The sequence below is a fragment of the Pseudomonas bohemica genome (assembly GCF_002934685.1).
Lineage (GTDB): Bacteria > Pseudomonadota > Gammaproteobacteria > Pseudomonadales > Pseudomonadaceae > Aquipseudomonas > Aquipseudomonas bohemica.
The window spans coordinates 63,610-118,419 of the sequence record NZ_NKHL01000109.1; the positions used below are offsets into that span (position 1 = coordinate 63,610).

A 54,810-nucleotide genomic window follows, 5' to 3' on the forward strand; every position below is an offset into this window, starting at 1 on the left:
GGCCCAGGCCGCCCTGGCCACCGCCGACGATCAGGCAGTAGGGTTGGGTGGTAATGCCCAGCGAGGCTTCTTCATCGCGACGACGCTCCAGCCAGTTGCGCTTGTCGGCGTGGCCGTGACCGTGATTGGCGCCCATCGGACGTCGGCGGCCAGTGGGTTCTTCATGGCCTTTGAGTTCGCGCATGGCGGTCAGCAGGGTCCAACACAGGCCGTCCTTCAGGCGCACATAGCCTTTGCCCCGAGCAACATCCGTTTCCAGGCTGACCCAGCCTTCGAGTACGCCGTCCGTCAGCGTCGCCTCACCCTCCAGCTTCCACTGCTCGGGACGCGTGAGGTCGAGGCGTGCTTCGAGCATGGCGCGGATGGCGGGCTTGCCTTCGACAGTCACCAGGTTCCAGCTGAAAAGCAGCAAGTCTCGCCAATAACATTCTTCGGCAAACAGTTCGAGCACGCCGTCCAGATCGCGCTGGACAAGGCGCTGGTTGAGATTTTCAACCCATGTCGAGAGCTGGGAAGTGGGTGTCTGGACTGGCGTTTCCATAGCGATGTTCATGAGGGTTTCTCCCGGTCTTGTTGTTTTTGTACCGCGTTGATCAGAGCAAGGGCCGGGCCACCTCCGGCAAAGCCCCGTTGCAGAGCCTCTGAAGCTGGCAGGAACCGGTAGCGATGGAGCGAATGCATGTCACGAATTCGAGATTGGGCAGGTGACACAGTGTCACTCGACGCAGCAGGCGCCTGCCTCTTTCCTGGTCTAAGCTGCGCACGGAACAGTCTCCTAATCGTCGCGGAGAACAATAACAATGACGCCCACGCTGCTCAGCGCTCACGCGCAACAAGTACTGCAAGCCGTGCAAGGCCCTCATGTCAGTGCCGGACCGACCGCGGATCTCGCCGTCACGCGCTCCTGGCGCCGTTGCCTGGATCAGCACCGGCTCGACCCCGCCAGCCACCGCGCGCCGGATGTGGTTGAACAGCCACGCTTGCAGGATCACCGTGCGCCGCTGGAGCACATCCTCGGCGTGGCCCACTGGCAGATGAACAGTCTGCATCAACAGATTGGCCGTGATGGCCACGTCGTGCTGCTCACCGATGCCCGCGGGGTGGCAATCGACAGCGTGTTTAACGACGCCGAACAAGCCGAATTCCAGCGCGCCGGGCTGTGGCTCGGTTCGGTATGGAGCGAGGAAAACGAGGGCACCAATGGTGTCGGGACCTGCCTGGTCGAGCAGCGTCAGGTGACCATTCGCCGTGATGAGCACTTCCGGGGCAAGCACGTGGGCCTGACCTGTTCGGCCAGCCCGATATTCGATTCGAAAGGGCAATTGCTTGCGGTGCTCAACCTCTCCTCGGTGCGGGAGGAGCACAGTCTTCAACAGCACTTTCAGGCCATGGCGCTGACCCACCTGTCCGCCAGGCTGATCGAAAGCTGTTTTTTCCTGGGCGATGACCCCCATCGTTATTTGTTGCGCTTGCATCCCCAGGCGGGGTTCGTGGGGTTGTTGGGTGAAGGTCTGCTCAGTTTCGATGAGAATGCGCGCATCTGTTCGGTCAATCAGGCGGCGCTGGATTTGCTGGGCCTGGGCCGCGAGCAACTGGTTGGGCGGGCACTTACGAAGGTGCTGGAAACACCCGTTGAACGCCTGATCAGTCAAGTCAGCGCGCAGCCGAGTGTCTGTTGGCCCGTGCGGCTGCTGGATGGACGCCTGTTCTACGGGCAGTTGCGCGAACCCTTACGCAAAGCGCCATCAATCACGCCCACGCCGTCCAGGATCAGCGACACGCGTGTGTGCCTTGAAGACCCTCGCCTGCAACGCGGCTTCGCTCGGGCGCTGCGTGTTCTGGAAGCCGACGTTCCGGTGTTTTTGCAGGGCGAAACGGGTACTGGCAAAGAAGCCTTCGCGACGGCGCTGCATCGCGCCAGCTCGCGGGCGAACCAACCGTTCGTGGCCATCAATTGCGCAGCCATTCCCGAATCACTGATTGAAAGCGAACTGTTCGGCTATCGGGGTGGCAGTTTCACCGGCGCACGCAAGGACGGCATGGTCGGCAAACTGGAACAGGCCCACGGCGGCATTCTGTTTCTCGATGAGATCGCCGACATGCCACTGGCTTTGCAGACTCGCTTGCTGCGCGTGTTGGAGGAACGCCAGGTGGTGCCCCTTGGCGGTGCACCGGAGCGTGCGCTGGATGTGCGCGTGATCAGTGCCAGTCACCAGGATCTACAGGCTTGCGTGGCCGAAGGTCGCTTGCGTGAAGATCTGTTTTACCGCATCGGTGGGTTCGCCGTGCAGCTCCCGCCATTGCGCGAGCGCTCTGACAAAGGCAGCGTACTCGACTTGCTGTTGCGCAATGAGGCAAAGAGCAAAAAGGTGCGGTTGCAGGCCGGGGTCAGGGAGCATTTGCTGGCGCACGCCTGGCCCGGCAATGTGCGACAGCTGCGCACCTGCCTGCGTACGCTGGTTGCATTGGCGTGGGAGGGGCTGATCACGCTGGAGGATGTGGCGGAGTTGCTGCCGCTGGAGCCTGTCACCGCGACCGATAACCCGCTCGGAATGTCCGAGCGGCATACGTTGCTCGACTTGATCGAGTCAGAACACTGGCATGTCGCCCGCGTGGCGGCCCGACTCGGCATCAGCCGCAACACGCTGTATCGCAAATTGCGCCATCACGGTATTTCACGACCCGGTTGAACAGAGCGAGACCTCGCCGAGTCTGTCTGCACGCGGTTGAGCCACAGCTCGACGCTGTCGATGTATCAACGTCGAAATCCGTATTGTCTGGAGGGCGAAGGCGTCTGCCCCGTCCTGATCAGAGCGCAATGTCAGTGTTGCTCTCATCAGCCTTACTGGCGGAGTAGCGCCCCGGCGGCATGCCGACGTGGCGGGTGAAGGCGACGCCGAAGGAGCTGACCGAGCTATAGCCCACGCGTTCTGCGATTTCGGTGATGGCCAGCTCTCGCTGACGCAGCATCTGCTTGGCCAGAGCCATGCGCCAGGTCAGCAGGTATTCCATGGGTGGCAGACCGACGGCGCGGCCGAACCCTTCGAAAAACGCCGAACGTGACATGCCCGCCGCGCTGGCCAACTGGGCGACACTCCACGAGGCGGCGGGTTGTTCGTGAATCCGGCGCAGGGCCAGCGACAACTTGGGGTCTGACAAGCCGCGCAACAGGCCTGGCGATGCCGGTGTGGAACCGGTCGAGCGCAATGCCTCGATCAGCAGCACTTCGAGCAGTCGCGCCAGGACGATCTCCCGGGCGGGGCGTTTGGTCCGGGACTCATCGCCGACCAGTTGCACCAGCGTCGCCAGCCTCCGCTCGCCGCGTACGTGAACCCATCGCGGCAACAGCGGCACCAGCAGCGCTGCGTCTGCCGAGCCGAACACGCAATGACCGACCAACATGCGCACATCCACTGCCGCCTCGGGATCGCCGACCCGTGCGCCACCGGGCATGGGCACGATCGAGGTGTTGGTCGCTTCGCCCTGGCGGGGCGGCTCACGGTCCAGGCTCGAGGTGGCGAAGGCCTGGGCGGCAGGGATCAGCACGAAGTCACCTTCGTTCAAGGTGATCGTATCGCTGTAGTTCGGGCCGTCGATGGTCAGCCGGCAGGAACCTTCAAGCACGACAAAGTAGAACGGCCGGCCGGTTTCAGCGCGCCGCACCGCCCAGGGCGCTGAAGCAACCACCAGTTTGGAAAAGGGCGCAGTCGGCTGAAGCAACCCCACGACCTCTGCCAATGGGTCGACCATGTCGGACTCTCTCGACAAAAAACAGGACGTTGGAGTGTAGTTCGTCTGGTGTCCGCGATCTATGGTGCAGCGGTCATTCATTTGCTGGAGTTTTTAGATGGCTAACACTTCCACTGTATTGATCACCGGATGCTCATCGGGCTTCGGGCTGGAAACGGCTCAGCTGTTCCTCGACAAAGGCTGGAACGTGATCGCGACCATGCGCACCCCCCGTGCAGAATTGCTGCCGCGTTCGGAAAATCTGCGCTTGCTGGCGCTCGACGTTTCCGATGCTCAGAGTATCAAGCGCTGCTTCGAAGCCGCAGGGCCTATCGACGCGCTGGTCAATAACGCTGGGGTCGGCTTGCTCGCGCCGCTGGAAGGCACGGCGCTGAGCGGGGCTCGTGAAGTCTTCGAAACCAATACCCTCGGCACCATCGCCACGACCCAGGCCGTATTGCCGCAGTTTCGCGAGCAGCGGGCGGGTGTGATTGTGAACGTGACGTCCACCGTGACCCTGAAACCCCTGCCGCTGCTGTCGGTCTACACCGCCAGCAAGGCCGCGGTGAACGCCTTCACCGAGTCGCTGGCTTTGGAGCTGGAACCGTTCAACGTGCGGGTGCGTCTGGTCCTGCCGGGGCGTGCGCCGGGCACCCGCTTTGGCGATAACGCACGCCGCCTGATGGGGGAGAGCATTCCTGACGCGTATGTGGAATTCAGGGAGCGAGTGTTCGAAGCGGTGCGTGATACCCATTCGCCGGTGACCCATGCGCTGGACGTCGCCGAAGCGGTATGGCAGGCCGTGACCGATCCTGCCGCGCCGATGCGCATTCCGGCGGGTGCCGACGCGGTGGCGCTCAGCGATGCGCTCGCACAGGCCTGAGGCAAATGGCACAGTTCCTGTGCGGCGCACCTTTCCGGGGAGAGCGCCCTGGCACGTGCGCTACCGCAATGACCCGGCCCACCAGTGGTTTCGCACTTGCTGGGGGAAACCGGGTCGCAGATCAGCGCATGAGCGCCGAGCGAATCAGGCGTTCTCGTTGCCCGGTCGGGTGAACGAATAGCGGTCGATGTCCCGACGCAGCTGCCAACCCTGGTTGATCCAGTAGCGGGCAGCGGCGTCATTGGTCTTGATCACGTCGAGATGGCACTTGCCGATGCCCAGCGCTTCAAGGCTGCCAAGGCAGCGCTGCACCAGCGTATTGGCGATGCCCTGGCGGCGGTATTCAGGCAGTACCAGCAAGTGCTGCAGGTAGCCGCGCCTGCCATCGTGGCCACACATCACGCAGCCGCACAGACCGTCGTCGGTCTCTGCAACGAAGCTCATGCCGGCGTTTCGCTCAAGGTATCGGGCAGTCGATTCGCGAGAGTCGGCATCGCGCAGGGAGATACCTGGCGTGTTGCTCATCAATGCGAGGACCGCATCGTAATCGTCCATTGTCATCACACGGATATTGATCATCGCTCGCCTGTCGTCAGTGGGATGCCGCAGATTAGCAGAGCGGATCGCAACGCGTGTGACCACCGCGCCAGAGCCTCGGAAGGATTAGCAGAGTGTCTATCACTTGGTAACGCTTGGCTATTCGACCTCCGGCGCAAGGCGACTACCAAAGGGCAGTACAAGGTTTCGGCCGAGAAGCTGCTGGTCGACAAGGCGCAACTGCTGACCCTCATCGCGCCGGAAATGACGGTGCTGCTCGGCAAACAGCGCCTCCCGAGCGGAGGCGTCGTGTAGGTGGACGTTCGACATTCCACGCGGGAATGCGCCTATGAAAATCGTGAATTTCCTTTAGTCCCTGAGTTCTCGTAGCGTGTGATCTCCCTGAATATGGAGATCACCCCGTGAACGATGCCCGCTTGCGCCTGTATGTCGACGCTCAATTCACCAGCCCCTACGCCATGTCCGCATTTGTGGTGCTTCGCGAGAAGGGCATCGAATTCGAACTGATCGCGGTGGATCTGGAGACGGGAGAAAACCGCACCTCGGACTATGCCAGTCTGTCCCTTACTCAACGGGTACCGACGCTGGTCCACGGTGATTTTTCCTTGTCCGAATCCTCGGCCATTACCGAGTATCTGGAGGACAGCTTTCCCGACGTCCCGGTCTATCCCAAAGGCGTGCGGCAACGCGCCAAAACGCGGCAGATTCAGGCCTGGCTGCGCAGCGATCTGGCGGCCGTGCGTCAAGAGCGTTCGACGCTGGTGGTGTTCTACGGCCAGAAAGCCCCGCCGTTGAACGCCGTTGCCGAGGTCGCGGTGCAGAAACTCATCGACGCCGCCCAGACGCTCCTTGCCGACGGCCGCGAGCATCTGTTCGGTCAATGGTCGATTGCCGATGTGGACCTTGCGCTGATGCTCAACCGCCTGATCCTCAACGGCGATACCGTGCCTGCGCTGTTGGCGCATTACGCCGAGCGTCAATGGCAGCGGCCGAGTGTTCAGGAGTGGGTGAATTTCCAGCGGCCGGAGCTGTAGCCGAACAACGGGAAAAGACGTTCTATCCTCATCTGATCCGCTTTTTTCTCCAATACCTGGCCCTGTATTGAAACAGTCATCCTCCCCACAATGATCGCCATTCCCAGTCCCGCTCCGAACTGTTCGAGTTCATGCCTGGGAGTGGTTTGCACCTGTATCGTTGACATTCTGAGGAGGCCCTTATGGCCCGGATGACGATTTTCCTGTTGGGGTTTCTGGCGTTGACCATCACCATCGGCATGTTGGCAACCATCCCTCCGAGCTAATGACGCCGAGTCCACCCGTTTCCCTCTCTTCAAATCTTCGCCACGCTGGCCCTGTGCTTGGGGGCGTTGATGGCACTGATTTTTAGCAATCAGTTTGACCCCGACGATATCCATCTGACGAATACAGATCTTCTTGAACTGTTACTGGACGAGTTGTCGATGCCTGACGGTCAGTCGAAGCTGAGCCCTTACTCTCCGGTGCTGGTCAATGTCTTGCGTCAGTATCTTGCGGCGTGTCTATCCCGGGAATCATCCGATATCGATATCCAGCCGTTTCAGGCGTGAGGCTAGCGTCGTTGGCTTCACCCCAAGCAGTTGCGCGGCACCTCCCTTGCCGAACAGCTTGCCTTTGGCGGCCTTGAGCGCAGCCTGCAGGTTGCTGCGCTCAAGCTCATGCATCTGCGCTTCGGTAAGGAAACCGTCCCCCGGCATCGTGGCATCGCGGGGGAGGTCGAGGGGTTTGGCTTCGTCCGGCAGGTCGAGGTTCAGATCAGCCCCGGTGGAGGTGATCAGGCCGCGTTCAATGACGTTTTGCAGTTCACGGATGTTGCCCGGCCAGGAGTAATTCTGCAGCCGTTCGATGTCGCTGTTGCGCAGGCGTCGGCCGGGCATGTTCAGGCGTTTGCCGACTTGCTTGAGAAAGTGCGCGGCCAGCGGCGCGATGTCCATCGGACGGTCGCGCAGGGCAGGGGACTGGATCGGGAAGACATTCAACCGAAAGTACAGGTCCTCACGAAAGTGTCTGGCTCCGACTTCCTGGCGCAGATCGCGATTGGTCGCGGCGATGATTCGCACATCGACCTTGCGCGTGCGCTCTTCACCCACTCGCTCGAATTGCCCCTCCTGCAATACCCGCAGCAGCTTGCTTTGCAGCTCCAGCGGGATTTCGCCGATCTCGTCGAGAAACAGCGTGCCGCCATCGGCCAGCTCGAAACGCCCGACACGGTCGCGGACGGCGCCGGTGAAAGCACCGCGAATGTGCCCGAAGAATTCACTCTCGAACAACTCGGTGGGAATCGCCGCGCAATTGACGCGGATCAGCGGATGCGCACTGCGGCGGCTGGCCTGATGAATGGCGCGGGCGATCAGCTCCTTACCGGTGCCGGATTCGCCATTGATCAACACGCTGGCATCGGTGGGCGCGACCACGTCGATCTGCTTGATGATTTTCAGAATCGGCGCGCTCTGACCAACGATCTCGCGGAAGTTGTGTTCGATGTGAATCTCTTCCTGCAAATACGCGTTCTGATCTTCCAGCCTTTGCTTGAGCAGCTTGAGTTCATCCAGCGCGGTTTGCAGCTGGGTTTCGGTGCTGCGCCGTTCGGTGATGTCGCGGAATACCACCACGGCGCCTGCGATGCGCCCGTCGGAGATCACCGGCGTGCTGGTGAACTCCACTGGAAAGCAGCTGCCATCGCGACGCCAGAACACTTCCTGCCGACCCTCATGCACCACACCATCATGCACCGCCTTGTAGATCGGGCAGTCCTCCACCGGGTAATGGCTGCCGTCTTCGTGGCTGTGGTGGTGAATACGGTGGATGTTCTTGCCGATCATGTCCTTGACTTCCCAGCCGAGCATCCGCGCGCCTGCCGGGTTGACGAAAGTCGCCAAACCTTCGCTGTCGATGGCGTAGATGCCGTCACCCACCGAGCTGAGCAGCAACTGATTGTCGCGCTCGGACTCCTGAAACAGGTTGAGGATGTTGCGCCACTCGATCAGCCCGCCGCGCATCGTGCGTTCGGTGTGCGCCTGATCCTGCTGATACTTCTGCTGGCTGGCTTCGCGCATGACCAGGATTAGCTGCGCACTGCCTTTGATCTGCAGGGTGGTGGCGGAAATCTCCAGCTCGATGCGCTCACCGGTCTTGATATTGCAGCTCAGGTCCGTGCTCCAGCCGCGTCCTTTGTCCATCACCGCCTGAGTGAAGACGATCAGGTCCGCCAGCTGATGACCGAACAGCTTACTCACCGGCAGAGCCAGCAACTCCTGGCGCGGATAGCCGAGTAGCGTGCAGGCAGCGATGTTGAGGTCGCCGAAGTGGTCGGAGAAGGGGTCGAGCAGGGCGATGGCTTCGGCGCAGTGTTCGAAGACCATGTGCCGCGATGAATAGGCGAGGTCGGCCCAGCCGATCAGTGAGTCAGTTTCGCTCATGATTACGAAATCTCGTGATGTAGCGCTACGAATATTCGTATTTCTACGGGAAAGCGTGATTTCCCGAAAGCATCAGAAAGTCGGCGAAAAACCGGATCAGTGCGAGAACTTGCGCAAATTCAATCGCTTAATGGTCCGCCGCTGATGCGTTTATTTTCTGGCACGCCGTTCGCTCTGGTCCTTGTGTTACCCCGGTGGTCGATCGAGACCACCGACAACACCTGAACGAACGGAGCGACGACATGCCAAGCGTAGATATCAACCACTATCAAGACGGCGACTTCCTGGTCAATTACGAAGAGAAGGTCTTCGAGGACGTCAAAGCCGAGCCGGGGGAAAAAGCCCTGCTGACCTTCCATACCATCGCGTTCGAAGGGTCCATCGGCCTGGTCAACATGCTTCAGGCCAAGCGCCTGCTGCGCAAGGGCTTCGAGACCAAGGTGCTGCTCTACGGCCCTGGTGTGCAGCTGGGTGTGCAGCGCGGCTTCCCGACCCTGGGCGCCGAAGCCTTTCCGGGGCATCTGGCGGTGAATAACCAGATCAAGGCATTCATGGCCGAAGGCGGTGAAGTGTATGCCTGCCGTTTTGCCCTGCAGGCCCTGTATGGCCAGACCGAAAAAGCCCTGATCGAAGGTATCCGCCCGATCAATCCGTTGGACGTGATGGACCTGCGTCTGCTGATGCGGCGTGAGGGCGCGATGATCATTGATACCTGGACGGCTTGATCGGATTGATCGTGCCCACGCTCTGCGTGGGCACGGTCAGCAACGATCAAAGGCAGTGACGCATTGCAGCACTTCACCGAACCGCCTCATCAGGACACGCCCGCCATGACCACCATCCGCGCCGCCGCCGTTCAGTTCAGCCCCGTGCTGTACTCCCGCGAATCCACCGTCGCCAAGCTGTGCCACACCTTGCTCGCGCTCGGCCGGGAAGGTGTGCAATTTGCGGTTTTTCCCGAAACCGTGGTGCCGTACTATCCCTACTTCTCCTTCGTCCAGCCGCCGTACGCGATGGGCAAGGAACACCTGCAACTGCTGGAACAATCGGTCACGGTGCCTTCCGACGTCACCCGGCAGATCGGCGAGGCCTGTCGTGAGGCGGGCATCGTCGCGTCCATCGGCGTCAACGAGCGCGACGGCGGCACGATCTATAACGCACAGCTGCTGTTCGATGCCGACGGCACGCTGATTCAGCACCGCCGCAAGATCACCCCGACCTACCACGAGCGCATGGTCTGGGGGCAAGGCGACGGCTCCGGCCTGCGTGCCGTTGACAGCGCGGTGGGTCGCATCGGCTCGCTGGCCTGCTGGGAGCACTACAACCCTCTCGCTCGCTATGCCTTGATGGCCGATGACGAACAGATTCACGTGGCGATGTTCCCCGGGTCGCTGGTGGGTGACATCTTCGCCGAGCAGATCGAAGTCACCATCCGCCATCACGCCCTGGAATCCGGCTGCTTCGTGGTCAACGCCACCGCCTGGCTGGACGCCGATCAGCAAGGCCAGATCATGCAGGACACCGGCTGCGGCCTCGGGCCGATCTCCGGCGGTTGCTTCACCGCCATCGTCACGCCGGAAGGCAGATTGCTCGGCGAGCCGCTGCGTCAGGGCGAGGGTTGGCTGATTGCCGATCTGGATTTGAAACTTATCGACAAGCGCAAACGAATGATGGATTCGGTAGGGCATTACAGCCGCCCGGAGCTGCTCAGCCTGCTGATCGATCGCACCCCCACCGCCAAGGTCCACGAACGCAGCGCGCATCCGATGATGGCTGTCCGCGAGGAGCTCGATCATGCAGACCAATGAACTGCTCGCCGAACTTCAATGCCACGGCGTGCGCTGGCCGGCTGCGCAAAACGGCCTGTCGCGCCAGGGCGGCGCCGGGCCATCGGACCACAAGGCGCTGACCTTCGGCGATCGAACCATGATGGTGCCGATCCTCAATCAGGCCTCGCAGACCTCGCCGTATCAGGCCGAACCCAGCGCCGACGGCAGTCTGGCGCTGATCTTTCGCGAAGGCTTGCAGGTCGGTCAGGTGAGTATGCCGGGGGTGCCGAACTTCTACAGCCGCAGTACCGCCGAGGGTATTCCGTACTGGAAGATCGCCACACTGCACAGCGCCGATGTGCTGGCGACCACTGTGTTGCAGCACTGCATCCGCTTCAACGACCGCAGCACCTCTTGCCAGTTCTGCGCCATTGGCCAGTCCCTGGCAGCTGGCAAGACCATCGCCCGCAAACGTCCATGGCAGCTCGCGGAAGTCGCCAAGGCCGCAGTGGAACTCGATGGCGTGAAACACATGGTGATGACCACCGGCACCCCACAAACCCCGGATCGTGGCGCGGCGATTCTCTGTGAGTCAGCCACGGCCGTGACCGCCGCTGTCGATCTGCCGATCCAGGCCCAATGCGAGCCGCCGGATGACGACGTCTGGTTCGAAAGGCTGGCGCAGAGCGGCGTGGTCTCGCTGGGCATGCACCTTGAGGCAGTCACCGAGGAGGTGCGCCAACGCATCATGCCGGGCAAGGCCGAAGTGCCTCTGAGCCGTTATTTCGACGCTTTCGAGGCAGCGGTGAAGGTGTTCGGTCGCGGTCAGGTGAGCACCTACATCCTGGCCGGGCTGGGCGACAGCGAATGGGCGATTACCGAGATGAGCGAGCGCCTGAGCGCAATGGGCGTTTACCCGTTCGTGGTGCCGTTCGTGCCCATCGACGGCACGCCCCTGGCCCATCACCCCAAACCCGACAGCGCGATGATGGCCCGGCTGTATCCGCAGGTCGGCGCCAGTCTGCGTCGTCACGGATTGCACTCGGAAAACATCAGCGCAGGCTGCGCGAAATGCGGCGCTTGCTCGGCGCTGAAGAATCATGAGTAACCCCTTGGTTTCACGGGAGACGGATCATGCAGAACCTGGCCTTTGCCCTCGTCGACGGCACTTTCGAACCCTTTCGCGCCGGTGAGCTGGTGATCAAGCCGGCCACGGAAAACTGGGAGAAACAGGCGTACTTCGCCTTGCGCCGCTCGGTGTTTTCAGAGGAACAACAGCTGCTGCCCCAGGACAGGGACAGCCGCGATTTTCAGGCTATCGCCATTGTTGCGCTGGCGGGCAGCTGTGGCATGGTCGATCAGGTGGTCGGCGCCGTGCGCATTTACCAAGTGGAACCCGGGCTGTGGTTCGGCGGCCGTTTGTGCGTGGCCCAGGCCTATCGTCGGCACAGCATGATCGGCAAGGCGTTGGTCAACGAGGCGGTTTCGCGAGCCAGGGAATTGGGCTGCACGGTCTTTCGCGCGACGGTGCAGGCGCCCAACGAGGCGTATTTTCATGGCCTGCACTGGCGAACCCTGGAGCATCTCGAGCTACTCGGTCAGCCCCACTGCCTGATGCAGGCGGACCTGGCGTGTTATCCGCTGATGCCGCGTCAAGTTTCCTTGCGCGCACTGAAGAAGGGAACTCGCCATGACTGACTCCGTGGATCTGGACGCACTGCTGAACACCCTGCGCAACACCCCGGCGATGCTGTCCAAGCAGTCGATTCAGCAGCCCGCGCGGGCAATAGGCGCCGCCCCTCGACAGCCGGAAAGACAACTGACCCGCGCCGAGTTGTACGCCTTGCCCGGCGACGATACGGCGGCGATAGCCTGCGGTGATCATTTTCAGCTGCTGGCCATCGAAGGCATGTTGCCGGGTTTTGTCAAAGCCGCGCCTTGGTTTGCCGGGTGGTCGGCGGTGATGGCCAATGTCAGCGACATCACCGCGATGGGCGGGCGCGCGACTGCCGTGGTCAACGCCTATTGGCATCACGACGCCGCCGCCGCCCAGGAAATCCTCGCTGGAATACGTGCCGCCTGCGAAGCCTACGGGCTGATGCTCGCGGGCGGGCATACCAGTCTGGCTGCGCACAACCCCACTGCGTTGGCAGTAGCGATCACCGGGATTGCCAACCGCCTGCTGTCGACCCTGCACGTGAGGCCGGGGCAGATCATCGCCATGGCAGTGGATCTGGAAGGCTATTGGCATGCCGACAGCACCTACTGGAAGGCCTTCGAAGGTGTGCCTGCCGAGCGCCTGCGCAGCAAGCTCGAAGTGCTGCCGCGCCTGGCCGAAGCCCAGTTGCTGCACGTGGCCAAGGACATCAGCAATGCCGGGGTGCTGGGCAGTCTGCTGATGCTGCTGGAAACCACCGGCTGCGGCGGCGATATCGATCTGCGGCAGTTGCCGTGTCCCGCCGATGCTGAGGCTGATTTTGACTGGGCGCGCTGGCTGCAGGTCTTCCCCAGCTACGGCTTTCTCATGACCCTGGACGAGGCCAACTGGTCCAACGTACAGGCCGCGTTCGCCTTCGAAGGGTTGCGTTGCGAGCGTATCGGCCGGGTCACCGACAGTGCCGAACTCAGCGTTCAGCATGGCTCGCAGCGTCGCACCTTTTGGAACTTCAACGAGCAGCCGTTCACCGGGTTCAGCTACCCCCATCTCGACCTTTCCCCTTTGTCCGTACACAAGGAGCACTGACATGCCCGCCGTCAATTTCCGCATTCGCTGGCCCAACGGCAAGGAAGCCGCCGGTTACTCGCCTTCCACCGTGATCTACGAGCATCTGCAGGAAGGCAAGAGCTACCCGCTGGCCGAATTTCTGCAACGCATTGAAGGGGGGCTGAACAACGCTTCCGAGCGGGTGAAACAGGTGAAGGGTTTCTATTGCAGCTCGGCGATGGACACGCTCAGCATGCTCAAGGGTCAGGCACATTCTCAGGAGGGGGGGCAGGTGGAAGTCCTCAGCATGAGAACCGAAGGCGGTGGCCGGGTGACCGGGGCCGGGTGGAGTTCTTTTTAAGCCCCGATGCCCGTGCACCACGGTAGGAGCGCGCTTGCCCGCGATGAGCGATCACGCGTTATGCCTGGCGCGCCGCAACGTCTGAATCGCCAGCGCGGGCGCACCTACCTCTATTAATTCCAAACCTCATGCGCACTCTGGAGACCACGACCATGCCGAGCTCAATCACCCCCATCAAGACTCCCCACCACAGCGTCATCATCGTCGGTGGCGGGCAGGCCGGATTGTCCGCCAGTTATTACTTGCAACAGCAGGGTGTCGACCATCTGGTGCTGGAAAAACACAGCCTGACCCACACCTGGCGCAATCAGCGCTGGGATGCGTTCAGTCTGGTCACGCCGAACTGGCAATGCGCACTGCCGGGCTATCGCTACATCGAAGAACACGGCGGCACCGATCCCCACGGTTTCATGAAGAAGGATGAAATCAACGCCTACCTGGCGGGCTTCGTCAAAGCCGTGAATGCGCCAGTGCGTGAGGGCGTGACGGTCACACGCGTGATGCCACGCGCAGCGGGTGGCTTTGACGTACACACCTCCCAGGGTGACTTCACTGCCGATCAGGTGATCTGTGCCTCCGGCGGCTATCACACGCCGATCATCCCGCGTCTGGCCGAGCGTCTGCCGGCCCGCATCACCCAGCTTCACTCCGAGCAATACCGCAACCCTCAGGCCTTGCCCGAAGGCAACGTGCTGGTGGTCGGCTCCGGGCAGTCTGGTGCGCAGATTGCCGAGGACCTTCACCTGGCCGGGCGCAAGGTGTTTCTGGCAGTGGGAGACGCCCCGCGTTGCGCACGCTTTTATCGCGGCAAGGACGTGGTCGACTGGCTGGCAAAGATGGGCTATTACCAGATCGGCGTCGACACCCATCCGCTGCGTGAGGGGGTGCGCGACAACACCAACCATTACGTCACCGGGCGCGATGGCGGGCGCGATATCGACCTGCGCAGATTTGCCCTGGAAGGCATGCAATTGTTCGGTCGCCTGGAAGGGCTACACGGCGATGCGTTGCAGTTCGCAGACAACCTGAGCGCCAGCCTGGACAGCGCCGACGCGGTCTACAACCGCATCAATGGCTCCATCGACAAATACATCGCCGAACAGGGCATCGACGCGCCGATCGGCGAGCGTTACGAACCGGTTTGGGCGCCGGGGCAAGAGCGGCGTGAGCTGAACCTGCTGGAGCAGGGCATTACCAGCATCATCTGGTGCATTGGCTTTACCCCGGATTTCACCTGGGTCGACGCACCGGTATTCAACGGTCGCGGACATCCCGGCCATGTGCGCGGGGTGACGCCGCAGCAAGGGTTGTATTTTCTCGGGCTGCCGTGGTTGTACACCTGGGGGTCCGGGCGGTTTTCCGGCGTGGCGCGGGATGCGGAGTATGTGGTGGAGCATATTGTCGGAGCGGCGGCGGGCCAGAAGGTGGCGGCTCGATAGACGCAATTCAACGGAGGAACGCGCTTGCCGGGGATGGCGTACATTCGTACGCCGCAATGCTGTCTGACGGATCGCAATCGTGGGCAAGCGCGCCCCTACACTGATCCGCGTCTGGCGCTCAATTGCGGCGTCACAAAATATGCACATTTGCCACTCATCCGAGAACCTCGCCCTCTACTCTTGACGATCATCTGTAACGGAATGATACTTCGATCAGATTCATATAGATGACTATATAAATACACCTGCGAAGCGCCGCCATGAACCGTCTGTCCAGTGATGTTCGCCTGCCGCTTTACCAACGCTTGCGTGACCAATTGGCTGAGCAGATCGCCAATAACCGCTGGCGTCCGGGTGAAGCCATTCCCACCGAAGCCGCCTTGTCCAGTGAGTACTGCCTATCCACCGGCACTGTGCGCAAGGCCATCGACATGTTGGTCAACGAGAACATTCTCGAGCGCCAGCAGGGGCGCGGCACATTCATTCGCCGTCCACAGTTTCAGTCTTCGTTGTTCCGTTTTTTCCGCTTCCAGAGTATTTCGGGCGAACGTCAGGTGCCCGAGAGCCGCATCCTGTCCATCGAACCGGTGAGCGCGCCATCCGCTGTTTCCCAGGCGCTGGGTCTGCCGCTGGATGCCCCGGTGATTCGTCTGATCCGTTTGCGTCTGCTCGATGCCCAGCCGGTACTCGCCGAAGAAATCTGGCTGCCGCAGGTGCAATTCCAGACGCTGCTGGAAACCGATCTCAGCCGCCATGGCCCGTTGCTCTATCCGATTTACGAACAGCTGTGCGGTCAGGTCGTCGCCTATGCCGAAGAGACGCTCACGGCCGAAGCGGTCAGCGACGTGCACGGCCGTCTGTTGCAGGTTCCACCGGGCAGCCCGGTGGTGGTGATCGAGCGTCTGGCGCGCAATTACGCAGGTCAACCGTTGGAATGGCGACGCTCGCGCGGGCATGCGAGCCATTTCCGCTACAGCGTCGACATCCGATAACCCCGCAACGTTGTAGCAGGGCGCTTGCCTGCGATGGCGCGGTGTCAGTCGACATATTCGTCGCAGAACCGCCTCAATCGCAGGCAAGTGCGCTCCTGCAGGAATTTGCAAAAAGCCTGTCATCGAGAACGGGCTCGACAATAACTGCCGCTTCACCTACATAAGGACAAGAACCATGTTCAACTGGTATCGCCAAGTCACTCCTCGGGAGCGCAAAACGTTCTGGGCCTGCTTCGGCGGATGGTCGCTGGATGCTCTTGAAGTCCAGATGTTCGGTCTGGCCATTCCGGCACTGATCGCTGCCTTCGCCTTGAGCAAGGGCGACGCGGGCCTGATCAGCGGTGTCACTCTGATCACCTCGGCGCTGGGTGGCTGGGTCGGCGGCACGCTGTCGGACCGTTACGGTCGCGTGCGCACCCTGCAATGGATGATCCTCTGGTTCTCCTTCTTCACCTTCCTTTCCGCCTTTGTCACTGGCTTCAACACGCTGCTGGTGGTCAAGGCCCTGCAAGGCTTCGGCATCGGTGGCGAGTGGGCCGCCGGGGCAGTGCTGATGGCCGAAACCATCAACCCCAAATACCGCGGCAAGGTCATGGGCACCGTGCAAAGCGCCTGGGCCGTGGGCTGGGGTGTGGCGGTAGGGGTGTTCGCGTTGATCTACTCGTTCGTGCCTACAGATATTGCCTGGCGCGTGATGTTCCTGGTCGGTCTGCTGCCGGCGCTGCTGATCATTTGGGTGCGGCGCAACGTCGAGGAGCCGGACAGCTTCCAGCGCCTGCAGAAAGATAACGCCATCGCGCAAAGTTTCTTCAAATCACTGGCCGGTATTTTCCGTCCCGACTTGATTCGCGTAACCCTGCTCGGCGGCCTGCTGGGCCTGGGCGCTCACGGCGGCTACCACGCGGTGATGACCTGGCTGCCGACCTTCCTCAAGACCGAACGCAACCTGTCGGTGCTCAACTCCGGTGGTTACCTTGCGGTGATCATCGTCGCCTTCTGGTGTGGCTGCGTGGCGAGTGGGTTCCTCATCGACCGCATCGGCCGTCGCATGAACATCGTGCTGTTCGCCCTGTGCTGTGTCATCACCGTGCAGTGCTATGTGTTCCTTCCGCTGACCAACACCGAAATGCTGTTCCTGGGTTTCCCGCTGGGCTTCTTCGCCGCCGGCATTCCGGCCAGCCTCGGCGCGCTGTTCAACGAGCTGTACCCGGCTGAGGTGCGCGGGGCAGGGGTAGGCTTCTGCTACAACTTCGGCCGTGTGCTGTCCTCGGTATTCCCATTCCTGGTGGGCCACATGAGCGAGTCGATGTCGCTGGGCTCGGCCATCGGTATCGATGCCGGTATCGCCTACGGCGTCGCCGTGATCGCCGCGCTGTGTCTGCCGGAAACCCGGGGTCGTAGCCTGGAAGACAGCGCCGCCGCCGCGCAAGGTTCGGCTTCGCGCAACGAAGCCGCCAGCGCCTGATGTTCTTTCCTGTGCGGTGCCCGGGCCTCAAAGCCGGGCGTCGCGCATTTCCTTCGATAGATGAGACCCATGTCCGATACCTTCCCCGCGTCGATTCTTGGCATCGACGGCCACGCACATGTATTCAGCAGGGAGCTGGATCTGACATCGGCAAGACGCTATTCGCCCGACTACGACGCCACCCTGGCGACGTATCAACATACTCTGCAAGGCCACGGTCTGAGCCATGGCGTGCTGGTACAGCCGAGCTTTCTCGGCACTGATAACAGCTATCTGCTCGATGCACTGAGGCAGGCACCCGCCCAATTGCGCGGTGTCGTGGTGGTCGAACGCGACATCGACCGTGCGGCGCTGGACGAGATGGATCGTCTGGGCGTGGTCGGCATTCGTTTGAATCTGATGGGCAAGGCGCTGCCGGACTTTTCCGAGCCGCAGTGGAAAGTCCTGTTCGGTCATATCGCCGAGCTGGACTGGCACGTGGAGCTGCATCGCCACGTGGCGGATATTCCGGCGCTGGTCCGTGGGCTGCTGCCGTTTGGCGTGAAGATCGTGATCGATCATTTCGGCCGGCCCGACGCGCGACTGGGGCTGGATCAGCCGGGCTTTGGCGACATGCTTGAACTGGGCCTGAGCGGTCAGGTGTGGCTGAAAGTGTCGGGCATCTACCGCCTGGAAGGCACTGACCAGCAAAACCTCGATTTCGCCGGCGCCGCGCTGCCCTTGCTGGTGCAGAGTTTCGGACCGCGGCGCCTGGTCTGGGGCAGCGACTGGCCCCATACGCAGCACGAGGAAAAGGTCAGCTACGCAACGGTGGTCGAGCAATTGCAGGCTCTCGGGTGCACGCCTCAGCAGACGCGTTCGCTGCTGATCGAAGCGCCGCAGGTATTGTTTGATTTTTCGGTGGTTGAGGCCTGACGGGTACCCACATGAACCTGTAGGAGCGTGCCTGCCCGCGATATCGGTATGCCTGTGACGCGTGTACCGCCCAACACTCCGCTATCGCCGGCAAGCGCGCTGCTGCAGTGATTTACCTCGTCGGATCAACCGGATTTCCACCCCCCACCCAACGCCGCCGCCAACCCGACGCTGGCCTGCAACCGGCTGGTGTCCACCACCTGCAATCGCCGTTGCGCCTGCAACGCAGTGGTCTGGGCGGTGACCACGTCCAGGTAATTCACAGCGCCCGCTTCATAGCTGCTGGTGGCCATGCGCTCGGCACTTTGCGCGGCGTCGACGGCGGCTTGCTGGTCTTGAGATTCCTGCTGCAAATCGCGCAGTTGGCCGAGATTGTCTTCCACCTCGCGCACGGCTTTGAGCACCTGGCTGTGGTACTGCGCGGCGGCTTCCTCGAATTCGGCCCTGGCCTGGCGTTCGTTGGCGCTGCGCCGTCCGCCGTCGAAGATCGGCAGGTTGACCAGCGGCCCCAGCGCCCAGTAACGATTGGCTGCCGCCAGCAGATTACCGTTGCCCTGAGTTTGCCCGCCGAGCAGCCCGGTCAGGCTGAAGTCGGGATACCAGGCGGCCTTTGCCACGCCGATATTGGCGTTGGCGGCGAACACCCGACGTTCGGCTGCGGCAATGTCGGGCCGCTGTTGCAGCAGGCTGCCGGGCAGGGCTTGCGGGATGTTCGGAAGCTTCAGCGGCTCAGCGTCATGGACCAGGGCGAAGTCGCTGGGCAGCACACCCACCAGCTCGGCGATGGCGTGCTCGCTGAGGTCGCTCTGGGCTTTCACATCGTCCAGTTGCGCCTGGGCTTCGGCCAGCTGGCTCTGGGCGCGGGTCAGGTCCAGTTCCGAGGCGATCTTGCCTTCGTAGCGATCACGGGTCAGTTGCAGGGCCTCGGTGTAATCGTCCAGCGAACGCTTGAGTATCCGGGCCTGCGCGTCGAGCCCTCTGGCCTGCACATAAAGCGTTGCCAACTGGCGCTGCAGGCTCAGGCGCGCCACCGCCAGATCATCCGCCGAAGCCTGGGCCTGTGCGTCACCGGCGGCGACCTGATTGCGTATCCTGCCCCATAGATCCGGGTCGAAATTCAGGCTGAAACCGGCGGTGTCGCTGTTGTACACCGAGGGCTGGGTGTCGCCGCGCAAGGGCCTGCGATCCGATTGGCGCTGACGCAACGGGGCGACGCTGGCGTTCACCTGTGGGAACAGCCCGGCATGCAGCTGGCTGGCGTAGGCCTGCGAGGCATCGTAATGGGCGAGGGCGGCGGCCAAATCGGGGTTGGCGTTCAGCAGTTGCAGTTGCAGGTCATTGAGTTGCTTGTCCTCAAACACCTGCCACCACTGCGCCTGCAGCTGGTCTGCCGGCTGAGCGGGGTGCCAGGGCCCAGCATCCTCTTTGTAATGCTCCGGCAGCGGGACGCTTGGCGTGTGATAGGTCGGCGCCAGCGAGCAACCCTGCAGCGTCAGGGCGCCGGCCATAACCAGCGCCAGGGCCAGACCTTCAAGCCTTGGGCGCATGCTCACCTCCGGCGTCGGCCAGTTGCACGGCATCGTTCTCGCGCAGAGCGTCGGGCGGGTTGTCGATCACTTTGTTCGAAGCTTGCAATCCTTGATCGATCACCAGCCGGTCACCCAGATCCATGGCGATATGAATATTGCGCAGGTGCACATGACCGGCAGTGTCCATGGTCGCCACCTGCGTGCCTTTGGCGCGGAAGATGAGCGCGCTGGCCGGGATGCTCACGCCATGGTTACCCGCTGCGACCGGCAACGTGGCATCTGCATAGTCGCCCGGGAGCAGGGCGCCGTCCGGGTTGTCGGCGACGAATTGTGCCAACAGTGTTCCAGAGCGCGGATCGACCGCCGTGGAGTCACCCATGAGCGTGGCCTTGTAGACCTGCGCGGGATGCTCGGGCACTGTCAGTTGCACCTCCATGCCGGGGTGGATGACGCTGGCGTAGTTCTGCGGCACCGGCACGTACAGGCGCAGGCGATGGGTGTCGGCCATGCTGAACAGCGGTGTGCCGCCACCGTCGTCGGCCTTGATCAACTGACCGATGTCGGTGTTGCGCGCGGTGATGGTCCCGCTGAACGGCGCGCGAATGATCTTGTACGCGGCAAGGTCGGTCAGGCGCTGATAATCCGCCGCGGCGGCTTGCACATCGGCCCTGGCGGCGGTGGCGGCTGAGACTTTTTCGTCCACTTCCTGCTGCGACACCGAATGCGTCGCCAGCAGATGCTGCCAGCGTTGCGCGGTGGTTTCGGCGATGCGCGCGTTGGCCTGCTGTTGGGCCAGATGCGCGCGCGTCTGCGCCAGTTGTTGATCCAGCTCCGGGCTGTCGATATGCGCAAGCACCTGCCCGGCTTGCACCTGTGTGCCGATATCGACGGTCCAGTCTTTGAGGTAACCGCTGACCCGGGCATTGATCGAGGCCTTGCTCCAGGCATCGAGGCGGGCGGGCAACTGCAAGGTATCGCCTTGGGCGTTCTGTGACGGCGAAACCACGGTGACCACCGGCACTGACTGGCTTTCGGTCCAAGTGGCGACGGCGTGGTCATGGCGGGTACGCGCGGCCAGACCGTTGGCGACCAGCAGCGCCGCCAGGGTCAGACCGCCGATGCCGGTGAGCATCAGGCGTTTGCGCGAAGGAGCGTTTTCAGACGACATGGCGTGTTTCTCCATCAAGAGCGCTGGTGGCATGCGGGTTTAGAGAGCGGGGTTGCGAATGGCGATGCACGAGGCTGAAAACCACCGGGACGAACAGCAGCGTGGCGGTGGTGGCGAGGATGAGCCCGCCGATAACGGCGCGGCCCAGCGGCGCGTTCTGTTCCTGGGAAATCGCCAGCGGCAGCATGCCGATGATCATCGCCAGGGCGGTCATGCACACCGGGCGGAAACGGGTGTAACCGGCTTCCAGCGCAGCGAGCAGGGCATCGCCATGTTCGGCCAGGCGCTCGCGGCAGAAGCTCACCACCAGGATCGAGTTGGCGGTGGCGACCCCCATGCACAGGATCGCCCCGGTCAGCGCCGGCACCGACAACGACGTGTCGCTGAGGAACAGCATCCAGACGATCCCGGCCAATGCCGCTGGTAATGCCGTAATAATGACAAAAGGATCGATCCACGACTGGAAGTTGACCACGATCAGCAAATAGATCAGCACCACTGCACCGAGCAGACCCAGGCTCAAACCGCTGAAGGCTTCATGCAGGGCATCGATCTGGCCATGCAGGCTGACCACCGCGCCTTTGGGACGCAGGTGAGCCGTGTCGTCGATGACCTTCTGCACGTCCTTCGCCACACCGCCGAGGTCGCGCCCTTGCACATTGGCGTACAGGTCAAGCGTCGGCTGGATGTTGTAGTGGGTGACCACGGCCGGGCTGTCGACCCGCTTGATGGTCGCCAGCCCGCCGAGGATCTGCGACTGACCATCGCTACCGGTGATCGGCAAGGCTTCAAGGGTGGGCAGGCTGTCCAGGCGGTATTGCGGAGTGGCCGCGACCACCGAATAGGACACGCCGTTCTTCGGATTCAGCCAGTACGTCGGTGCCACTTGCGAGGTTCCGGCCAGTGACGCGCCGAGGCTGGTGGTCACGTCTTTTTCGGTGATCCCCAGCTGCTTGGCACGCAGGCGATCGACGTTCACTTGCAGCGACGGATACCCGGTGGACTGCTGGATACGCAGATCGGCGATGCCGGGAATATGCTGCAGCCGGCGTTGCAGTTCCAGCGCATAGGCGCGGTTGGCTTCGCCACTTGGCCCGGAGATTTTCAGGTCCAGCGGAGCGGGGGCGCCGAAGTTGAGGATCTGGCTGCTGATGTCCGCCGGCATGAAGGCGAACTGGCTGCCAGGGAAGCTTTGCGGCAGGGCTTCACGCAGACGTTTGACGTAGTCAGCGGTCGGCGCATGGCCCGGATTGAGCGTGACCTGAATGTCGCCATCCTGTGGGCCGATGGTGCCACTGCTGCTGTAGGCCATGTCGATGCCGCTGAGCGGGATGCCGATATTGTCGATCACCGTGTCCAGCTCCTCGGCCGGGATGATCTGGCGAATGCGTTGTTCGATGCGGTCGAAAGCAGCGGCGCTTTCTTCGATCCGCGTGCCCAGTGGCAGGCGCACGTGCATCGACAGCGCACCGGCGTCGGTGGCCGGGAAGAAATCTTCACCCAGGCTCGGCACCAGGGCGAAACTGGCCAACACGCAGGCGAGGAAGCCCAGCAAAAATGCCTTGCGGCGTTTCAGCGCCAGCCCCAGCAAACCGTGATAGACATCGCGGATTGCCGAGAAGCGCTGTTCGAAACCTTGCTGCAAGCCCAGTGCAGCGCGCAGAAACACGTTGCGCTGACGCTCGTGCCGATCGCCTTCGTGATGGTTGATGAAGGCATCTTCCGGGTGATGACCGGGGCCGGACTCCAGCACATGGGGCTTGAGCAGAAACATCGCTAATGTCGGCACCAGGGTGCGCGACAGCAGGAACGAGCTGCCCATGGCGAAGATCACCGCCAGGGCCATCGGCCGGAACAGATAACCGGCGATGCCTTGCAGCATGAACATCGGCACGAACACGATGCAGATGCACAGCAGCGAGACGAACGCGGGGCCGACGATCTGTCGCGCGCCGTCCATGATCGCGTCCTTGACCGCCTTGCCTTGCTCCAGGTGCCAGTTGATGTTCTCGATGGTGACCGTGGCGTCGTCCACCAGAATCCCCACCGCCAGCGCCAGCCCGCCGAGGGTCATGACGTTGAGTGTCTGGCCACTGATGGAGAGCAGGGCGATGGCCGACAACACGGCCAGCGGTATCGAGGCGGCGATGATCACGGTCGAACGCCAACTGCCGAGAAACAGCAGAATCATCACGCTGGTCAGCAAGGCGGCGATGATGCCTTCCCGCGCCACGCTGCCGACCGATTCCTTGACGAACACCGAGGCATCACCGAGTAACGAGGTTTTAAGCTCCGGCGGCAGCGTTTCGTTGATCAGCGGCAGCATGTTGCGGATGTCGTCGACGATCGACAGGGTCGAAATATTGCCGTTCTTCAACGCTGGCATCAGCACCGCGCGGCGGCCATCGACGCGCACGATGTTGGTCTGCGGCGGCGAGCCGTCACGCACGTGCGCCACTTGGCCGATGGTGATCAGGGCGCCGTCGATGGTCTTGATCGGCAGGTCGTTGAGCTCGTCGATGGCTTGCGGGCTGTTGTTGAGCAGCACGGTGTATTCGTCCGTGCCCATCTTCGCCGTGCCCACCGGGATGATCTGATTGCCTGTGGCCAGCGCGTTGCCAACGTCCTGAGCGGAAAGGCCTTTGGCGGCCAGCGCCTGGGGATCGAGGTCAAGGGTGATCTGCCGCTGCTTGCCGCCCATTGGCGTCGGCATCGCCAGGCCCGGCACGGCGCTGAGCGGCAGACGAATGCTGTTCTGCACCAGGTCGCGAATCCGCGCTTCCGAGAGGCTCGGGCTGGAGAACGCCATTTGCAGGATCGGCACCGTCGAAGCGCTGTAGTTGAGGATCAGCGGCGGAGTGATACCGGCTGGCATCTGCTTGAGCACGGTTTGTGAAACTGCCGTCACCTGGGCGTTGGCGGTGCGGATGTCCACTCCCGGCTGGAAGAAGATCTTGACGATCCCCATGCCCGGCAACGACTGCGATTCGATGTGCTCGATGTCATTGACCGTGGTGCTGAGCGAGCGCTCGTAGGTGTAGATCACCCGACCGGCCATCGCATCCGGAGACAGGCCAGCGTACTGCCAGACCACCGCGACCACCGGAATGCCGATGTCGGGAAACACGTCAGTGGGTGTCTTGACGGCCGCCATCGGCCCGACAATACAGATGAATATCGCCAACACGATGAACGTGTACGGCTTGAGCAATGCAGTCCTGACCAGCCCGAGCATGCCGGAAACCTCCCATTTCGAATCTGCGCAGTCTTGGGGCAAGTACCTAACAGGCAGCTTTCGGCCGGATGAACAAATCGTTAGTCCGGTGCACAAGGAGCTTTCATGGGGGGTTCATTTGTTGTTCATGCGACGGGCGCGCAGCCTTCTTCCATCGAAATTCACCCTGCGCTACAGGGACTTTTTCAACTGTCGAAGGTATATGTCATGAACGCAAAATCAGTGTTACTCGTGCCCATGTTGGGGCTGGTGGCGGTTCTTTCTGCCTGTGCCGGTCCGATGCCCAAGGCTGATTCGAGCAAGGCATGGATTGGTTTGCAGGAGGAGCCATCCGGGGTGTTGATGGCAGAGGATGTGGATGGCAAGCGTCTGAATGACGGGCGTTATTTCGATGTGAAGCCGGGGGCGCACAAGCTTGATGTGGACCTGATCGTCGAGCGTGGGGGCGACGATGGCCAGATGAACTGCGAGACCGGCATCAGCTTCAGCCAGTTCAAGGCGGGCGAGCGTTACACGCTGGTCGAGTCGAGTCTGGGTGAGGAGTATCGGCTGAAGCTCGAGGATGCTCATGGGCATCAGATTGGGCATAGCAAGGATTTCAACTGCATGCCGGGGTGATTCGATTGCGCACCCAAGTCGCGTTCTCCGGCGTCCTGCCTACCGTGCCCTGTAGCGGTCCGGCTTGCCAGCGGTGGCGTAGCTGAGATTGATCGTTCCCATGCTCTGCGTGGGAATGCCTCCGGGGACGCTCTGCGTCCATTGACGTGGAGCATCGGTCACGCCGAGCGTGGGAACGATCGATTCGTCAGAACGAGCTTGCCCAGGACGCTTTGTGGCTTCACCCCAACGCCAATACCTGTCGACACTCCAGCACCAGGCTCGCGCCCCCGGAAGGGCTGCTGCCGATGCGCAATTTGAAGCCGTGCAGGTTGACGATCGCCGCGACGATGGACAGTCCCAGACCGAAGCCGCTCTGCTGGTTGCCGGTTTCGCTGCGGTAGAAGCGTTTGAATACGGCTTGACGCTCGGCGTCGGGGATGCCGGGGCCGGTGTCCTGGACTTCGATGAAGGTGGTGTCGCCTTCGGCGCGGGCGATCATCAGGACCTGGCCGCCCGCTGGGGTGAATTTGATCGAATTGCTCAGCAGGTTCGACAGCGCTTCGAATAACAGGGCGCGGTCGCCCACCAACCGCGGCAGGTTCTCGGCAATTTTCAGCTGCAGCGAAACGCCGCCTTCTTCGGCCAGGGGCAGGTAAAAATCGTGCAGCTCCTGCAGCAGCGGCAATGGATCGAGCTGGCCGAACGCTGAGCGGCGCTGATGATCTTCCAGTTCGGAAATCCGTAGCAGACCACGGAAACGCGCCATCAAGGTATCGGCATCGGCGATCACCTGCGCCATCTGTTCGCCTTGGGGTGAGTCTTCCGGGGACTGTTGCTGAATACGATAAAGCTGCGCGCGCAGGCGGGTCAGCGGGGTGCGCAGGTCGTGGGCGATGTTGTCGCAGACGCCCTTGACTTCGTTCATCAGCCGCTCGATGCGGTCAAGCATGGCGTTGACGATATCGGCGAGCATGTCCAGCTCATCGCGGCGATCGGAGACCGGCAAGCGTCGGGTCAGATCGCCGGTGACGATGGCCTCGGCGCTGGCCTGAATCGCGCCGATGCGTTTGAGCGGCCGGCGTCGCAGCAGATGCCAGCCCGCGGCGCCAGGGATGATGGTCAACGAGACTCCCCACAACAAGGCGCGCAGTATCAGGGTGGTCACGGCAAACAGCGAACCGTTGTCGCGCACCAGGATCAGCCAGCGGTTATCGAGGGTATGGATCGCCACCGCATCGCAGCTGGCGCGGGGCAGATCGGGGTCGTCGGAGTCAATGCAGGTGTCCAGTTCCTGGATTTCGCCGGTCAGCTTGAGGCCGTCCGGAATTTCGTGAACCGGCCCGCTGATCGGTTTCAGGTCGTTGTCGAACAGACCGTAGGCGTCAACGGTGCGGATATCGAACTTGTCGCTGGTGCGCAAGGCATCGTCCAGCTGTGCGCCCTGGAAGCGCGAAAACAGCTGCTGGCGCTGCATCAGCGAATGGCGGGCGAGGGTGTTGAGGTAGCTGGTGACTTCCCAGTACAGCACCCCCATGAGGATGCTGCTCCAGGCCACGAACAGGAAACTGTAAAGCGCCAGCAGACGGCTGCTGGAGGAGCGCCAGCCCTTAGACGGGTTCGGCAATGACATAACCTGAGCCTCGAACGGTACGTATCAGCGGCGTCAGGGTAGGGGGATCGATTTTCTTGCGCAAGCGACCGATGTGCACGTCGATGAGGTTGGTGCCGGGGTCGAAGTGGTAACCCCAGACTTCCTCGAAGATCATCATGCGGGTGATGATCTGGCCGCTGTTGCGCATCAAGAATTCCAGCAGCTTGTATTCGGTGGGCAGCAGGTTCAACGGTTGACCGGCGCGGGTGGCCTCGCGGGTGATCAGGTTCAGTTCCAGATCGGCGACCTTGAGCATGGTTTCGGCCTGGGTGACCGGGTTGCTGCGGCGCAGCAAGACCTCGACCCGGGCGGCCATTTCGTCGGAGGCGAAGGGCTTGGAGAGGTAGTCATCGCCCCCGGCACGCAGGCCGCGAACGCGTTCGTCGACGTCGGACAGGGCGCTGATCATCAAAATCGGGGTGGCGATTCCCAAGGCACGCATGGTGGTGACAATCGCCAGACCATCGACCTCGGGCAACATGCGATCCAGGGTAATGAGGTCGTAATCGCCGCTGACGGCACGCACCAGACCTTCGCGACCATTGTCGACCCAGTCCACATGCAGGCCATGGCTGCTTAATTCGGCGACGATTTCCTTGGCTGTGACGGCATCGTCTTCGATTGTCAGAATTCGGGTCATTGGATTGCCTGAACCACGTGGTGACTGAAGGCTGTATTTTGCCTTTAAACGTGGAGGGTATTTCTTAAAAATAATTTAAGAAGGTCAGGGCGCCTTGCTTTAGGGGCAGATACCTGACCTACGAGGGTTCAGGCGCGCTTGGATTCCATATCGCGATCCTTGTCAGCCTGCGGTCCTTTCTTCGCTCCATCTTTTTTCTGCGTGTCATCTTTCTTCGGCGCGCTGCTCTCACTGCGAATCTGCGCATGGCTGATCAGCGCGAAGATAAAGCTGCCGCCGATGATGTTGCCGGCCAGGGTCGGCCCGGCGAACCGCAGCCAGAACTCGCTCCACGACAGCTCGCCGGCGAACACCAGATACGACACCTCCGCCGAGCCGACCACGATGTGGGTGAAGTCCCCCAGCGCCATCAGGTAGGTGATCATCAGAATGATCCACATCTTGGCGTTTTCCATGGACGGGATCATCCACACCATGGTCGCGATCATCCAGCCAGACACGATGCCCTTGGCAAACATCTGGCTGGTGCCGTTTTCCATGACCTTGCGCCCGATTTCGAGAAAGGCCTCGTCGGTCTTGGTGTCGAAGATCGGTAAATGCAGCATGACGTAGGCCACCAGCAGCGTGCCGCACAGATTGCCTACCAGCACCACGGTCCACAGTCGCAGAAGCCGTACGAAGTTGTTCAGGGTCGGTTTGCTCATCACCGGCAGCACCGCCGTCAGGGTGTTTTCGGTAAACAGTTGCTGGCGCGCCAGAATCACCGCCAGAAAGCCCGCGCTGTAGCCGACGCTGGCGATCACCTTGAATGCCTCGCCGTCGGGCAGCCGGGAGTTGAGCAGACCCATCGCCATCAGCGACAGGCCCATGGTCAGCCCCGCAGCCAATGCCGACCAGAACAGCGCAGCGACATTGCGTTCCAGTTCCTGATCGCCCTGCATGCGGATCGTCTCGTGCAGCACGGCGGCACGGGGTGGTTGATTCTCATCGATGTCACGTTCTTCCTCGGCCGTCAGGCCTGGGGTCTTGCCGTCTTTTTCAGTGTCCATGGTTTTCCTTTGGCTTTTCTGGGTTGGACGGTCAGGTTTTTTGCTCTTGTCTGCTGCGCCGTGCTGATGGTTGAGACACAATCCGGTTCCCGTCGTTCGCCTACGCGCGAGCGCCTTTTCACTGCCCTGGGAGACCCCGCCGTGACCCTTCAAATCCGTGACGCCACCCGCGCCGATGCCGCTGTGATACTGGGCTTCATTACCGAGCTTGCGATCTATGAAAAAGCCGAGCATGAGGTCAAGGCCAGCGTCGCCGACATCGAGCGCAGCCTGTTCGACGAGGCGTCACCGGCCAAGGCGCTGATCTGCCTGCTGGACGATCAGCCCATTGGCTTTGCCGTGTATTTCCTCAGTTATTCAACCTGGCAGGGCCGCAAAGGCCTGTATCTGGAAGACCTGTTCGTCTCGGCCAGCCAGCGTGGTATCGGCGCGGGCAAACAGCTGCTGCGCCACTTGGCGAAAATCGCCCACGACACCGGTTGCGGGCGGTTCGAGTGGAGCGTGCTGGACTGGAACCAGCCGGCGATCGATTTCTACAAGTCGATCGGCGCCGAGCCGCAGGATGAGTGGGTGCGGTATCGGATGGCGGGGGAAGGGTTGAAGCGATTTGCGTTGGGGCAGGACTAACGCCGACTTGCAGGTCAACTGTGGGAGTGAGCAAGCTCACTCCCACAGGTTTTCGCTGACAGGGCTATCGCGTGAAGACGGCAGATATACGGCGTTCAGACCGTCAGTTCAGCGCTGTCGATCCGCACCACACCCGCCGCCTGAAAATCCGTCCATGCCTTTTCCAGCGACCCACCCATATCGATCGCCTTGCACGCATCGGCGATCACCCAGGTATTGAAGCCTGCCGCCCGTGCATCCAGCGCCGACCAGGCCACGCAGAAATCCAGCGCCAGACCGACCACGAATACGCTGTCGATACCACGCTCCTTCAGATAACCCGACAGGCCGGTGTGGGTCGTGCGGTCAGCCTCGACGAACGCCGAGTAGCTGTCGATCCCGGCATTGCAACCCTTGCGCAGAATCAATTGCGCATGAGGAACATGCAGATCGCCATGCAACTGCGCGCCATGGGTGCCCTGAATGCAGTGGTCCGGCCATAGCGTCTGTGGGCCGTAGGGCAGGATGATGCTGTCGAATGGATCACGTCCGGCGTGGCTTGACGCGAAGGAAATATGCTCGGCGGGGTGCCAGTCCTGGGTGATCACCACGTTACGAAACTGCGCGCCGAGGCGATTGATCACAGGCACCAGCGCATCGCCTTCGGTCACCGCCAGCGCACCGCCGGGCATGAAGTCGTATTGCATGTCGATGACCAGCAGCGCGGAGCGCGGGTCGGACGGGAGTCGGGAAAGGGGCGCGGTCATCAGGCAAACACTCGAATTGGCGCACCCGCGTGCCAAGCCTGAATATCCTCGATCATCTGACTGAAGAACATCCTGTAGTTGTTCTCCGTGACATAGCCCACATGGGGCGTCGCCAGCAGATTCGGCAGGCTGCGGAACGGATGATCGGCGGGCAACGGCTCGACGCTGTACACGTCAAGTGCTGCACCGGCGATCCTTTTCTGCTTGAGCACATCGACCAGCGCACCTTCATCGACGATTGGACCGCGGGCAGTGTTGACCAGATACGCCGTCGGCTTCATCCGGTTCAGCGAATCGGCGTCCACCAACCCGCGAGTGCGCTCGCTGAGCACCAGATTGATCGAGACGATGTCCGACTGTTCGAACAGTGTCTGCTTGCTGACATAGGTCACGCCATGTTCAGCAGCGCGTTCGGCGGTGAGGTTTTCGCTCCAGGCGATGACCTTCATGTCGAAGGCCTGGGCATAGCGGGCGACCTTCTGGCCTATGCTGCCCAGGCCGACGATGCCCAGCGTCCTGCCATACAGATCGCTGCCGATCCCGACCTGCCAGTTGCCGGCGCGCAGAGAATTGGCTTCGTCGACGATGTTGCGCGTGACGCCCATGATCAGCGCCCAGGTCAGCTCGGGCGCGGCATATTTGTAGCTTTCGGTGCCGACCACGGTAATGCCCAAACGCGCAGCAGCCTTGAGATCCAGGGCGGCATTGCGCATGCCGCCGGTCACCAGCAACTTGAGGTTGGGCAGTTGGCTGAGCAGGGCGTCGTCGAAGATCGTGCGTTCACGCATCACGCAGATCACGTTGAAGTCTTTCAGGCGAGCGATCATCGTCGCGGTGTCAGCGGGGTAGTCATGCAGGAAGCTGACGTTGCCAATCGGCTCGAGGACAGTCCAGTCCGCCACATCCTGGGCAACGGACTGCCAGTCATCGAGTACGGCAATTCTCAGCGCAGAACCCTGAGTCATTCGGTTAGGCCTCGTTCAAAGGAGCACGGTGGATGGCGTTAACAGTACGCCCGACGCATCTTGAGTGGAACCCGGTGGTCGCCGCAGAACGAACAGCGACGACCACGGCTTTTCAGTTAAACAAGCCCGCTGCGATATTGATCGAGAATCCCAATATCGAGGTATTGAACAGAAAGCCGATCAGCGACTGCGCCAGCACGACCTTGCGCAAATCCCGAGTAGCGACCCCGACATCGGACGTCTGCACCGCGACGCTGATGGTGAAGGAGAAGTACAGGAAATCCCAGTAATCGGGATTCTCCTCGCCTTCAGCAAAACGCAGGGGTGCGTCTTTGCCTTTCCAGGTGTAGAAAAGGCGCGCGTAATGCAGGCTGAACACAACGCCGATCAAGAGCCAGGAGCCGACGATGGTGAAGCCGGTGAAAGCGTAATGCAGCGCCTTTTCGCTGGCACTCATGTCCTTGATGCCAGCCAGTTCCAGGACGATCGCCGCAAGGCTGGCGATGGCCGCGACGCACACGACCACCAGGACCAGTCCGGCATTCTCGTCCTCGATTTCAGCCACGCGCCTGACGTCTTCGGCACTGGACTTGAACGTGCGCTGCATGATCATCGCCATGTAAATCCAGCCGGCGACGTTCCAGCCGATCAGGCATTTGCTGATAACGGTGATGTCTGGCGCGATGAAGGCAGAGGCGATGCCCGCCATGAAGCCCAAAGCGGTGGCGACGGTGAGGCGAGGGTGGGTCTGGGTGAGATGGGGCATGAGGGGGCTTCACGGCAGCGAGATGGACAAACCATAGCATGCGGTGATCAGGAAGACGGGTGAAGAAAAACGGCGCGCAAGGGGTTACGCGCCGGTCGCCATATGGCAGTTAACGTGGATCGGTTTCCAGCAGGCTTATCGGACGAGGCTCTCCAGCGCCCAGGGCTCGTCAGCGAACCAGGCAGGGCTGCTTGTTGTTGAAGGTCCAGTTCGGCACCAGGAACTGCATCGCTACGCTGTCGTCACGGGCACCCAGGCCCATGCCTTTGTACAGTTCGTGCGCCTTGGCCACCTGGTCCATGTCGATCTCGACACCCAGGCCCGGCTTCTTCGGAACCTGCACATTGCCGCCGACGATTTGCAGCGGCGCTTTGGTCAGGCGCTGGCCGTCCTGCCAGATCCAGTGGGTGTCGATCGCGGTGATGTTGCCCGGCGCGGCCGCTGCGGCATGCGTGAACATCGCCAGCGAGATGTCGAAGTGGTTGTTGGAATGTGAGCCCCAGGTCAGGCCCCACTCATTGCACATCTGCGCGACCCGCACCGACCCTTGCATGGTCCAGAAGTGCGGATCGGCCAGCGGGATATCCACCGATTGCAGCTGGATCGCGTGGCCCATTTCACGCCAGTCGGTGGCGATCATATTGGTCGCCGTGCGCAGCCCGGTCGCGCGGCGGAATTCAGCCATGACTTCGCGGCCCGAGTAACCATTTTCCGCGCCACAGGGGTCTTCGGCGTAAGCCAAAACCTTGTGCTGATCACGGCACAGGCGGATCGCTTCTTTCAGCGACCAGGCGCCGTTGGGGTCCAGGGTGATGCGCGCCTTCGGGAAACGTTCGGCCAACGCGGTGACCGCTTCGATTTCGGCATCGCCGCTGAGCACGCCGCCCTTGAGCTTGAAGTCTTCGAAACCGTATTGCGCGAACGCCGCTTCGGCCAGACGCACCACGGCTTCCGGGCTCAGGGCTTCTTCGTGACGCACGCGGAACCACTGGTTGTCGGCATCATTTTCGGTGCGGTACGGCAGGTTGGTTTTCTTCTGATCGCCGACGTAAAACAGGTAACCGAGCATCTTCACTTCGTCGCGCTGCTGCCCTTCGCCGAGTAGGGCCGCGACCGGCACTTGCAAATGCTGACCGAGCAGATCGAGCACGGCGGCTTCGATGCCGGTGACCGCATGAATAGTGATGCGCAGGTCGAATGTCTGCAGGCCGCGACCGCCCGAATCACGCTCGGCGAAGGTGCGGCGCACGTCGTTGAGGATCTTCTGGTGGTGGCCGATGGTGCTGCCGACCACCAGCGAGCGTGCATCTTCCAGGGTTTGACGAATCTTCTCGCCACCGGGGATTTCGCCGACACCCGTGTGGCCAGCGTTGTCCCTGAGGATCACGATATTGCGGGTGAAGTACGGGCCGTGCGCCCCGCTCAGGTTGAGCAGCATGTCGTCATGGCCTGCGACCGGGATGACTTGCATCTCGGTGATGACGGGAGTGCTGCTGGAATTCTGTGTGGTCATGGCTAAATCCTTGGGTTTGCGTGGCGCCTGGCACGGCGCTGTGAAAACGGGTTTCAGGCTTTCAGGTCAAAGGGCATCAGGAATGGCTGGGCGTGGCGTCGACCTCCGACACCGGCATGGCCCCAGGCTTTGGCGTGGTGCGCACGGTGAAGACCAGAATCGCGGCGATGATCGAGGTCGCGGTCAAACCGTACAGACCGCCCTGAATCGAGCCGGTCTGCTGTTCGAGAATGCCGAAGGTGGTCGGCGCGACGAAGCCGCCGAGGTTGCCCACCGAGTTGATCAGGGCGATCACCCCTGCTGCGATGCGCGCATCCAGATAGCCTTGGGGAATCGGCCAGAACAGCGATGAAGCCGATTTGAAACCCATCGCTGCGAAACAGATGGCGACGAACGCGAACACCGGGCCACCGGTGGTGGACATGAACATTCCCGCGGCGGCGATCAACAGCGCCGCAGCCACCCAGGCTTGCTGATGCTTCCACTTGGCCGACAGCGCGGCGAAGCCGTACATGCAGACAATGGCGATGAACCACGGGATCGAGTTGTACAGGCCGACCTGGAAGTCGCTCAGATCGCCCATCTTCTTGATGATGCTCGGCAGCCAGAAAGTCGCGGCGTAGATCGTCAGCTGGATGAAGAAGTACATCACGCAGAACAGGATGATCTGCGGGTCCTTGAGCAGCTTGCCAGTGGACAGTTTCACCGGGTTCGCCGCTTCACGGGCGCGCTGTTCGGCGTCGATGGTGTTGACCAGCGCGTCCTTCTCGGCCGCAGTCAGCCACTTGGCGTCATGGGGTTTGGAGTCCAGCCAGAACCAGACGAAGAAGCACAGGCCCACCGAGAGCATGCCTTCGATGAGGTACATCCACTGCCAGCCGTGCAACCCCAGCCCTTCGATTTGCAGGAGCATGCCGGAGAGGGGGCCGCAGATCAGCGAAGCAAAGGCCGAACCGCTGAGAAAGATGGCAATGGCCTTGCCGCGTTCGACCCCTGGCAACCAGCGGGTGAAGTAATAGATCACGCCCGGAAAGAAACCGGCTTCGGCCACACCCAGCAAAAAACGCAGGATATAGAAGTGGGTTTCGGTCTGGATGAACGCCATGCCAGCCGCCACCAAGCCCCAGGTCAGCATGATCCGGGTCAGCCAGATGCGCGCGCCGACTTTCTGCAGGAGGATGTTGGAGGGTACTTCGAACAGCGCATAAGCAATGAAGAACAGGCCAGCGCCAAAGCCGTAGGCGGCAGCGCCGATGCCCAGGTCATGTTCCATGTGACTCCGTACGAAGCCGATGTTGACCCGGTCGATGTAGTTGACGATGAACATGACGACGAATAGCGGCAGGATATGACGTTTGACTTTGGAAACCGCCGACTGCAAGACGGAGTCGGTCGCGTCATCCACTCGTGAAGAGGGTGTGTTCACTCTGATTAACTCCCACTGATTATTTTTATGCGGGTTGTCGCTTATCCATGTAACAAGGTGTGTGCGCCTTGTTGTTAGTCATCATACAAGTAAGGAGGATCTCCGCAAGCGGTTTTACAGGGGTTGTGGGAATTATTTCAGCGCAGTACTCTAGCTTGTCTGACAAGTTGGATGAGTGCTGCCGAGACCTGCGTATTCTGGCTTTACGCGGGTTTCGGGCAGGCACCAAGGCCGGTTTAATTCAGCCAGGCGAGCTTGTCCTGCATTGTCTCTGCAAAAAAATACAAGTGTGGCTGGGTCAAGGTCCGGTCATTTCAACGCAACTGTTCGGACAACCCGCCCATGCAAACGCCTACTCCTACGATCCCCAAGCGCCGACAGCACAACCTGGCGACCGATCTGGTCACCGACCTGAGCCAACGGATTCTCATGGGGTCCATCGCGCCCGGTGAGAAGCTGCCTTCGGAAAGCGAAATCGTCCGTCAACACGGGGTAAGCCGCACGGTGGTGCGTGAGGCGATTTCCAAGTTGCAGGCGTCCGGGCTGGTGGAGACCCATCAGGGCAAGGGCACATTCGTGTTGCAACGCTCGGAACACAGCGGCCTGCACCTGAATGTCGAGACAGCCTTCAGCGTGCGCCACATCATCGAACTGCGCATGGGCCTCGAAATCCAGGCCGTGGCCCTGGCGGCACAGCGACGCACCCCGGCGCAACTGGCGGCGATGCGTGTCGCGCTTGATGATTACCAAGACCTGCTGGCCAAGGAAGACAGCTGCGTAGAGGCCGACCGGCGCTTCCATCTGCTGATCGCCGAGGCGACCGGCAATCCGTATTTTTTCGAGATTCTGCACAACCTGGGCAACGCAGTGATTCCCCGAAGCCGCATCGCTTCGGCTGAAAGGGCGGGTGCGAGCCTGACCCATCACGCCTATCTGGCGAATCTGGAGCACGAAGCGATTCTCGCCGCGATCCGACGCCAGGACCCGGACGCGGCGAGGGCGGCGATGTGGACGCATTTGAGCAACAGTCGCGAGCGGCTGGCGCCCGTGGAGTGAGCGTGTCTTCGCAGGTCACTGCGGCGTGCGCAAAACCCCCACCATCACCCCCATCTGCCAATCGAAATACGGATTGAACGTCAGCCGCGCGAACACCTTGCCTGGCTCGCGGTGCCCCCAGTCCGAATACCACACCGGCTCGCCACTCAGGCACTTGTGCATGTCTTCCGCTGTTTGGCCGTTCCAGCAAATGCGCTGGTTGCCGTCCCTGCCATACAGGCGGTTATTGGGCGAGAACATCAGGCCCATGTGGGAGAACTGGGCGATGCGGTATTCCGGCAGGTAGTCGTTGCGCACCAGCACCCGCGACGTCTTGGCGGCCGGCGCCGGTTCGTCGCCGTACCAGATCAGGCGGCTGTCCGGATGGCTGAAACGTGTATTGAAATTTTCCAATACATAGGCGGTATCGAGCACCGAGTCATGCTGGGTGATGGCGACGAATACCGGCTTGCCATAGGGCCGGTCGTTGATATGGCTCTGCGCCGACAGCGCGCTGCGATAGAACTGGGCAAAGCCGTTGGTGGGCACATTGAGATAGCGCACCGGCGTCTGCATCGGACGCACGCCATCCTCGGGTTTGGCCAGCCACGGTCGAAACCAGCCGATGTACTGTGTCACCCAAGCGTAGGTGTTGGACGGACGAAAGGCTGGAGAAAACAGCACCAATCCGGCGATTTCTGGATGTTCATAGGCGTAGTCCAGTACCAGATTGGCTCCGGTCGAGAAGCCGACCAGATACACCGTCGGCACCTCGCGTTGCAACACCCGGGTCTGCTCGCGCACCACTTGTTGCCACTGTTTGAGCGTGACAGCGAGCATGTCCGCGGGCTTGCTGCCATGGCCGGGCAGCAGCACCGTGCGCACCAGAAACCCCTCATCCGCCAGCTTCTGCCCGACATCGTTGAACGACCACGGCGAATCCTCTAGCCCGTGCACCAGCAAAATCCCGCGCTTGGGTACGCCAGCGGGACGCCACTCATGGGGCGCATTCCACTCAAGCTCGGCGGCGTGGTCATCGGTCTGAAAGGCGCGGTTCTGCTGCATCCAGGCAAGGGTCTGCTGGCGATACTCGGCAAAACTCGTCTGCCCCAGCGGCACATCACTGGAGGCGCAGGCTTGCACGTCAGGAAGGGCAGGAGCAGGGCGAGGCGGTGTAGGGGCAAGTGCGCTTTCTCTCGGCATTCTTCAGGGGACGCAGGGCACTGTGCCATGCCGCTGGCGCCTTGGGTATCCGTGTCTGCCGATTGTCATGCAGGAACTGGCGGCGAAAATCAGGCAGACTCCCACCACCCATAAAAACAATTCGTGATGTGTATGAACCTTCAACCGCTTCGCTCACCGGACATGCCCCATGTTTGCCCTTGATCACGCGCTGGCCCAAGACATCGTCGATCGGGCGATGGCGATTCTGCCGTGCAACGTCAATGTGATGGATTACCTGGGCATCATCATTGGCAGCGGCGAGGCAGAGCGTCTCTATACCCGGCATGAGGGGGCGCAACTGGTGCTGGCCAACAGTCGCGTCGTGGAGATCGATTCGCATACCGCCAAGCAGCTCGATGGCGTGCGACCTGGGGTGAATCTGCCGTTGATGCTGGATCGCAAACTGGTCGGGGTCCTGGGCATCACGGGCGAGCCGGATCAGGTCAGGGTGTATGCGGAGCTGGTGAAGATGACCGCCGAAATGCTGATGGAGCATCGCAGGCAGCAGGCCGACCAGCAGTGGCGGCATCAGCGCAGTGAGGATCTGCTGTCGCGTCTGTTGCTGGGTGACAGCGTCGGGCATTTGCTCGATGAGGCCGAGCAGCTGGGGTTGCAGCCGCAGTTGCCGCGGCAGGCGGTGTTGATCGAGCTTCCAGCCGACGCTGATTACGCCGGGCACATTGCCGCGTGGCTCAACGGACGCTATGCCAATAGCTGGTGCGTGTCGTGCGAGCCGAGTCTGGTCTACTGGTGCCGCGCCGCTGGCAAGGAGCGCGACGATGCCTTGCTGCTGGAGCAGTTCGATGAGCAAGGCTGGCCGGCGTCGCGCATGGCGACGGTCGAGCCTTCCTCGGACCTGGCCTCGTTGCGCGAGGCCTGCTCAGCAGCGCGGGATCTGCTCGATTACGCTCGCCACATCCAGCCGCAACAGCGTTTGCTGCGCCTGGCGAGTCATCGTCTGGAGGTGCTGTTCTGGCGCAATCGCCACGACTGGCTGGCCGAGGGCGTGGCCGAACCGGTGATGCGCCTGCAGGGTAACGGCCAGCTGCTTGACACCCTGCGCGCGTGGTTCGACTACAGCGGTGAAAGCCAGGCCTGCGCCGATGCCCTCGGGATACATCGCAACAGCTTGCGTTATCGGCTGGAGAAGATTGCCGAGGTCAGCGGCTGTGATCCGTATCGGACTGATGATCTGCTGAAGTTGTATCTGGGGATGCAGATGGTGCCGCGATCTCAGTAAGGCCTGGAGCTATCCCGGAGGGTGATGACAACGACGCCGAAAGTCGCAGTCCGGCCTACTTACGGTAGCAGGCCGAACTGCGACTTTCGGCGTCGTTCCCAAGCGACACAACACGCTACAAATCCATCGGCTCAACCACCTTGACCCGCCCGCGCAGCCGTTTGGCGCGGTACAGCGCCTTGTCCACCGAGCGCAGCAGGGCTTCGAAATCCTCCCGGCTATTCATGGCCGAGGTTTGCGCCAGCCCTGCACTGAAATCGATTAGAAACGGCAGATTTGATTCTCCAGCCGCATGAACCAGGGCATCGCGCAGGTATTTGAGGAAGGCCTGGGCCTGGTGCACATCGGTGCCGGGGAACACCAGCAGAAATTCCTCGCCGCCCCAGCGCACGAACACCTCCTCCTTGCGCATGAGCCGGGTCACGGTACTGGCGAAGGACAGGCACGGTTGCAGCAGCGCTGTCACCAGGCATCGCCAGAGTTCTCAAGAAAGTAGTGGCTATATAGCGTCATATTCGCCAGAGCCTGTGGCTGGTCATCGGTGACGCTTAAGACGGTATAGAAAACAACCGGCCGATCGTCGACGTTCCGGCATTTTTTGTTCGGATGACCAATGCTGGCGTCTGCAGCATTGTGCGAAGGTCAGGCGGAAAATCCCGGCAGTCGTGAGAAGATCGCGACCATCGACAAGGAGAACAACATGAAAATCGTCATCGCCCCGGATTCGTTCAAGGACAGCCTCAGCGCGCAAGGTGTGGCCCAGGCGGTCGCCAGCGGCCTGCGCGAGGTCTGGCCCGACGCGCAGTTGGTCGAATGCCCGATGGCCGACGGCGGCGAGGGTACCATCGAAGCAGTGCTGGCGGCGTGTGGCGGGCAGTGGATGACCACCGATGTCAGCGGCCCGCTGGGGCAGCCGATCCAGGCGCAATGGGGCTGGCTGGCCGACACCCGCACCGCGATCATCGAAATGGCCATGGCCAGCGGGTTGCAGATGCTGACCCTGGCCCAGCGCGACGCCACCGTCACCACTACATACGGCACCGGCCAGTTGATCGCCGCTGCCCTGGATGCCGGCGCGCAACGAGTGATCCTCGCCATCGGTGGCAGCGCCACCAATGATGCCGGCACCGGGATGCTCACGGCGTTGGGCGCGCGTTTTCTCGATGCTGACGATCAACCCCTGCCCCCCGGCGGCCTGGCCTTGCGCAAGCTGGCGCGCATCGAACTGGGATCACTGGACCCGCGCTTGAAGGATGTGCAGTTCGAAGTCGCGGCAGATGTCAATAATCCGCTGTGCGGGCCCAACGGGGCTTCGCATATCTTCGGCCCGCAAAAGGGCGCGTCTGCCGAGCAAGTGCTGGCGCTGGATGCAGCATTGGGGCATTTCGCCGAGCAGTCTGCCCAGGTACTGGGCAAGGATGAAAGTGAACATCCAGGCAGTGGCGCAGCAGGTGGCATGGGTTTCGCTGCCAAGGCCTACCTCAATGCATCGTTTCGTCCTGGCGTCGATGTCGTCGGGGACCTGACCGGGCTGGCTGAAGCACTGGAGCACGCCGACCTGGTGATCACCGGGGAAGGGCGGTTCGATGCCCAGACGTTGCGCGGCAAGACGCCCTTTGGCGTGGCGAAGCTCGCTCAGCGCCGGCACGTGCCGGTCATCGTGCTGGCCGGGACCCTGGGTGACGGCTATGCCGATCTCTACGCGCATGGCATCAGCGCTGCATTCGCCTTGACCAGCGGGCCGATGACCCTGGAGCAGGCCTGTGACAATGCCGCGACCTTGCTGCACGATCGGGCACGGGATCTGGCGCGGGTGTGGCAACTGGCGGCGCGATAGGAAGGGTTTGGGCCGGCGCTCAGGCTGTCTTGAGCTGCAGTGCCGGAATCGGCTTGCGCATCAACGTACCCACCAGCAGCGCTGCGAACAGACCAACCAGACCCGCTACCCACAGCACCGACGCGAATCCTGTCACGAACGCCTGCTGCGCCAGCGGCTCGACCACGACTCGAGCGCTGGCGTCCAGCGATTGCAGGGCAGCGCTCATGTCACCGGCCACCACTCGCGAGGCGATGTATTGCGCCTGATCGAGCCACTCCGGGGCGACGCTTCGCAGGTTCAGGTCCAGCGCGTTCAATGTGTGACTGGCGAGCAGCGCGCCGTAAACCCCGACCGCGAGCATGATCGCGCTGAAGCGCATGGTGGTGCTCATCCCCGACGCCATGCCGGTGCGTTCACGAGGCACGCAGGCCATGATGTTCTTTTGCGTATCGCCGTTGAGCAGCCCGGCACCGGCGCCCGTGATCGCCATGGCCAGGGCAAAGGTCGGATAGCCGCCCATGGACGTCGCCCAGGCACACAGCAGATTACCCAAGCTCACCAGCGTCAGCCCCAGCGCCATCATCGCGGCTGGCGACAGCCTGCGCGACAGCCGCGGCCCGAGACGCGGACACAGCAGCATGGTGATGGCGAACGGCAGCATACCCAGCCCCGAGCCGATCGCGGTGAAGCCCAGACCGTTCTGTAGATAGAACGGCAACAGCGTCATCATCACCTGAGCGCAACCGGCATAGGCGAATATCCCCAGCAGCGCACCGATGAAGCGAGCGTGTTTGAACAGGCGCATATCCACCATCGGCCGACGCTGCAACCGCTCGGCGACCACGAACAGCCCCAGCAGCAACCCACCGCCCGTTAGTCTGGCGAAGGTCAACGGGTTGTCCCAGCCGATGCGGTTGGCTTCTATCAGGCCCCATATCAGGCTCGACAGGCTGGCGCTGAAAAACAGGCTGCCCAGCGGATCCAGACGCGCCGACTGTTCATTGCGCGATTCGCTGATGTGGCGCGTGACCATCGCCAGCAGCATCAGGCCCACCGGCAGATTGAGGTAAAAAATCCAGCGCCAGCCGACCAGTTCGGCGATCAGGCCGCCAACGGTGGGTGCGGCGGTCATGGCCACCCCCATGCAAGCGCCCCAGAAGGCCCAGGCCTTGGCCCGCTCCGCTTCGTCGTGGAAGACATGGCCTATGGTCGCCAGCGCGGAGGTCAGCAGCAGCGCCGCCCCTACGCCTTTGATGGCCCGGGCGACATCAAGAAACATAATGTCGGATGCCGCGCCACAGCCCAGCGACGCGAGAATGAACAGCGCCAGCCCCGTCAGCAGCATCTTCTTGCGCCCGAAACGATCCGCCAGGCTGCCCGCGGGCAACAGCAGCGCGGCGAACGCCAGCATGTAGGCGCTGACCACCCATTCGATGTCGGCGAACCCTGCACCCAGATCCCGGGCAATGCTCGGCAGGGTAACGGCGACAATGTTGGTGTCGAGCACGATCAGCGAGCACGCGCCGGAAGCGGTGAGCAAGGTCATGCGGGGGCTGGGGGACGGCATCGCGTGGGCTCCGGCGTGTTAGGTAACGGCTAACGCAAGGTTGTATCGCTACCAGGCTTTGTGAGGTGGGCGTCACGACAGTTCTATAGCAGTCCGGGCGCGCCGGTAGTGGTGTTCCCCGGGGCGCTGCCGCCGCGAGCCGGACTGCTGCAGACATTTCGACAAGGCGCAGCATATCGCCGCATGGCTTATGCTTCGTTACCTGCCCAACGCAACTTCATTACCTATCAGGTAACGCACCATGGAAATTCGTCACTTTCGCTATTTTCTCGCTGTCGCCAGGCACCGGCACTTCACCCGCGCCGCCGAGCAACTGGGCATCGCACCGCCGACCCTGACGCGGCAGATTCAGGATCTCGAAAGCGCGCTGGGCACGCGGTTGTTCGTGCGGGAACAGCGGGAAGTTCGCCTGACCGACGCCGGCCGTGCCTTGCAGATCGAAGCGGAACTGGCAGTACGTCAATTTGAAACCGCACAGTACAACGTGCAGCGCGCCGGACGGGGCGAGGCAGGGAAGATCGAGTTGGGATACGTGGCGTCGGCGGTGTTTTCCGGCGTGTTGCAGCGTCAGGTCGGTGAATTCCGCCAGCGCCATCCCGATGTCGATTTCACCATCACCGAATACCTGATGCCGGCGTTGCCGCGCATGATCGAAGAGGGGCGTCTGGACGTAGGCTTCATTCGCTCACCGATGAACCTGCCGGAGTCGGTCAGCGCCGTGAAGCTGTTGACCGAAGGCTTTGCCCTGGCGCTGCCGGACAGCTCCTGGCTGTGTAAGCTCAAAGCTATCAATGCCGTGCACCTGCAAAACGAGACCTTCATCCTGCCCGAGCAGATTTCCGGCACCCTCGAAGTCGCCGCCCGAGGCGGATTTGCCCCAACCCTCGGGCCGCAGCCCGGCGGTCTGGTCTCGGTCATTGCGCTGGTGAGCCTGGGGCAGGGCGTTGCAGTGGTGCCGGAGTCAGTGGTCGAGCATATCAAGCTGCCCAACGTGCTTTACCGACGCATCGACGATTGCCAGCCCACCTCGTACCTGTCGCTGGTCCACCGCCGCTACGAGAAGGCTCCGGCAGTCACGCGCTTCCTTGAGCACGTGAGAGCATCGCGGGAAACATGATCAGTCCTTGGCAGCCTCTTCGGCTTCCTCGTCCGTGCGATCGGACGCGAACAGTTCAGCCAGCTCGGTTCGGGCTTCCAGTGCGCTTTGCATCACTTTCGCGGCGTCGTCGTAGATCAGGTGCTGGCGATTGAGCACCTGTTCATCGTGGCGCTTGAAGCGATCGATCCGCGCCGCCGCCTGCGCTTCGCTCAAGCCCAGGCCGATCAGCGTGCGTCGGGTCATCTCCAGACTGGAATAGAACGTTTCCCGCACGGCCTGCGCGTCCAGGTCCATCAGGCGATGCACATGTTGCCGGTTACGTGCGCGAGCGATGATCTTCAGGTGCGGGTACAGCTTGCGCACCAGTTCCGCGGTCTTGATGTTGGTGTCCGGGTCATCGGTGGCAATCACGAAGTATTCAGCCTGATCGACCTTGGCGGCACGCAGGATCTCCGGACGCAACGGGTCGCCATAGAACACCGGCACGTTGCCAAAGCTGCGGGTGAATTCGATGGTCTCGACCGACGTGTCCAGGGCGATGAACGGGATGTTTTGTGCGCGCAGGATACGCGCCACGATCTGCCCCATGCGGCCCATTCCGGCGATGACCACGCGCGGGTTGTCGGAGTCGATGTCCTTGTATTCGGCGGGCACTTCTCGGGTCACCGGCTTGGACTTGAGCCAGCGCGACATCAGCAGCAGCAGCAGCAGCGGGGTCAGGGCCATCGACAGGGTGATGGTCAGCACCAGCGTGTCATACAGGCTGGCATCGAACAGGCCCTGATCGCGGCCGATCTTGAACACCACGAAGGCGAACTCACCTCCCGCGGCCAGCACCAGACCCAGGCGCAACGCGCTCTGTTTGCCAAGACCGCCAGCCAGGCGCCCGACGAAGAACAGCAGCGGCAACTTCAAGCCGATCAGCAGCAGCGTCAGGGCCAATATCGTGATCGGCGAGCTGAACAGCAGGCCGATATTGGCGCCCATGCCGACGCTGATGAAAAACAGGCCCAGCAGCAGCCCCTTGAACGGCTCGATCTGCGCTTCCAGTTCGTGGCGATATTCCGAGTCCGCGAGCAGCAGGCCGGCGAGAAACGCCCCCAACGCCATCGACACGCCCACCAGATCCATCAGCCACGCGGTGCCGATCACGACCAACAACGCGGTGGCGGTGGAAACCTCCTGCAGCTTGGTCTTGGCGACGACACGAAACACCGGGCGCAGCAGATAGCGACCGCCGACGACCACTACAGCGATCCCGCCCAGCACCTGCAGACCATGGCGCAGTGAGTCGCTGGACGAGGCGTCATGAGTGCCGCCGGCGAGCATTGGAACCAACGCGATCAGCGGAATCGCCGCAATGTCTTGAAACAGAAGAATGGCGAATGCCAGACGACCGTGTGGCGCGTTGAGCTCTTTGCGCTCGGCCAGGCTTTGCAGACCGAACGCCGTGGACGACAGCGCCAGCCCCAGGCCGAGCACCACCGCGCTGTTCAGCGGCTGACCGAAGCCGAGCAGGGCGACCGTGCCAATCACAAGCCCGGTGAGCAGGACTTGGGCCAGGCCGACACCGAACACCGATTTGCGCATGACCCACAGGCGTTTGGGAGACAGCTCAAGGCCGATGATGAACAGCAGCAGGACCACGCCCAGCTCGGAAATGTGCGCCACGCTCTGTGGGTTGCCGATCAGGCCCAGGCCGGAAGGGCCAATGATCACGCCCGCGATCAGATAACCGATCACCGCACCCAGTTGCAGGCGCTTGGCCAGGGGAACGGTCAGAACGGCGGCGAGCAGAAACACGACTGCGGCCTGCAACAGGCTGCCTTCATGGGGCATTGGGGACTCCTTTCAGCGACAGGGAAATTTCGTACACGAAATGTAAAGTGCGCGTATTAAACCACGGCAAAGTGACAGGGTTCAGCGACCGAGGCGCTTCGTCGCAGGCCGGCGGGGCCGTTCGGGGTGCGATGGCGGCCAGGACGGCGTAAGATGTCGGTCGCGTTTGCGCCGCGCAAATGATCTGCCCCGTTTTCAGGAACCCCGCAATGACCAACAAACAGCGTCTGATTTATTCGATCATCATCGCCCTGAGCGTGCTGGCCATCATGCTCGGCCTGTCGCACTTGCAGAACATTGGCGTACTCGACGAGAAGACTTTCCAGTACGTGGCCATCTTCGTGGCCGTGGTAGTGGTGGTGCTGAACGGCGTGCTGCGGCGCAAGGTCAAGCGCTGATCGTTGGGCATGCACCCTTAGCAGTCCGGCTTGCTGGCGGTAGCGATCCTTATGACGCTACTCTCGGCAAACCGCATTGCCACAGCAGGCAAGCTATCGGCGGGACGTCGTTACAAAACTTCGGCTGAACTATTTTTTCCCTCGTGAACTCCAAAAAATCGCAAGTCATAAAGCCCGCATAGGGAAATGGAGTTTGAAAATGATCAAGACACTTACCGCTGCCGTTCTCGCCACCGCCGCTCTGGCTGCCGCCCCGTTCGCTCTGGCGGACAAGCCCGGGGCAGGCTGGATCACCATCGAGAAGGCGATCGAAAAAGCGAAGTCGGCCGGTTACACCCAGATTTACAAGATCGAGGCCGATGACAACGGTTACTGGGAAGGCGAGGGCCGCAAGGCTGACAGCCTGACCTACGAATTCCGCATCGACGGCACCTCCGGCAACATCCTTCGCGATCAGAAAGACTGATCCGAAAGGGCGCAGCACTCGTAGTTGCCCCTCCATGGGAGCGCCACTTGGCGGCTCCCATTTCTTTATCCTCGCTTTACTCATCTCGACGAATCCGACAACCTTGCCTTCCTTTTTTATGTCAGCGGGAAGCGACACATGAGCGTGCGGATCGAATTCAAGCACAACCCCAGCGAAGACGAACGTCTGCAGATCCTCGCGCCGTTGCGGGCTTATAACGCAGCCAAGGCGGGCGACGGTCTGTCTGAAAAGTTCGCGTTCTTCGTCCGCGATGAAGCCACCGATGCTGTGCTTGGCGGGCTGCACGGGCGCATCCTCTATCGCTGGCTGTTCATCGAACTGCTGGTGGTGCCGGAGCAGGCTCGCGGGCAGCGAATGGGCGGCCAGTTGATGGAGATGGCCGAGGATTTCGCCCGGGAAAGAAGCTGCGTCGGGATTTGGCTCGACACCTTTGATTTCCAGGCCCCGGACTTCTATCGCAAGCACGGTTATCAGGCGTTCGGCCATCTGGAAGACTATCCGTCAGGTCATAAGCGCCTCTTCTTCCAGAAACGTCTGGACTGACTGCATCGGCGGCCTCGTTTTTGCCGAGGCGGCGATGAATTAGCCGAAGCGTGCCGGGCTGTAGGGCGCCGGGTCGGTAAAGGTTGGCGCGCGGGTCATCATTTCCGCCAACAAACGCCCCGTCACAGGCCCCAGCGTCAGGCCATGGTGGGCATGGCCAAAGTTGAACCACAGCCCCTCGTGATTGCCAGCCGGGCCAATGACCGGGCGCATGTCCGGCAGACATGGCCTGCGCCCCAGCCACGGCTCTACGTCCAGGCGTTCACCCAGCGGATATAGCTTGCGAGCGATGGTTTCACAGCGGCGTAGCTGGATTTCGTTGGGTGGCGCGTCACTGGCGGCGAACTCGACGCCGGTGGTCAGGCGGATGCCCCGTGCCATGGGCGCCAGGACGAACCCCGCTTGTGCGTCGATCACCGAATGCTGCAGCTGCGCGCCCGACTGCGAGGCGTAATGCATGTGGTAGCCGCGCTTGATCGCCAGCGGAATGCGGTAGCCCAGCTTCGCGAAGACATCACCGGACTGAGGCCCCATGGCGATCACCACCTGCTCCGAACGGACAGATTCCTCCTTGCTCTGCACCTCCCAGTGTCCGCTCTGTTGACGTAAGGTGCAGGCGTCGCCCTTGAGCAGCAGGCCGCCCCGTTGCACGAACAAGGCCGCATAGCCGCGCACCAGTGCACCGGGATCGGTCACACTTTTCGGATCGAGCCAATGGATGCCGCCGATCACACCACTGAGATCGGGCTCACGTTCGCGCAGTTGGTCTGCATCCAGAATCTGGTAATGCAAGCCGCATTGGTCATAGGTTCTGGCATCGGCGACGGCCAGATCGAATTCCTGCTGATCACGATAAAACTCGATCCAGCCTTTGGCGCGGATCAACCCGGTCATGCCCGAGGCCTCGGCCAGCAGGTCATGCTCGGTGACGCAACGTTCGATCAAAGGCTGCATGGCACGGCTGGCGCGGGCCAGGTTCTGCGGCGAGGACTGACGCCAGTATTCCAGGAGCCATGGCGCCAGTTGGGGGAGAAACGTCGGGCTGAAACGCATCGACGACTGTCGATTGAGGCTGTAGCGCAATAACCGTCGCCACTCGCGAGGGAAGGCGTAGGGGATGATGCTGGAGCGCTCGATCAGCCCGGCGTTGCCATGGCTTGTGCCACGGCCGGGTTCGTCGCGATCGAGCAGGACGACGCTATGGCCTGCGGCTTGCAAGTGCAGTGCGGAACAAACGCCGACGATTCCGGCGCCGAGGACGAGGGTCTGGCATTCCATGGGTCGATCCTTAATCGGCTGTAAGCGAAGGCTAAGCGAGAAGCAGACGCGCAGTTTACCCGTTTGCCGGCGCACAGTACCCTCAGGTTTTGCTCAGGTTCTGTTCGGCTTCCACTTCCAATAATCACATCGGAGCTTCAGATGTCTTCACCCCGTGACCCTGTCGATACCCAAGCGATTTCATTCAGCGATCTGACCGAACTGCTGCGCCAGATATTCCTGCGCCACGGCACGTCGGCAGAGGTTGCGGCAGTGCTGGCGCAAAACTGCGCCAGCGCCGAGCGCGACGGCTCGCACAGTCACGGCATCTTTCGCATCAACGGTTACCTGTCGTCGCTGGCTGCGGGCTGGGTGGATGGTCAGGCAGTGCCGAAGGTCGAGGATGTGGGGGCAGGCTTCGTGCGAGTGGACGCCGGTGGCGGTTTTGCCCAACCTGCGATGCAGGCGGCCAAAGCGCTGCTGATCGACAAAGTGCGTACGGCGGGCATTGCGATCCTGGCGATTCGCAACTCTCACCATTTCGCAGCGCTTTGGCCAGATGTCGAGCCGTTCGCTCAGCAAGGGCTGGTGGCGCTGAGCGTGGTCAACAGCATGACGTGCGTTGTTCCTCACGATGCGCAGAACCCCCTGTTCGGGACCAACCCGATCGCCTTTGCAGCGCCACGGACCGGCGGCCAGCCGATCGTCTTCGATATGGCGACCAGCGCCATTGCCCATGGCGATGTGCAGATTGCCGCCAGGGAAGGGCGGATGTTACCCCCCGGCATGGGCGTAGACCGCGCCGGGCAGCCGACTGAAGATCCAAAGGCGATTCTTGAAGGTGGGGCGCTTCTGCCGTTCGGTGGTTATAAAGGCTCGGCACTCTCGATGATGGTCGAGTTGCTTTCGGCGGCCATCACGGGGGGCAACTTCTCGTTCGAGTTCGACATGTCCAGCAAACCCGGGGCGCAGACGCCGTGGACCGGTCAGACCATCATCGTCATCGATCCCGACAAGGGCAGCGGACAGGCTTTCGCTCAGCGCAGCGAAGAGTTGGTCAGGCAGATGCATGGCGTCGGTCAGCAGCGCATGCCGGGGGATCGTCGTTATCAGCAGCGGGAAAAGTCCTTGCGCGAAGGAATTGTGCTCTCGAGGGAAAATCTGTTGCGGCTTCAAGGGCTTGCCAGCGTTTAGCAATACATTTCGATGACGCCGGTCGTTGTGCGCAGCGACCGCTCGTCGAATCAAGCCTTGCGTTTGGCGGCTCTTGAAAATACTGTATGTTTAAACAGTATTCAGTGAAGAGGGATCGACCATGCAAACCAATCAAGCCGAAACCACCCTGGCTTTCACCGCACCAACTGCCGAGACATCGTTCAGCAGCGTCTGGGGCAATGAAATGCAACGCGAGGACTTCCTTGCACTGGCGGCAGGCGTTCGTCAGTTCAGCATCGGTCTTGAAGGCGTCGCCTTCGTGGCGGGCTCACGACCTTGTGCTGTCGAGCAGGGACAGTTTGCTGCTGATTAATCCGCAGGCACGCATCGTGCTGGCGTTAGTGACGCAAGGGCAAGGACTCAGCGGTCGTAAGTCACTGGCACCGTGACGGGAACAACCTCATTGTTCGCGATGTTGTCAGCTTCGGGCTGGCGCCTCTTGCCCGCCCTGATCAGGCTGACCGCGATCAGCGTTCCTACCAGCGACAGGGCACACCAGCCCAGCAAAAATGTAATCACGTCTGGTTCTCCGAACTGCAAAAATCGGGTTGCCATGCAAAATGACAAGCTGTCCATCCGAGTTATCGGCCGGGTTCTACGATTCCTTAGGCCGAAAAAGCGCGCAGCTTGAACAAATGTCGGGCGGTTCGCAACTCCCTTCGACTGACGGGGTCTTGCATTAAACATAGTCAATCTCGAGGCTCGCGTTTATGAAAGATCTTGGTTCACGCCTGAAGGAAGAACGCAAAAGCCTGGGCCTCTCGCAACAGGAGTTCGGTGCGATCGGCGGGGTTGAAGCCAATGCCCAAGGCAAATATGAAAGCGGAGAGCGCATTCCTCGTTCGGACTATCTCGCAGCGTTGGGCAAAAAGGGTGTGGACATCCTTTACGTGCTGTCTGGCAAGCGAACGCCGATGGCCGCCGAATCTCTCAATGATGCGGAGCGGGCAATCATTACCCATTACCGTGCCCTGAGCGAAGACGATCGAGAGGCAATTTCGCAGTTGGCTACTTCATTGTCGGAGTGTGCGATGGACGCAGCGGCCCAGGCCCCGGCGTGAGAACCGATCCCTCCCAGTAAACATGATGCCTTGCGAATGAATATATGAAACGTATATGCTTTGTATATTCAAAGCGAGGTAAGTCATGGGATTGGTCAAGATTTCCGAACAGATGCACGCCAACATTCGCGCCGCCAGCGCCGCGTTGAGTCGATCCATCAATGCCCAGGCTGAGCACTGGATGCGAGTCGGTATGCTCGCCGAGCTTAACCCCGGCCTGAATTACGCTGATATCTGCCAACTGCTGATTCGCGCCGAAGCCGGCGGTGATGCGCTGTTGGGTGAGCAGTCCGACCAACCTGCCAGTCATGAGCCTCACGTCAAGGCGGTGTCGAAATGAGCGTCAGTATCAAGAGCGAAGCCGATCTGGTTGGATTGCGCGTGGCCGGGCGCCTGGCAGCAGATGTTCTGGCGATGATCGCGCAGCACGTCAAGCCAGGCGTTAGTACCGAGGCGCTGGATGACATCTGCAATGACTACATCGTCAATGAACTGAAGGTCATCCCGGCCAACGTCGGTTATCACGGCTTCACCAAGACCACCTGCATTTCGCCCAACACCGTGGTCTGCCACGGCATCCCGTCTCCGGATGACATTCTCAAAGAGGGCGATATCGTCAACATCGATGTCGCGGTCATCAAGGATGGCTGGTATGGGGATACCAGCCGCATGTATTACGTCGGTGAGGTCAGTCCTCTGGCGCGGCGTCTGGTTGAAACCACTTACGAAGCGACACTGGCCGGGATTCGTGTGGTACGTCCGGGCGCAACGCTTGGCGATATCGGTAACGCGATCCAGACGGTGGCTCATCGTGAAGGTTTCAGTGTTGTGCGTGAGTACTGTGGTCATGGCATTGGCCGTAAATATCACGAAGAGCCACAGGTGTTGCATTACGGGGCGGCGGGGAAGGGGTTGAAGCTCAGGGCGGGGATGGTGTTTACCATCGAGCCGATGATCAACGCCGGCAAGCCTGGCACACACGTGCTGGATGACGGGTGGACGGTGTTGACGCGGGATCAGTCGCTGTCGGCGCAGTGGGAGCACATGGTGGCAGTCACGGATGATGGGTTCGAGTTGTTGACACCGTGGCCGGACGGTACCGGTGATTATCCGAAGCTGTGAAGAGGTCACGGCTGGACTAATAAAGTCACAATTGTTCAAGTGACGAAAAGCTGACTTAACTTGTAGGCTTCTTCTCGTTCCCCTGTAGTGCTGCTGCTTGACCGGCTCATGGATGATCAGGCATGCAGCACTTGGGGAGAACACCGGAATTATTTACGGCGCGCTACTCATTGCGCGCCGCTTTCGTTTGACCCGCACTCAATTCGCTGCCAGATCAGAGCTGCTTGGCCGCCACGACGCCTGCTGAACTCAGCTTCACAGGATACTTAAGCGACCGCTCGCCTTTGGCCGGGTTGTCCACGCATCCGTCATGAATGAGCCCGGCCTTTTGCAAATGCTCGAGGGTATCGGCCACCGCGTGCTCCCCTCGATAATTATCCAGGACCTCTTTACCCAGACCGGCCGGATGAGCGTGCAATAGCCGTGTCAGGACTTCGTTTTTAAGCGCGTTATCGATAGTCATATTTACTCCGCTTTGCTGGTTCATGAGCGCTGCTTGTAAATACCGACCACTCGATCTTCGGTTTGTTTGGAGATTTATCGCCTCAGGTGCGTTTCCACTGAACCTGAGTCACGCCCAGCCCCTCGGCATAAAGCATGGCCAGACGCACAGGACCTGCCGCGACACTCCCATCCAGATTCCCCACGCCAGCGTGCAATGTCGCAAAATGCAGCGCCTCGCTTTCACACAGATGATTTGCATGGTGGCAAAAGTGCCGGGGTTCGCCTCGGAAACGGTAATGAATTTCAAAATCCCTGGAATCATTCATCGTCATTGGCCTGCTGGCGTGATGCACGCCGGTCTGAAATTTGAGTACTTCCTTATGTACCTGACAGAGTGACCGCCCGATGCATCGGCGGTGCTGTCACTTCATTTCGAGATCGATACAGGCTGGTCAGTCCTTGCTGGCCCTGGATCGTAATGCGGGTTCTCTGCCTGAGATGATGGGTAGCCGGCGGTGATCGCTATGGGCTACCGACAGCCAGAGAATTGCACTGTTTTATGGCCTTTTGAAGCCTCTGCCGATAAGCGGCCATGTGCCACATCTGTTTAGAGGGTTCTCCTCCTGCGAAGCGGTGTACTGGGCTTGACTGCCCGTCTTTTGGAAGGATGACGCAATATCTTAAATCCCTTGGATGCCCCCTCTGCGACTCAAGCGCGTCAGGCAGAAAAAAGGCAATTTGATGGCCCGCAAAGGTAATAATTTCTGAAAAAATCCTTTTCTTTCAAATAATTCCGGGACAGGCGTATGCGAAATATGGGTTTGGGCGTGGCGGCGGTTGTTTTGATGGTGACGGCAATCCCTGCGCAGGCCCGAAACATCAGCAAAAACGATCTGCAAGTCTGCAAGTGGGGAGCAGCAATGGCAGCTAATGCCCAGCAATCCAAGCTTTCGGGGACGACGTTGTACAGCGCACGCCAAAAACTGCAGGCACGAAAATTTTCTCAGCCGTGGATGCGCAAGATGGCCATCGGGATCACTGATCAGACCTACAAGAGCCCGTCGCGTCTGAAGCCGGCCGCGATAAAGCAGACTTATTACGACGGCTGCATCCAACACGACCTGGCGCGTAATAAGTAGAAGGGCCTCCGGGAATACGCCTGGCGTTCAGGCGCATTCCGAGGATATTTTCGCATACCTCAGCGGCAGTTTCCTGCCAAGTGATAGTGCTGTGCTTCGGCCGCCGCAGCGGTATCGAATTCGACTCGATTCTTTTCCGCAACTGCGTTGTACGACGGGCAGCCCGGGCGATGGTAGACCATGGTTTTTTTATTGCCACGAATCGCTACGGTCAGGTTATCTGCCTTCGCCGAAGGCGCCGTCGCTGGCTTCATCGGATTGGGCTGGATAGTTTTTGCGGGAACCGTCGTCGCAACAGAACCGCCAGCACCAAAGCTGGCACTGAGAAAGATCGGCGCATGGTCCGACACGCTGTCACGACCTTGCGCGTGGGTTACGCCCAGGTATTTTGGATAGTTGAATACCTGGACGTTATTGACCTTTATCGTCGAGTTCTTGCTGACGAAGATGTTGTCGTAGAGGTTGGCAAACTTGCCATCGGTGCTCGACAGCGTGCTGGCTCCGTTGAGCACTAACGGCTTGGCGCTGGCGTCCAGATTGCCCCAGGCCGGCGAATTCGGCGGTGTATTGAAGTCGCCCATCAGCATGATCTGATTATTGCCCGGGTATGTGTCTTTCAGCCACGTCCAGTAACTGGACAGCGCTGTGATTTCCGAAGCGCGGTCCGCGTGACTTTTGCCGTACAGGATGTGCACCGTGGCAACGACAAAAGTGCTGCCATTCCTGAGTGACTTGAAGCGGGCAGAGTACGGTTCGCGTTCGAAAGTGTCGCCGCGATCCAGATAAGTGACGGCGCCGTCTTCGTAGGCCACGACATCATCACGCCAAACGAAACCGTACATTTCCTTGTAGGACGACCGACCTACAGCATGGGACGCCATTGCGCTCCAGTGTTTGCCGGTCTGCCGAGTCAGCTCCTTGGCCAGCGCTTGCAGGGCGTCTTCGTTCATGAGTTCTTGCACGGCGAGAAAGTCGACCTTCTGCGCGACTTTGGCAATGCCCTGAAAATCCTTGTTCGGTCGCACGCTCAGGTGCTCCAGATTCCAGGTACCGATATTGACGTCAGCGGATGCGTGTTGCAGGAAAGACAGAGCCAACAGGCATGAAACGAAAAATCTAAGCATTGAATTCCAACTACGGGCTGATTGAAGCGAAGCGAGATTGCAATGTGTCTCGCCGGTGTGGCAGGTTTCATGGCCCGGTGACAGCCGGGCGCAGAAACCAGGTGAGGGATAATCAGTCTTCTTTGGGGACAGTCCAGAAAATCTGTACCCCGCCATCGTCGCGCCACGCCAGGGTCACGTTGTCGTTCTCGGCGATTTCCTCGAGCAACTGACTCCAGTCATCCTCCAGCTCATCCACGAGGCGGAAAATCAGCGCAGAGCGGGATTTTTGCGCGGTCGGAGAGTTAATGACTTTTTGAATGCGCGTGGCCAGGTGTTCATACGAAGCGGGGGCTGTAGCGGCGTTGGTAGGCACGAAAGTGATCCCTTGTTTTTGCTGTATGTGCATACAGTATTTGAGTGTGGGATGTTTCGCAATACTGGGAAGGGCGGATCTACGGCGGGGCTCAAGTCGTTGACTGTTCCGACTCGTCTTGGCGCAACGAACCAAAATGAATTACGTCGATCTGATTCAACTGTTGGCGAATCAGTTCGCGACGATCGAAAAAATAGAGGAATAGCCATGAATATCAGAGGGTTGGGGCTCGGCGTCACTTTGGCGTGTTGCGTAATGCTGGCCGGATGCTCGACAGCGACGGTGGTTACCCTGCAAAACGGTACGCAATACCTCACCAAGGATGCGCCAAAAACCAAAAGCAAGGATGGATTTTATGAGTTCGAGGACATTTCGGGTAAAACCATAAGGGTGCGCGCTGACGAAGTTGCGACGGTTAAGAAGGAGGATTGAAGAGGGACCTCTACGACCGGGTTCATCATTCTTACTCTACAGCCTGTCGTTTTAGCTTCACCGCCTGACTACGCGTGATGTCATACAGCTGGCATCTTAGCGCAGCCCGGCGGTGACATTGCATTGAAGACAGATTTAAGTGCCTGCTGGCGCACATCTCGGCGCTCAGGCCTGGAGAAGATCGGCAGTTCCGATCAGTCAATTGGCTGTAGGGCAATTCTGAAGCAGTCAGTTACGCATTCAGGGTTGTTGACAAAAGTCTCTGCGATTCTCATAGTTTCGCTCACGCAAACGTTTGCGATTCGCCTGGTTAATCGCCTAAGGTCGCAAACGGTGCCGATAAAATAATCATAATGTCGGAGTGATTACATGAAGCTGCCATTCGCTGCACGCTTTCTTGCTGTTGCCATGCTCACCGCCAGTGCGGTAACGCTGCCTCTTTCTTCTGCCTACGCTGACGACGCGAAAAAACCTACCGTCGCTTTGGTGATGAAGTCCCTGGCCAACGAATTCTTCCTGACCATGGAAGACGGCGCCAAGCAATACCAGAAAGAACATTCCACTGACTTCGATTTGATCTCCAACGGTATCAAGAACGAGTCCGATACTGCCGCGCAGATCGATATCGTCAACCAGATGATCGTGAAAAAGGTCGATGCGCTGGTCATCGCACCTGCCGACTCGAAAGCGTTGGCCTCGGTGATCAAGAAGGCCATGGATGCCGGTATCAAGGTCGTGAACATCGACAACCAGCTTGATGCCGACGTGCTCAAGAGCAAGGGCATGGAAGTGCCTTTCGTAGGTCCGAACAATCGCAAGGGCGCCAAGCTGGTGGGTGATTATCTGGCCAAGCAACTGACTGCCGGTGATCAGGTCGGGATTATCGAAGGAGTGCCAACCACCACCAACGCACAGCAACGCACGGCCGGCTTCAAGGATGCGATGGACGCTGCACAGATGAAGATTGTCTCCACCCAATCGGGTAACTGGGAAATCGACAAGGGCAACGCTGTTGCGTCGGCCATGCTCAACGAGTACCCGAACCTGAAAGCGCTGCTGGCCGGTAACGACAGCATGGCACTGGGCGCGGTCTCGGCCGTACGCGCCGCAGGCAAGGCGGGCAAGGTGCAAGTCGTGGGTTATGACAACATCAACGCCATCAAGCCGATGCTCAAGGATGGTCGCGTCCTGGCGACCGCTGACCAGTTCGCTGCCCGTCAGGCCGT

The 54,810-nt window shown here is 61.0% G+C and carries 57 protein-coding genes (2 of these 57 cut by a window edge); 32 read left to right on the top strand and 25 right to left on the bottom strand.

All coding sequences use genetic code 11. The annotated features are described in order from the left end of the window. Positions 1–553, bottom strand: the beginning of a protein-coding gene (locus CE491_RS15045; protein WP_110949116.1) for an NAD(P)/FAD-dependent oxidoreductase. It extends 1,271 nt beyond the left edge of the window; only the first 553 of its 1,824 coding nucleotides appear in the window; its start codon is at positions 551–553; the stop codon falls past the left edge of the window. 247 nt (positions 554–800) lie between these two features. Here CE491_RS15045 and CE491_RS15050 point away from each other — a divergent pair, with 247 nt between their 5' ends. Next, positions 801–2,690 carry a sigma-54-dependent Fis family transcriptional regulator gene (locus CE491_RS15050; protein WP_110949117.1) on the top strand — a complete coding sequence of 630 codons (1,890 nt, stop codon included), beginning with the start codon at positions 801–803 and terminating at the stop codon, positions 2,688–2,690. A 118-nt stretch (positions 2,691–2,808) separates the two neighbouring features. Here the strand turns inward: CE491_RS15050 and CE491_RS15055 are convergent, their stop codons facing one another. Beyond that, positions 2,809–3,750 carry an AraC family transcriptional regulator gene (locus tag CE491_RS15055; protein WP_110949118.1) on the bottom strand — a complete coding sequence of 314 codons (942 nt, stop codon included), beginning with the start codon at positions 3,748–3,750 and terminating at the stop codon, positions 2,809–2,811. 97 nt (positions 3,751–3,847) lie between these two features. Here CE491_RS15055 and CE491_RS15060 point away from each other — a divergent pair, with 97 nt between their 5' ends. Beyond that, positions 3,848–4,612, top strand: coding sequence for an SDR family oxidoreductase (locus tag CE491_RS15060; protein ID WP_110949119.1), 765 nt, complete (start codon positions 3,848–3,850; stop codon positions 4,610–4,612). Between the two features lie 144 nt (positions 4,613–4,756). On the opposite strand, the gene CE491_RS15065 is transcribed toward CE491_RS15060, so the two are convergent. Next, positions 4,757–5,191 (bottom strand): GNAT family N-acetyltransferase, encoded by a 435-nt coding sequence (locus CE491_RS15065; protein ID WP_110949120.1) that lies wholly within the window; start codon positions 5,189–5,191, stop codon positions 4,757–4,759. 21 nt (positions 5,192–5,212) lie between these two features. On the opposite strand from CE491_RS15065, the gene CE491_RS15070 reads away from it, so the two are divergent. From CE491_RS15070 to CE491_RS30280, 3 genes are all read left to right on the top strand, one after another. Further along, entirely contained in the window at positions 5,213–5,464 is a 252-nt protein-coding gene (locus tag CE491_RS15070) for a hypothetical protein (protein ID WP_110949121.1), read from the top strand. Between the two features lie 107 nt (positions 5,465–5,571). Beyond that, a complete protein-coding gene (yfcF, locus tag CE491_RS15075; protein WP_110949122.1) occupies positions 5,572–6,204 on the top strand; it encodes a glutathione transferase in 633 nt (210 codons plus the stop codon). 335 nt (positions 6,205–6,539) lie between these two features. After that, the gene (locus CE491_RS30280; protein ID WP_199885122.1) at positions 6,540–6,755 is read left to right on the top strand and encodes a hypothetical protein; all 216 of its coding nucleotides are present in this window, start codon (positions 6,540–6,542) and stop codon (positions 6,753–6,755) included. On the opposite strand, the gene CE491_RS15080 is transcribed toward CE491_RS30280, so the two are convergent. After that, positions 6,720–8,624, bottom strand: a complete 1,905-nt coding sequence (locus CE491_RS15080; RefSeq protein WP_110949123.1) for a sigma 54-interacting transcriptional regulator — start codon at positions 8,622–8,624, stop codon at positions 6,720–6,722. The genes CE491_RS30280 and CE491_RS15080 overlap by 36 nt on opposite strands. Before the next feature lie 242 nt (positions 8,625–8,866). Between CE491_RS15080 and CE491_RS15085 the strand changes: the two genes are divergently transcribed. The 10 genes from CE491_RS15085 to CE491_RS15130 all read left to right on the top strand — a co-directional run bounded on the left by CE491_RS15085 (position 8,867) and on the right by CE491_RS15130 (position 18,269). Then, a complete protein-coding gene (locus CE491_RS15085; protein WP_062387355.1) occupies positions 8,867–9,349 on the top strand; it encodes an MSMEG_0572/Sll0783 family nitrogen starvation response protein in 483 nt (160 codons plus the stop codon). Positions 9,350–9,454: 105 nt separating this feature from the next. Then, entirely contained in the window at positions 9,455–10,432 is a 978-nt protein-coding gene (locus tag CE491_RS15090) for a Nit6803 family nitrilase (protein ID WP_110949211.1), read from the top strand. Next, positions 10,419–11,501 carry an MSMEG_0568 family radical SAM protein gene (locus tag CE491_RS15095; protein ID WP_110949124.1) on the top strand — a complete coding sequence of 361 codons (1,083 nt, stop codon included), beginning with the start codon at positions 10,419–10,421 and terminating at the stop codon, positions 11,499–11,501. The genes CE491_RS15090 and CE491_RS15095 overlap by 14 nt, the downstream gene beginning before the upstream one ends. Before the next feature lie 26 nt (positions 11,502–11,527). Further along, positions 11,528–12,091, top strand: coding sequence for an MSMEG_0567/Sll0786 family nitrogen starvation N-acetyltransferase (locus CE491_RS15100; RefSeq protein ID WP_110949125.1), 564 nt, complete (start codon positions 11,528–11,530; stop codon positions 12,089–12,091). Further along, positions 12,084–13,136: a sll0787 family AIR synthase-like protein gene (locus CE491_RS15105; protein WP_110949126.1), complete on the top strand. Its 1,053-nt coding sequence runs from the start codon at positions 12,084–12,086 to the stop codon at positions 13,134–13,136. The genes CE491_RS15100 and CE491_RS15105 overlap by 8 nt, the downstream gene beginning before the upstream one ends. 1 nt (position 13,137) lies before the next feature. Then, the gene (locus tag CE491_RS15110; RefSeq protein WP_110949127.1) at positions 13,138–13,458 is read left to right on the top strand and encodes an MSMEG_0570 family nitrogen starvation response protein; all 321 of its coding nucleotides are present in this window, start codon (positions 13,138–13,140) and stop codon (positions 13,456–13,458) included. 152 nt (positions 13,459–13,610) lie between these two features. Beyond that, complete coding sequence (locus CE491_RS15115; protein WP_110949128.1) at positions 13,611–14,897, top strand: MSMEG_0569 family flavin-dependent oxidoreductase; 1,287 nt, start codon at positions 13,611–13,613, stop codon at positions 14,895–14,897. Positions 14,898–15,157: 260 nt separating this feature from the next. Continuing rightward, positions 15,158–15,889: a GntR family transcriptional regulator gene (locus CE491_RS15120; RefSeq protein ID WP_110949129.1), complete on the top strand. Its 732-nt coding sequence runs from the start codon at positions 15,158–15,160 to the stop codon at positions 15,887–15,889. Positions 15,890–16,064: 175 nt separating this feature from the next. Beyond that, on the top strand, positions 16,065–17,354 hold the full coding sequence (locus CE491_RS15125; RefSeq protein WP_110949130.1) for an MFS transporter: 1,290 nt from the start codon (positions 16,065–16,067) through the stop codon (positions 17,352–17,354). Positions 17,355–17,423: 69 nt separating this feature from the next. Then, positions 17,424–18,269 carry an amidohydrolase family protein gene (locus tag CE491_RS15130; protein WP_110949131.1) on the top strand — a complete coding sequence of 282 codons (846 nt, stop codon included), beginning with the start codon at positions 17,424–17,426 and terminating at the stop codon, positions 18,267–18,269. A gap of 125 nt (positions 18,270–18,394) precedes the next feature. Here the strand turns inward: CE491_RS15130 and CE491_RS15135 are convergent, their stop codons facing one another. The 3 genes from CE491_RS15135 to CE491_RS15145 are packed head-to-tail and all read right to left on the bottom strand — an operon-like array spanning position 18,395 to position 24,201. Continuing rightward, positions 18,395–19,816 carry an efflux transporter outer membrane subunit gene (locus tag CE491_RS15135; RefSeq protein WP_110949132.1) on the bottom strand — a complete coding sequence of 474 codons (1,422 nt, stop codon included), beginning with the start codon at positions 19,814–19,816 and terminating at the stop codon, positions 18,395–18,397. Further along, positions 19,800–20,966 (bottom strand): efflux RND transporter periplasmic adaptor subunit, encoded by a 1,167-nt coding sequence (locus CE491_RS15140; RefSeq protein WP_110949133.1) that lies wholly within the window; start codon positions 20,964–20,966, stop codon positions 19,800–19,802. The genes CE491_RS15135 and CE491_RS15140 overlap by 17 nt, the downstream gene beginning before the upstream one ends. Further along, complete coding sequence (locus CE491_RS15145) at positions 20,956–24,201, bottom strand: efflux RND transporter permease subunit (RefSeq protein WP_110949134.1); 3,246 nt, start codon at positions 24,199–24,201, stop codon at positions 20,956–20,958. The genes CE491_RS15140 and CE491_RS15145 overlap by 11 nt, the downstream gene beginning before the upstream one ends. A gap of 207 nt (positions 24,202–24,408) precedes the next feature. Between CE491_RS15145 and CE491_RS15150 the strand changes: the two genes are divergently transcribed. Continuing rightward, on the top strand, positions 24,409–24,819 hold the full coding sequence (locus CE491_RS15150) for a PA0061/PA0062 family lipoprotein (protein WP_110949212.1): 411 nt from the start codon (positions 24,409–24,411) through the stop codon (positions 24,817–24,819). A 220-nt stretch (positions 24,820–25,039) separates the two neighbouring features. On the opposite strand, the gene CE491_RS15155 is transcribed toward CE491_RS15150, so the two are convergent. The 3 genes from CE491_RS15155 to CE491_RS15165 form a co-directional block, all read right to left on the bottom strand. After that, entirely contained in the window at positions 25,040–26,431 is a 1,392-nt protein-coding gene (locus CE491_RS15155) for a sensor histidine kinase (RefSeq protein ID WP_110949135.1), read from the bottom strand. Continuing rightward, the gene (locus tag CE491_RS15160; protein ID WP_110949136.1) at positions 26,409–27,092 is read right to left on the bottom strand and encodes a response regulator transcription factor; all 684 of its coding nucleotides are present in this window, start codon (positions 27,090–27,092) and stop codon (positions 26,409–26,411) included. Before CE491_RS15160 ends, CE491_RS15155 begins: the two co-directional genes overlap by 23 nt. A gap of 128 nt (positions 27,093–27,220) precedes the next feature. Further along, positions 27,221–28,141, bottom strand: coding sequence for a formate/nitrite transporter family protein (locus CE491_RS15165; RefSeq protein ID WP_110949137.1), 921 nt, complete (start codon positions 28,139–28,141; stop codon positions 27,221–27,223). A 141-nt stretch (positions 28,142–28,282) separates the two neighbouring features. On the opposite strand from CE491_RS15165, the gene CE491_RS15170 reads away from it, so the two are divergent. Next, positions 28,283–28,768, top strand: coding sequence for a GNAT family N-acetyltransferase (locus CE491_RS15170; protein ID WP_110949138.1), 486 nt, complete (start codon positions 28,283–28,285; stop codon positions 28,766–28,768). Between the two features lie 95 nt (positions 28,769–28,863). Here the strand turns inward: CE491_RS15170 and pncA are convergent, their stop codons facing one another. From pncA to CE491_RS15195, 5 genes are all read right to left on the bottom strand, one after another. Further along, positions 28,864–29,514: a bifunctional nicotinamidase/pyrazinamidase gene (gene pncA / locus CE491_RS15175; protein WP_110949139.1), complete on the bottom strand. Its 651-nt coding sequence runs from the start codon at positions 29,512–29,514 to the stop codon at positions 28,864–28,866. After that, entirely contained in the window at positions 29,514–30,479 is a 966-nt protein-coding gene (locus CE491_RS15180) for a D-2-hydroxyacid dehydrogenase family protein (RefSeq protein ID WP_110949140.1), read from the bottom strand. The genes pncA and CE491_RS15180 overlap by 1 nt, the downstream gene beginning before the upstream one ends. Before the next feature lie 112 nt (positions 30,480–30,591). Next, the gene (locus tag CE491_RS15185) at positions 30,592–31,245 is read right to left on the bottom strand and encodes a DUF1345 domain-containing protein (RefSeq protein ID WP_110949141.1); all 654 of its coding nucleotides are present in this window, start codon (positions 31,243–31,245) and stop codon (positions 30,592–30,594) included. 169 nt (positions 31,246–31,414) lie between these two features. Next, complete coding sequence (gene gudD, locus CE491_RS15190; RefSeq protein WP_110949142.1) at positions 31,415–32,758, bottom strand: glucarate dehydratase; 1,344 nt, start codon at positions 32,756–32,758, stop codon at positions 31,415–31,417. A gap of 76 nt (positions 32,759–32,834) precedes the next feature. After that, positions 32,835–34,163: an MFS transporter gene (locus CE491_RS15195; RefSeq protein WP_199885127.1), complete on the bottom strand. Its 1,329-nt coding sequence runs from the start codon at positions 34,161–34,163 to the stop codon at positions 32,835–32,837. Positions 34,164–34,526: 363 nt separating this feature from the next. Here CE491_RS15195 and CE491_RS15200 point away from each other — a divergent pair, with 363 nt between their 5' ends. Next, positions 34,527–35,240, top strand: a complete 714-nt coding sequence (locus tag CE491_RS15200; RefSeq protein WP_110949144.1) for a FadR/GntR family transcriptional regulator — start codon at positions 34,527–34,529, stop codon at positions 35,238–35,240. Between the two features lie 15 nt (positions 35,241–35,255). Here the strand turns inward: CE491_RS15200 and CE491_RS15205 are convergent, their stop codons facing one another. Further along, the gene (locus tag CE491_RS15205) at positions 35,256–36,422 is read right to left on the bottom strand and encodes an alpha/beta hydrolase (RefSeq protein WP_110949145.1); all 1,167 of its coding nucleotides are present in this window, start codon (positions 36,420–36,422) and stop codon (positions 35,256–35,258) included. Positions 36,423–36,591: 169 nt separating this feature from the next. Between CE491_RS15205 and CE491_RS15210 the strand changes: the two genes are divergently transcribed. Next, a complete protein-coding gene (locus CE491_RS15210; protein ID WP_110949146.1) occupies positions 36,592–37,683 on the top strand; it encodes a sugar diacid recognition domain-containing protein in 1,092 nt (363 codons plus the stop codon). 115 nt (positions 37,684–37,798) lie between these two features. Here CE491_RS15210 and CE491_RS15215 read toward each other — a convergent pair whose 3' ends face one another. Beyond that, a complete protein-coding gene (locus CE491_RS15215) occupies positions 37,799–38,149 on the bottom strand; it encodes a GGDEF domain-containing protein (RefSeq protein ID WP_110949147.1) in 351 nt (116 codons plus the stop codon). 234 nt (positions 38,150–38,383) lie between these two features. Between CE491_RS15215 and CE491_RS15220 the strand changes: the two genes are divergently transcribed. Continuing rightward, entirely contained in the window at positions 38,384–39,520 is a 1,137-nt protein-coding gene (locus tag CE491_RS15220) for a glycerate kinase (RefSeq protein ID WP_110949213.1), read from the top strand. Between the two features lie 19 nt (positions 39,521–39,539). Here CE491_RS15220 and CE491_RS15225 read toward each other — a convergent pair whose 3' ends face one another. Continuing rightward, a complete protein-coding gene (locus CE491_RS15225; RefSeq protein WP_110949148.1) occupies positions 39,540–41,069 on the bottom strand; it encodes an MFS transporter in 1,530 nt (509 codons plus the stop codon). 241 nt (positions 41,070–41,310) lie between these two features. Here CE491_RS15225 and CE491_RS15230 point away from each other — a divergent pair, with 241 nt between their 5' ends. Next, positions 41,311–42,186, top strand: coding sequence for a LysR family transcriptional regulator (locus CE491_RS15230; RefSeq protein ID WP_110949149.1), 876 nt, complete (start codon positions 41,311–41,313; stop codon positions 42,184–42,186). Here CE491_RS15230 and CE491_RS15235 read toward each other — a convergent pair whose 3' ends face one another. Beyond that, a complete protein-coding gene (locus CE491_RS15235) occupies positions 42,187–44,007 on the bottom strand; it encodes a monovalent cation:proton antiporter-2 (CPA2) family protein (RefSeq protein WP_110949150.1) in 1,821 nt (606 codons plus the stop codon). Positions 44,008–44,216: 209 nt separating this feature from the next. Between CE491_RS15235 and CE491_RS15240 the strand changes: the two genes are divergently transcribed. From CE491_RS15240 to CE491_RS15250, 3 genes are all read left to right on the top strand, one after another. Continuing rightward, complete coding sequence (locus CE491_RS15240; protein ID WP_110949151.1) at positions 44,217–44,405, top strand: hypothetical protein; 189 nt, start codon at positions 44,217–44,219, stop codon at positions 44,403–44,405. 199 nt (positions 44,406–44,604) lie between these two features. Beyond that, entirely contained in the window at positions 44,605–44,871 is a 267-nt protein-coding gene (locus tag CE491_RS15245) for a PepSY domain-containing protein (RefSeq protein WP_110949152.1), read from the top strand. A 138-nt stretch (positions 44,872–45,009) separates the two neighbouring features. After that, on the top strand, positions 45,010–45,435 hold the full coding sequence (locus tag CE491_RS15250; RefSeq protein ID WP_110949153.1) for a GNAT family N-acetyltransferase: 426 nt from the start codon (positions 45,010–45,012) through the stop codon (positions 45,433–45,435). Positions 45,436–45,474: 39 nt separating this feature from the next. On the opposite strand, the gene CE491_RS15255 is transcribed toward CE491_RS15250, so the two are convergent. Then, positions 45,475–46,713 carry an NAD(P)/FAD-dependent oxidoreductase gene (locus CE491_RS15255; protein ID WP_110949154.1) on the bottom strand — a complete coding sequence of 413 codons (1,239 nt, stop codon included), beginning with the start codon at positions 46,711–46,713 and terminating at the stop codon, positions 45,475–45,477. Between the two features lie 141 nt (positions 46,714–46,854). Here CE491_RS15255 and CE491_RS15260 point away from each other — a divergent pair, with 141 nt between their 5' ends. Next, on the top strand, positions 46,855–47,886 hold the full coding sequence (locus tag CE491_RS15260; RefSeq protein WP_110949155.1) for an Ldh family oxidoreductase: 1,032 nt from the start codon (positions 46,855–46,857) through the stop codon (positions 47,884–47,886). A 121-nt stretch (positions 47,887–48,007) separates the two neighbouring features. Then, positions 48,008–48,220, top strand: coding sequence for a hypothetical protein (locus CE491_RS15265; protein WP_110949156.1), 213 nt, complete (start codon positions 48,008–48,010; stop codon positions 48,218–48,220). A gap of 47 nt (positions 48,221–48,267) precedes the next feature. On the opposite strand, the gene CE491_RS15270 is transcribed toward CE491_RS15265, so the two are convergent. Next, complete coding sequence (locus CE491_RS15270) at positions 48,268–48,483, bottom strand: hypothetical protein (protein ID WP_110949157.1); 216 nt, start codon at positions 48,481–48,483, stop codon at positions 48,268–48,270. A gap of 134 nt (positions 48,484–48,617) precedes the next feature. On the opposite strand from CE491_RS15270, the gene CE491_RS15275 reads away from it, so the two are divergent. The 3 genes from CE491_RS15275 to map all read left to right on the top strand — a co-directional run bounded on the left by CE491_RS15275 (position 48,618) and on the right by map (position 50,090). After that, the gene (locus tag CE491_RS15275; RefSeq protein ID WP_110949158.1) at positions 48,618–48,968 is read left to right on the top strand and encodes a helix-turn-helix domain-containing protein; all 351 of its coding nucleotides are present in this window, start codon (positions 48,618–48,620) and stop codon (positions 48,966–48,968) included. 85 nt (positions 48,969–49,053) lie between these two features. Further along, on the top strand, positions 49,054–49,308 hold the full coding sequence (locus CE491_RS15280) for a ParD-like family protein (protein ID WP_110949159.1): 255 nt from the start codon (positions 49,054–49,056) through the stop codon (positions 49,306–49,308). Then, the gene (gene map, locus CE491_RS15285; protein ID WP_110949160.1) at positions 49,305–50,090 is read left to right on the top strand and encodes a type I methionyl aminopeptidase; all 786 of its coding nucleotides are present in this window, start codon (positions 49,305–49,307) and stop codon (positions 50,088–50,090) included. The genes CE491_RS15280 and map overlap by 4 nt, the downstream gene beginning before the upstream one ends. A gap of 214 nt (positions 50,091–50,304) precedes the next feature. Here the strand turns inward: map and CE491_RS15290 are convergent, their stop codons facing one another. Next, positions 50,305–50,553, bottom strand: a complete 249-nt coding sequence (locus CE491_RS15290; protein WP_110949161.1) for a hypothetical protein — start codon at positions 50,551–50,553, stop codon at positions 50,305–50,307. Between the two features lie 82 nt (positions 50,554–50,635). Further along, positions 50,636–50,860, bottom strand: coding sequence for a DUF6555 family protein (locus CE491_RS15295; protein ID WP_110949162.1), 225 nt, complete (start codon positions 50,858–50,860; stop codon positions 50,636–50,638). Positions 50,861–51,340: 480 nt separating this feature from the next. Between CE491_RS15295 and CE491_RS15300 the strand changes: the two genes are divergently transcribed. Beyond that, positions 51,341–51,673 (top strand): hypothetical protein, encoded by a 333-nt coding sequence (locus tag CE491_RS15300; protein WP_110949163.1) that lies wholly within the window; start codon positions 51,341–51,343, stop codon positions 51,671–51,673. Positions 51,674–51,732: 59 nt separating this feature from the next. Here the strand turns inward: CE491_RS15300 and CE491_RS15305 are convergent, their stop codons facing one another. Both CE491_RS15305 and CE491_RS15310 read right to left on the bottom strand, forming a co-directional pair. Next, positions 51,733–52,797, bottom strand: a complete 1,065-nt coding sequence (locus CE491_RS15305) for an endonuclease/exonuclease/phosphatase family protein (protein ID WP_110949164.1) — start codon at positions 52,795–52,797, stop codon at positions 51,733–51,735. Between the two features lie 112 nt (positions 52,798–52,909). After that, positions 52,910–53,185: a DUF1654 domain-containing protein gene (locus tag CE491_RS15310; protein ID WP_110949165.1), complete on the bottom strand. Its 276-nt coding sequence runs from the start codon at positions 53,183–53,185 to the stop codon at positions 52,910–52,912. 174 nt (positions 53,186–53,359) lie between these two features. Here CE491_RS15310 and CE491_RS15315 point away from each other — a divergent pair, with 174 nt between their 5' ends. Further along, positions 53,360–53,584 (top strand): YgdI/YgdR family lipoprotein, encoded by a 225-nt coding sequence (locus CE491_RS15315; protein WP_110949166.1) that lies wholly within the window; start codon positions 53,360–53,362, stop codon positions 53,582–53,584. A 369-nt stretch (positions 53,585–53,953) separates the two neighbouring features. Then, a protein-coding gene (locus CE491_RS15320) for a sugar ABC transporter substrate-binding protein (RefSeq protein WP_110949167.1) crosses the window boundary here: on the top strand, positions 53,954–54,810 show its 5' portion. 103 nt of this gene lie beyond the right edge of the window; the window shows 857 of its 960 coding nt (coding positions 1–857); it begins with the start codon at positions 53,954–53,956; the stop codon falls past the right edge of the window.

Excerpts from the sequence above, each read along its gene's own strand:
- CE491_RS15180 (WP_110949140.1), bottom strand. The coding sequence starts at position 30,479 with ATGACTCAGGGTTCTGCGCTGAGAATTGCCGTACTCGATGACTGGCAG.
- CE491_RS15160 (WP_110949136.1), bottom strand. The coding sequence starts at position 27,092 with ATGACCCGAATTCTGACAATCGAAGACGATGCCGTCACAGCCAAGGAA.
- pncA (WP_110949139.1), bottom strand. The coding sequence starts at position 29,514 with ATGACCGCGCCCCTTTCCCGACTCCCGTCCGACCCGCGCTCCGCGCTG.
- CE491_RS15305 (WP_110949164.1), bottom strand. The coding sequence starts at position 52,797 with ATGCTTAGATTTTTCGTTTCATGCCTGTTGGCTCTGTCTTTCCTGCAA.
- CE491_RS15260 (WP_110949155.1), top strand. The coding sequence starts at position 46,855 with ATGTCTTCACCCCGTGACCCTGTCGATACCCAAGCGATTTCATTCAGC.
- CE491_RS15150 (WP_110949212.1), top strand. The coding sequence starts at position 24,409 with ATGAACGCAAAATCAGTGTTACTCGTGCCCATGTTGGGGCTGGTGGCG.
- CE491_RS15300 (WP_110949163.1), top strand. The coding sequence starts at position 51,341 with ATGCGAAATATGGGTTTGGGCGTGGCGGCGGTTGTTTTGATGGTGACG.
- CE491_RS15205 (WP_110949145.1), bottom strand. The coding sequence starts at position 36,422 with ATGCCGAGAGAAAGCGCACTTGCCCCTACACCGCCTCGCCCTGCTCCT.
- CE491_RS15105 (WP_110949126.1), top strand. The coding sequence starts at position 12,084 with ATGACTGACTCCGTGGATCTGGACGCACTGCTGAACACCCTGCGCAAC.
- CE491_RS15155 (WP_110949135.1), bottom strand. The coding sequence starts at position 26,431 with ATGTCATTGCCGAACCCGTCTAAGGGCTGGCGCTCCTCCAGCAGCCGT.
- CE491_RS30280 (WP_199885122.1), top strand. The coding sequence starts at position 6,540 with ATGGCACTGATTTTTAGCAATCAGTTTGACCCCGACGATATCCATCTG.
- CE491_RS15250 (WP_110949153.1), top strand. The coding sequence starts at position 45,010 with ATGAGCGTGCGGATCGAATTCAAGCACAACCCCAGCGAAGACGAACGT.
- CE491_RS15070 (WP_110949121.1), top strand. The coding sequence starts at position 5,213 with ATGCCGCAGATTAGCAGAGCGGATCGCAACGCGTGTGACCACCGCGCC.
- CE491_RS15200 (WP_110949144.1), top strand. The coding sequence starts at position 34,527 with ATGCAAACGCCTACTCCTACGATCCCCAAGCGCCGACAGCACAACCTG.
- CE491_RS15295 (WP_110949162.1), bottom strand. The coding sequence starts at position 50,860 with ATGAATGATTCCAGGGATTTTGAAATTCATTACCGTTTCCGAGGCGAA.
- CE491_RS15280 (WP_110949159.1), top strand. The coding sequence starts at position 49,054 with ATGGGATTGGTCAAGATTTCCGAACAGATGCACGCCAACATTCGCGCC.
- CE491_RS15050 (WP_110949117.1), top strand. The coding sequence starts at position 801 with ATGACGCCCACGCTGCTCAGCGCTCACGCGCAACAAGTACTGCAAGCC.
- CE491_RS15120 (WP_110949129.1), top strand. The coding sequence starts at position 15,158 with ATGAACCGTCTGTCCAGTGATGTTCGCCTGCCGCTTTACCAACGCTTG.
- CE491_RS15185 (WP_110949141.1), bottom strand. The coding sequence starts at position 31,245 with ATGCCCCATCTCACCCAGACCCACCCTCGCCTCACCGTCGCCACCGCT.
- CE491_RS15265 (WP_110949156.1), top strand. The coding sequence starts at position 48,008 with ATGCAAACCAATCAAGCCGAAACCACCCTGGCTTTCACCGCACCAACT.
- map (WP_110949160.1), top strand. The coding sequence starts at position 49,305 with ATGAGCGTCAGTATCAAGAGCGAAGCCGATCTGGTTGGATTGCGCGTG.
- CE491_RS15065 (WP_110949120.1), bottom strand. The coding sequence starts at position 5,191 with ATGATCAATATCCGTGTGATGACAATGGACGATTACGATGCGGTCCTC.
- CE491_RS15115 (WP_110949128.1), top strand. The coding sequence starts at position 13,611 with ATGCCGAGCTCAATCACCCCCATCAAGACTCCCCACCACAGCGTCATC.
- CE491_RS15135 (WP_110949132.1), bottom strand. The coding sequence starts at position 19,816 with ATGCGCCCAAGGCTTGAAGGTCTGGCCCTGGCGCTGGTTATGGCCGGC.
- CE491_RS15255 (WP_110949154.1), bottom strand. The coding sequence starts at position 46,713 with ATGGAATGCCAGACCCTCGTCCTCGGCGCCGGAATCGTCGGCGTTTGT.
- CE491_RS15085 (WP_062387355.1), top strand. The coding sequence starts at position 8,867 with ATGCCAAGCGTAGATATCAACCACTATCAAGACGGCGACTTCCTGGTC.
- CE491_RS15290 (WP_110949161.1), bottom strand. The coding sequence starts at position 50,553 with ATGACTATCGATAACGCGCTTAAAAACGAAGTCCTGACACGGCTATTG.
- CE491_RS15090 (WP_110949211.1), top strand. The coding sequence starts at position 9,455 with ATGACCACCATCCGCGCCGCCGCCGTTCAGTTCAGCCCCGTGCTGTAC.
- CE491_RS15125 (WP_110949130.1), top strand. The coding sequence starts at position 16,065 with ATGTTCAACTGGTATCGCCAAGTCACTCCTCGGGAGCGCAAAACGTTC.
- CE491_RS15230 (WP_110949149.1), top strand. The coding sequence starts at position 41,311 with ATGGAAATTCGTCACTTTCGCTATTTTCTCGCTGTCGCCAGGCACCGG.
- CE491_RS15100 (WP_110949125.1), top strand. The coding sequence starts at position 11,528 with ATGCAGAACCTGGCCTTTGCCCTCGTCGACGGCACTTTCGAACCCTTT.
- CE491_RS15275 (WP_110949158.1), top strand. The coding sequence starts at position 48,618 with ATGAAAGATCTTGGTTCACGCCTGAAGGAAGAACGCAAAAGCCTGGGC.
- CE491_RS15310 (WP_110949165.1), bottom strand. The coding sequence starts at position 53,185 with ATGCACATACAGCAAAAACAAGGGATCACTTTCGTGCCTACCAACGCC.
- CE491_RS15245 (WP_110949152.1), top strand. The coding sequence starts at position 44,605 with ATGATCAAGACACTTACCGCTGCCGTTCTCGCCACCGCCGCTCTGGCT.
- CE491_RS15130 (WP_110949131.1), top strand. The coding sequence starts at position 17,424 with ATGTCCGATACCTTCCCCGCGTCGATTCTTGGCATCGACGGCCACGCA.
- CE491_RS15315 (WP_110949166.1), top strand. The coding sequence starts at position 53,360 with ATGAATATCAGAGGGTTGGGGCTCGGCGTCACTTTGGCGTGTTGCGTA.
- CE491_RS15140 (WP_110949133.1), bottom strand. The coding sequence starts at position 20,966 with ATGTCGTCTGAAAACGCTCCTTCGCGCAAACGCCTGATGCTCACCGGC.
- CE491_RS15145 (WP_110949134.1), bottom strand. The coding sequence starts at position 24,201 with ATGCTCGGGCTGGTCAGGACTGCATTGCTCAAGCCGTACACGTTCATC.
- CE491_RS15225 (WP_110949148.1), bottom strand. The coding sequence starts at position 41,069 with ATGCCGTCCCCCAGCCCCCGCATGACCTTGCTCACCGCTTCCGGCGCG.
- CE491_RS15240 (WP_110949151.1), top strand. The coding sequence starts at position 44,217 with ATGACCAACAAACAGCGTCTGATTTATTCGATCATCATCGCCCTGAGC.
- CE491_RS15095 (WP_110949124.1), top strand. The coding sequence starts at position 10,419 with ATGCAGACCAATGAACTGCTCGCCGAACTTCAATGCCACGGCGTGCGC.
- CE491_RS15270 (WP_110949157.1), bottom strand. The coding sequence starts at position 48,483 with ATGGACAGCTTGTCATTTTGCATGGCAACCCGATTTTTGCAGTTCGGA.
- CE491_RS15110 (WP_110949127.1), top strand. The coding sequence starts at position 13,138 with ATGCCCGCCGTCAATTTCCGCATTCGCTGGCCCAACGGCAAGGAAGCC.
- CE491_RS15165 (WP_110949137.1), bottom strand. The coding sequence starts at position 28,141 with ATGGACACTGAAAAAGACGGCAAGACCCCAGGCCTGACGGCCGAGGAA.
- gudD (WP_110949142.1), bottom strand. The coding sequence starts at position 32,758 with ATGACCACACAGAATTCCAGCAGCACTCCCGTCATCACCGAGATGCAA.
- CE491_RS15080 (WP_110949123.1), bottom strand. The coding sequence starts at position 8,624 with ATGAGCGAAACTGACTCACTGATCGGCTGGGCCGACCTCGCCTATTCA.
- CE491_RS15055 (WP_110949118.1), bottom strand. The coding sequence starts at position 3,750 with ATGGTCGACCCATTGGCAGAGGTCGTGGGGTTGCTTCAGCCGACTGCG.
- CE491_RS15220 (WP_110949213.1), top strand. The coding sequence starts at position 38,384 with ATGAAAATCGTCATCGCCCCGGATTCGTTCAAGGACAGCCTCAGCGCG.
- CE491_RS15060 (WP_110949119.1), top strand. The coding sequence starts at position 3,848 with ATGGCTAACACTTCCACTGTATTGATCACCGGATGCTCATCGGGCTTC.
- CE491_RS15235 (WP_110949150.1), bottom strand. The coding sequence starts at position 44,007 with ATGCCCCATGAAGGCAGCCTGTTGCAGGCCGCAGTCGTGTTTCTGCTC.
- CE491_RS15210 (WP_110949146.1), top strand. The coding sequence starts at position 36,592 with ATGTTTGCCCTTGATCACGCGCTGGCCCAAGACATCGTCGATCGGGCG.